This is a genomic window from Pseudoalteromonas sp. MelDa3 (assembly GCF_002863625.1).
GTDB classification, from domain to species: Bacteria; Pseudomonadota; Gammaproteobacteria; order Enterobacterales; family Alteromonadaceae; genus Pseudoalteromonas; species Pseudoalteromonas arctica.
On record NZ_PJBR01000025.1, the window covers coordinates 1 to 41,482 of the forward strand.

The 41,482-nt window shown below is 40.7% G+C and carries 40 protein-coding genes and 1 pseudogene; 12 read left to right on the forward strand and 29 right to left on the reverse strand.

The window, feature by feature from the left end; all coding sequences use genetic code 11:
- Nucleotides 1-291, forward strand: a pseudogene (locus tag CXF89_RS07215) (hypothetical protein); the annotation flags it as partial.
- Nucleotides 292-375: 84 nt separating this feature from the next.
- On the opposite strand, the gene CXF89_RS07220 reads toward CXF89_RS07215, so the two are convergent.
- The 5 genes from CXF89_RS07220 to CXF89_RS07240 form a co-directional block, all read right to left on the reverse strand.
- Nucleotides 376-957, reverse strand: coding sequence for a YceI family protein (locus CXF89_RS07220; RefSeq protein WP_007582505.1), 582 nt, complete (start codon nt 955-957; stop codon nt 376-378).
- Nucleotide 958: 1 nt separating this feature from the next.
- Nucleotides 959-1,510, reverse strand: coding sequence for a cytochrome b (locus CXF89_RS07225; protein ID WP_002961572.1), 552 nt, complete (start codon nt 1,508-1,510; stop codon nt 959-961).
- A 145-nt stretch (nt 1,511-1,655) separates the two neighbouring features.
- Nucleotides 1,656-2,492 carry a segregation and condensation protein A gene (locus CXF89_RS07230; RefSeq protein ID WP_101163607.1) on the reverse strand — a complete coding sequence of 279 codons (837 nt, stop codon included), beginning with the start codon at nt 2,490-2,492 and terminating at the stop codon, nt 1,656-1,658.
- Nucleotides 2,493-2,498: 6 nt separating this feature from the next.
- Nucleotides 2,499-3,119 (reverse strand): L-threonylcarbamoyladenylate synthase, encoded by a 621-nt coding sequence (locus CXF89_RS07235; RefSeq protein ID WP_024590418.1) that lies wholly within the window; start codon nt 3,117-3,119, stop codon nt 2,499-2,501.
- The gene (locus tag CXF89_RS07240) at nt 3,116-3,970 is read right to left on the reverse strand and encodes an RNase RNM (protein ID WP_024590417.1); all 855 of its coding nucleotides are present in this window, start codon (nt 3,968-3,970) and stop codon (nt 3,116-3,118) included. Before CXF89_RS07240 ends, CXF89_RS07235 begins: the two co-directional genes overlap by 4 nt.
- 464 nt (nt 3,971-4,434) lie before the next feature.
- Here CXF89_RS07240 and CXF89_RS07245 point away from each other — a divergent pair, with 464 nt between their 5' ends.
- From CXF89_RS07245 to trpA, 6 genes are read left to right on the forward strand one after another with little or no spacing between them, the layout of a single operon-like run.
- A complete protein-coding gene (locus tag CXF89_RS07245; protein WP_007582499.1) occupies nt 4,435-6,003 on the forward strand; it encodes an anthranilate synthase component 1 in 1,569 nt (522 codons plus the stop codon).
- A 1-nt stretch (nt 6,004) separates the two neighbouring features.
- On the forward strand, nt 6,005-6,607 hold the full coding sequence (locus CXF89_RS07250; protein ID WP_007582498.1) for an aminodeoxychorismate/anthranilate synthase component II: 603 nt from the start codon (nt 6,005-6,007) through the stop codon (nt 6,605-6,607).
- Nucleotides 6,608-6,618: 11 nt separating this feature from the next.
- Nucleotides 6,619-7,656 (forward strand): anthranilate phosphoribosyltransferase, encoded by a 1,038-nt coding sequence (gene trpD, locus CXF89_RS07255; RefSeq protein ID WP_101216721.1) that lies wholly within the window; start codon nt 6,619-6,621, stop codon nt 7,654-7,656.
- On the forward strand, nt 7,649-9,013 hold the full coding sequence (trpCF, locus tag CXF89_RS07260; RefSeq protein WP_121954217.1) for a bifunctional indole-3-glycerol-phosphate synthase TrpC/phosphoribosylanthranilate isomerase TrpF: 1,365 nt from the start codon (nt 7,649-7,651) through the stop codon (nt 9,011-9,013). Before trpD ends, trpCF begins: the two co-directional genes overlap by 8 nt.
- A 7-nt stretch (nt 9,014-9,020) precedes the next feature.
- On the forward strand, nt 9,021-10,205 hold the full coding sequence (gene trpB, locus CXF89_RS07265) for a tryptophan synthase subunit beta (protein WP_010554212.1): 1,185 nt from the start codon (nt 9,021-9,023) through the stop codon (nt 10,203-10,205).
- Entirely contained in the window at nt 10,202-11,023 is an 822-nt protein-coding gene (trpA, locus tag CXF89_RS07270) for a tryptophan synthase subunit alpha (protein WP_121954218.1), read from the forward strand. Before trpB ends, trpA begins: the two co-directional genes overlap by 4 nt.
- 110 nt (nt 11,024-11,133) lie before the next feature.
- On the opposite strand, the gene CXF89_RS07275 is transcribed toward trpA, so the two are convergent.
- Together CXF89_RS07275 and CXF89_RS07280 are read right to left on the reverse strand one after the other, a co-directional pair.
- Nucleotides 11,134-11,712 (reverse strand): type 1 glutamine amidotransferase domain-containing protein, encoded by a 579-nt coding sequence (locus CXF89_RS07275; RefSeq protein WP_007582489.1) that lies wholly within the window; start codon nt 11,710-11,712, stop codon nt 11,134-11,136.
- 464 nt (nt 11,713-12,176) lie between these two features.
- Complete coding sequence (locus CXF89_RS07280) at nt 12,177-12,446, reverse strand: HU family DNA-binding protein (RefSeq protein ID WP_007375441.1); 270 nt, start codon at nt 12,444-12,446, stop codon at nt 12,177-12,179.
- A gap of 191 nt (nt 12,447-12,637) precedes the next feature.
- Here CXF89_RS07280 and CXF89_RS07285 point away from each other — a divergent pair, with 191 nt between their 5' ends.
- The gene (locus CXF89_RS07285; RefSeq protein WP_121954219.1) at nt 12,638-13,213 is read left to right on the forward strand and encodes an inner membrane-spanning protein YciB; all 576 of its coding nucleotides are present in this window, start codon (nt 12,638-12,640) and stop codon (nt 13,211-13,213) included.
- A gap of 65 nt (nt 13,214-13,278) precedes the next feature.
- Nucleotides 13,279-13,920 carry a CPBP family intramembrane glutamic endopeptidase gene (locus tag CXF89_RS07290; protein ID WP_121954220.1) on the forward strand — a complete coding sequence of 214 codons (642 nt, stop codon included), beginning with the start codon at nt 13,279-13,281 and terminating at the stop codon, nt 13,918-13,920.
- A 116-nt stretch (nt 13,921-14,036) separates the two neighbouring features.
- Here CXF89_RS07290 and prpF read toward each other — a convergent pair whose 3' ends face one another.
- The 5 genes from prpF to CXF89_RS07315 form a co-directional block, all read right to left on the reverse strand.
- The gene (gene prpF / locus CXF89_RS07295; RefSeq protein WP_121954221.1) at nt 14,037-15,203 is read right to left on the reverse strand and encodes a 2-methylaconitate cis-trans isomerase PrpF; all 1,167 of its coding nucleotides are present in this window, start codon (nt 15,201-15,203) and stop codon (nt 14,037-14,039) included.
- An 11-nt stretch (nt 15,204-15,214) separates the two neighbouring features.
- Nucleotides 15,215-17,824: a Fe/S-dependent 2-methylisocitrate dehydratase AcnD gene (gene acnD, locus CXF89_RS07300; RefSeq protein WP_121954222.1), complete on the reverse strand. Its 2,610-nt coding sequence runs from the start codon at nt 17,822-17,824 to the stop codon at nt 15,215-15,217.
- Between the two features lie 128 nt (nt 17,825-17,952).
- Entirely contained in the window at nt 17,953-19,077 is a 1,125-nt protein-coding gene (prpC, locus tag CXF89_RS07305; protein ID WP_121954223.1) for a bifunctional 2-methylcitrate synthase/citrate synthase, read from the reverse strand.
- Nucleotides 19,078-19,126: 49 nt separating this feature from the next.
- Nucleotides 19,127-20,005, reverse strand: a complete 879-nt coding sequence (gene prpB / locus CXF89_RS07310; RefSeq protein ID WP_002962361.1) for a methylisocitrate lyase — start codon at nt 20,003-20,005, stop codon at nt 19,127-19,129.
- A 125-nt stretch (nt 20,006-20,130) separates the two neighbouring features.
- The gene (locus CXF89_RS07315) at nt 20,131-20,823 is read right to left on the reverse strand and encodes a GntR family transcriptional regulator (protein ID WP_121954224.1); all 693 of its coding nucleotides are present in this window, start codon (nt 20,821-20,823) and stop codon (nt 20,131-20,133) included.
- A gap of 265 nt (nt 20,824-21,088) precedes the next feature.
- Here CXF89_RS07315 and rsmF point away from each other — a divergent pair, with 265 nt between their 5' ends.
- Complete coding sequence (gene rsmF / locus CXF89_RS07320) at nt 21,089-22,540, forward strand: 16S rRNA (cytosine(1407)-C(5))-methyltransferase RsmF (RefSeq protein ID WP_121954225.1); 1,452 nt, start codon at nt 21,089-21,091, stop codon at nt 22,538-22,540.
- A gap of 304 nt (nt 22,541-22,844) precedes the next feature.
- On the opposite strand, the gene CXF89_RS07325 is transcribed toward rsmF, so the two are convergent.
- From CXF89_RS07325 to yceD, 14 genes are all read right to left on the reverse strand, one after another.
- Nucleotides 22,845-24,704, reverse strand: a complete 1,860-nt coding sequence (locus CXF89_RS07325; protein ID WP_121954226.1) for an alkaline phosphatase D family protein — start codon at nt 24,702-24,704, stop codon at nt 22,845-22,847.
- Nucleotides 24,705-24,708: 4 nt separating this feature from the next.
- Nucleotides 24,709-25,488: a TatD family hydrolase gene (locus CXF89_RS07330; RefSeq protein ID WP_007585741.1), complete on the reverse strand. Its 780-nt coding sequence runs from the start codon at nt 25,486-25,488 to the stop codon at nt 24,709-24,711.
- Nucleotides 25,489-25,603: 115 nt separating this feature from the next.
- Nucleotides 25,604-25,930 (reverse strand): PilZ domain-containing protein, encoded by a 327-nt coding sequence (locus CXF89_RS07335; RefSeq protein ID WP_002962367.1) that lies wholly within the window; start codon nt 25,928-25,930, stop codon nt 25,604-25,606.
- A gap of 11 nt (nt 25,931-25,941) precedes the next feature.
- The gene (locus CXF89_RS07340; RefSeq protein WP_121954227.1) at nt 25,942-26,856 is read right to left on the reverse strand and encodes a DNA polymerase III subunit; all 915 of its coding nucleotides are present in this window, start codon (nt 26,854-26,856) and stop codon (nt 25,942-25,944) included.
- A gap of 1 nt (nt 26,857) precedes the next feature.
- A complete protein-coding gene (gene tmk, locus CXF89_RS07345) occupies nt 26,858-27,484 on the reverse strand; it encodes a dTMP kinase (RefSeq protein WP_007585737.1) in 627 nt (208 codons plus the stop codon).
- A gap of 5 nt (nt 27,485-27,489) precedes the next feature.
- Nucleotides 27,490-28,476: an endolytic transglycosylase MltG gene (gene mltG / locus CXF89_RS07350; RefSeq protein ID WP_121954228.1), complete on the reverse strand. Its 987-nt coding sequence runs from the start codon at nt 28,474-28,476 to the stop codon at nt 27,490-27,492.
- Complete coding sequence (gene pabC / locus CXF89_RS07355; protein WP_121954229.1) at nt 28,470-29,285, reverse strand: aminodeoxychorismate lyase; 816 nt, start codon at nt 29,283-29,285, stop codon at nt 28,470-28,472. The genes mltG and pabC overlap by 7 nt, the downstream gene beginning before the upstream one ends.
- 59 nt (nt 29,286-29,344) lie before the next feature.
- Complete coding sequence (fabF, locus tag CXF89_RS07360) at nt 29,345-30,583, reverse strand: beta-ketoacyl-ACP synthase II (RefSeq protein ID WP_007585731.1); 1,239 nt, start codon at nt 30,581-30,583, stop codon at nt 29,345-29,347.
- Nucleotides 30,584-30,799: 216 nt separating this feature from the next.
- A complete protein-coding gene (gene acpP, locus CXF89_RS07365) occupies nt 30,800-31,036 on the reverse strand; it encodes an acyl carrier protein (protein ID WP_002962377.1) in 237 nt (78 codons plus the stop codon).
- Nucleotides 31,037-31,286: 250 nt separating this feature from the next.
- Nucleotides 31,287-32,033 carry a 3-oxoacyl-ACP reductase FabG gene (fabG, locus tag CXF89_RS07370; RefSeq protein WP_007585730.1) on the reverse strand — a complete coding sequence of 249 codons (747 nt, stop codon included), beginning with the start codon at nt 32,031-32,033 and terminating at the stop codon, nt 31,287-31,289.
- An 11-nt stretch (nt 32,034-32,044) separates the two neighbouring features.
- Complete coding sequence (gene fabD, locus CXF89_RS07375; protein ID WP_121954230.1) at nt 32,045-32,971, reverse strand: ACP S-malonyltransferase; 927 nt, start codon at nt 32,969-32,971, stop codon at nt 32,045-32,047.
- Nucleotides 32,972-33,023: 52 nt separating this feature from the next.
- The gene (gene plsX, locus CXF89_RS07380; protein ID WP_007585728.1) at nt 33,024-34,064 is read right to left on the reverse strand and encodes a phosphate acyltransferase PlsX; all 1,041 of its coding nucleotides are present in this window, start codon (nt 34,062-34,064) and stop codon (nt 33,024-33,026) included.
- A 12-nt stretch (nt 34,065-34,076) separates the two neighbouring features.
- Complete coding sequence (gene rpmF, locus CXF89_RS07385; RefSeq protein ID WP_002962381.1) at nt 34,077-34,247, reverse strand: 50S ribosomal protein L32; 171 nt, start codon at nt 34,245-34,247, stop codon at nt 34,077-34,079.
- 9 nt (nt 34,248-34,256) lie between these two features.
- The gene (gene yceD, locus CXF89_RS07390; protein ID WP_007585727.1) at nt 34,257-34,781 is read right to left on the reverse strand and encodes a 23S rRNA accumulation protein YceD; all 525 of its coding nucleotides are present in this window, start codon (nt 34,779-34,781) and stop codon (nt 34,257-34,259) included.
- A 131-nt stretch (nt 34,782-34,912) separates the two neighbouring features.
- On the opposite strand from yceD, the gene CXF89_RS07395 reads away from it, so the two are divergent.
- The gene (locus CXF89_RS07395) at nt 34,913-35,512 is read left to right on the forward strand and encodes a Maf family protein (RefSeq protein WP_121954231.1); all 600 of its coding nucleotides are present in this window, start codon (nt 34,913-34,915) and stop codon (nt 35,510-35,512) included.
- 9 nt (nt 35,513-35,521) lie between these two features.
- On the opposite strand, the gene CXF89_RS07400 is transcribed toward CXF89_RS07395, so the two are convergent.
- Nucleotides 35,522-36,184: an HAD-IA family hydrolase gene (locus tag CXF89_RS07400; RefSeq protein ID WP_257983186.1), complete on the reverse strand. Its 663-nt coding sequence runs from the start codon at nt 36,182-36,184 to the stop codon at nt 35,522-35,524.
- Nucleotides 36,181-37,140 carry a 23S rRNA pseudouridine(955/2504/2580) synthase RluC gene (rluC, locus tag CXF89_RS07405; RefSeq protein ID WP_121954232.1) on the reverse strand — a complete coding sequence of 320 codons (960 nt, stop codon included), beginning with the start codon at nt 37,138-37,140 and terminating at the stop codon, nt 36,181-36,183. Before rluC ends, CXF89_RS07400 begins: the two co-directional genes overlap by 4 nt.
- Nucleotides 37,141-37,912: 772 nt before the next feature.
- Here rluC and rne point away from each other — a divergent pair.
- Complete coding sequence (rne, locus tag CXF89_RS07410) at nt 37,913-41,053, forward strand: ribonuclease E (RefSeq protein WP_121954233.1); 3,141 nt, start codon at nt 37,913-37,915, stop codon at nt 41,051-41,053.
- An 80-nt stretch (nt 41,054-41,133) separates the two neighbouring features.
- Here the strand turns inward: rne and CXF89_RS07415 are convergent.
- Nucleotides 41,134-41,482 (reverse strand): hypothetical protein (locus CXF89_RS07415; protein ID WP_219621664.1); only part of this gene is annotated, 349 nt, incomplete at its 5' end.

The window sequence follows — 41,482 nt, forward strand, 5'->3', positions numbered from 1 at the left end:
AACCTAAAACGAATTGATATTTTGCTGGGTTACCCAAGCGAGCATTACTATTTAGCTAAATCAATGCACTTTGAAGAGAACTTAACGCAGCGTCCATTAACCGAATCCCCAGCGCTCAGTTATGGCTTTATTGGTTGTACTAAAAACGAGCAAGGCGCAAAAGACATTGCTATTCTTAATGAGCAGCTTAAAGTTATTAAAAAAATGCAGGCTTATAATGATTTACTCATGCGCTGGTTGCCCGAGCATTTAAGGCCTCTATTAAAATCACGTATTAATAGCGCAAAATAAGCAAATTCGAAGTCGCTTAATTTGAGTTTCTGTTAAGCAAAAAAAACGCCACAGTAAGTGGCGTTTATATATTTAATAATGGTATTACTGACGAACGCCTTCTATTGATAAAATAATATCAACATGGGTAGATGCAGGTCCTAAGTTGTAATCAATACCGTAATCGGTAAGTTTAAGGCTGGTTTCGCCCTCAAAACCTACGCGATAGCCGCCCCACGGATCTTTACCTTCGCCCACTTTATCTATTTCAAAAGTAATAGTGTTTGTTACGCCGTGCAGCGTAAACTCACCGGTTACATCAGCCTCTTCGCCGTCTTCATCAAATTTAATACTCGTGCTTTTAAATGTCGCTTTTGGGTATTTATCTACATTTAAAAAATCTTTACCATGTAAATGCTTATCGCGCTCTGCATGGTTAGAGTCAAGACTTGTGGTATCAATGTTTACCATAATTTTTGACGCATCAGGGTTTTTAGCATCGTAACTAAATGTGCCGTCAAAAGTATTAAAACGACCATATAACCAGCTGTAACCTAAGTGTTTAATTTTAAAGTTAACAGATGCATGCCCGCCTTTTGTATCAATTACATAATCAGCTGCATTGGCGGCTGTTGCCGATAACATCATTGCAGCCGAAACGGCTGTGCTTACTAATAATTTTTTCATTTTAATCATCCTTTAATGGTTTGATCATTCTAATTAAGGTTTTATCTTTATCGATAAAGTGATGCTTTAACGCCCCTAGTGCATGCAATACTGCAAACCCGATTAATGTGCACGCGCCGTAATAATGTACTTTTCCTGCAATATCGGCTTGGTCATCAAAGGCAAAATCAAGCGCTGATACATTAAATAAAGTAAATACTTCTATTGGACGCCCGTCTGCGGTTGATATTAAATACCCTGCAACAACAATAACAGCCAAAATAATATACATAGCAATATGCGCCGTATGCGCTAATTGGTTCATGCCTTTACTCTCACCTAATGGTTTAGGTTGTGTAGATAAAGCACGCCATAAAATTCTAAATAAAAATACGGCCACAAGCGTAATACCAATACTCTTATGTAAATCGAGTGAACCTTTATACCAGCTATCGTAATAAGTAAGCTCAACCATATATAAACCTAAACCAAACAGGCCAAAAATAGTCAGCGCCATGAGCCAATGTAAAATAATAGCGACAAGTCCGTAAGATGAAGGTGTATTTTTAAACATGTGTAACTTCCTATAATGCTATGACGTTACAATATAGTGCACAGCCATAAATGAAAATAACATTTACAAACACTTTACGTGCGTATACGCACAGAACTTTGATAATTAAAGTTAGTTTTAGAAGTTGAGGATTAAACAGATAGTTTTATAGGGTGGATTGTTCGCTTAAGCTGACATAAATTAAGCTCTCAGGGCTCACTTGCAAACAGGTAACAAGCCCTTCTTTAATGAGCTCAAGCATAGCTATAAAACTAACCACTACACCACTTCGCCCTTCATTTGGGGTAAAAAGCGCATTAAATACCAATGCCGAGTTTGCTTGCGATAGTTGCTGTAATATTTGGCTCATTCTCTCTCGGGTTGAGAGTACTTCAGCAGTAATTTGATGATGCTCAAACGTTTTTGCTCGCGCCATTACATCACTCAGCGCCAGCATTAAGTCTTTAAGTTCAATATCGGGGAGATTTTGACTTGTATCTTCACTTATTGGCATAGCGGCATGCGCTATAAAAATATCACGACCAACACGAGGAATATCGTCGAGATTTTCGGCGGCTTGTTTAAACAGCTCATACTCTTGCAGGCGTTTAATAAGCTCTGCGCGAGGATCTTCTTCCTCTTCAAGCTCTTCGTGTACAGGGAGTAATAAGCGCGACTTAATTTGCGCAAGTAACGCAGCCATTACTAAATATTCGCCAGCAAGTTCGAGTTGAAACTCGGTCATCATTTCTACATAACTTACGTACTGCTCTGTAATACTAAAAATAGAAAGTTCGAGTACATCAAGCTTATGCTTTTTAATTAAATAGAGCAGTAAATCGAGCGGGCCTTCAAAGGTTTCTAATATTATTTCGAGCGCGTCAGGTGGAATGTATAAATCTTCTGGTTTGTCTACAACCGCTTTACCATGCAAAAAAGCCAGTGGCAGCTTTTGCTGCACTGGCTTTTCACTATTTTTTGTATTCGCAGTGCTTTCGCTCACTCGCTATTACTCAAACGGGCTTGTATCACCACAGCCAACACGCAAAATCTTGACTTCATCTTCCGACAAATCGATTACCGTGGTTGCTTGCTCGGCTAAGTGGCCACCGTGAATAATTAAATCAACGTGTTTATCTAATCGCTCTAATATTTCATCAGGATCTGATTCTGTAAACTGCTCACCTGGTAAAATTAAAGAGCACGACATTAACGGCTCACCAAGTTCGGCGAGCAACGCACAAGCTATTGGGTGCTCAATTACACGCATGCCAATGGTTTTTTTCTTGTCGTTTAATAAACGTTTAGGGACTTCTTTTGTGCCTTTAAAAATAAAGGTATATGGCCCTGGCGTATTATTTTTTATTAACCTAAATAGCTGATTATCTACACGTGCGTAAGTAGATAGCTCCGATAAATCACGGCAAACTAGCGTAAAATTATCGTTTTTTTCAATACCACGAATACGCTCTATGCGCTCTTTGGCTTGCTTATTACCAATGTTACAACCGATGGCGTAGCCCGAATCTGTTGGGTAAACAACAACGCCGCCTTGTTTAATAATATCAACGGCTTGACTAATTAGTCTCGGTTGCGGGTTATCAGGATGAATATGAAATAATTGACTCATGTTAATGCCCCTTCTTCTCCTTCCCAAGCTTGCCAAACACCTTGGCAGTCTTTTGGTAGGTATAAATTTTTGCCAAGCTCTAAATAGCTTGTCGGAAAATGAAAATCAGACCCTTGCGAGCAAAGTAGTTCGTACTCACGGCTGAGTTCACCTAAAAATTGACGTTCGCTTGGCGCCTGTTGAGGTTGTGCAACTTCCATTGCGTCCCCTCCTACACTTTTAAATTCTACTAATAATTTGCGTAGCCACTTGTTTGACATTTGATAGCTACTTGGATGCGCTAGTACAGCAACACCACCAGCGGCATGTATGGCCTCAATAGCGGTTTGCATGGTGCACCAGCAACTTGGTACGTAGCCTGTTTTGCCACGCCCTAAGTACTTTTTAAAAACACCCGGGAAATTTTTAGCAACACCGCGCTCAATAAGGGCGCGCGCAAAATGTGCACGCGTTATTTGCGCGTCTTTTGCCAGCTCTTTAGCTTGCTCGTAAATGCCATCAAAGCCATTTTTTGCAAGGCGAACACCAATCTCTAGTGCACGCTCTTCTCGCTTTTGCTGCTGAGCTGATAATAAAGAGGTAAGGTCAATATTATTAATATCAATATTTAAACCTACAATATGAATTTCGAAGCTTTCCCATTTAGTAGACACTTCGGTACCCGTTATCAATGAAAGCGGTAAGTTTTCGGTTTTAATAAATTGCTGCGCAGGCTTAATAGCCGCCACAGTGTCATGATCGGTAATAGCAAACACATCAATATTTTTATCAACAGCGCGATGCAATAATTCTTCAACCGTTAAACGCCCGTCTGAATGTGTGGTATGGCTATGTAAATCATATTTTATCAAAAGAAAACTGCTTAAAATTAAGGGTTACTGGTGTTTATGTAAGTATAACAACTTTTTTGACTAAATTGTTTTAAATAAACACTTGACACAAAAGCATAAGATACGTTTTACTGTAGCCACTTTCAGACACATTAAGAATTAACAATAATGATCAATTCAAACTTAAACACTATTTGGTGGTGGCACTCGTAATTATCGGGTGATGAATTGTCGTGTCTAACAAAAATTCAAAACCCGCAACTATGCGGGTTTTTTTATAACTAAATTTTACGAAACGTATACGTTAAAAATATTTAACAAATTTTGAGGCAGAAAAACATGAATAACGGTCTTACTCTTACACATCGTTGGTGGTGGCGCCTGATATAGCGGGACGGTAATGATCTGTTTGTAATTTAGATATCGTTATTCAAACCCCGCATTGCTAAAGCATTGCGGGGTTTAATTTTTTGAGGGAATGAGGTTTGATTTTTAGTCATATAACTACCACACCAGGCGAAGTAACAAGCATTACGCAAGTACGCGACTATATTAGTAGTCCTCTTGCATTATACGCGGCACTTGATAAGCCTAACTCACTACTGCTTGAATCGGCTGAGATTGATTCTAAAGACAGTGTAAAAAGTTTAATTTTAGTCGACTGTGCACTGCGCATTGTATGCCAAGGTAAAACAGTTACTATTACTGCTCAATCTAATAATGGGCAACAGCTTCTAAGCTACTTGCAGGCAAATGTTAAAAGCTGTGACGCTACTTTAGACGGCGCAACACTTACCCTGTGTTATTTAGACACTAGCGGCGATACTGACGAAGCGAGTAAACTAATTGCAGATAATGCATTTAGCGCTCTGCGCACTTGTATTAACAGTATAAAAAGCACAACTAACAATCCATTTTCGTTATTTTTAGGCGGTGTATTTGCCTACGATATGGTAGCAAACTTTGAGCAGTTAAGTGATGTACCTGATGGCGAAAATACCTGCCCAGATTACGTATTTTATTTAGCCGAAACCTTAGTTGTTATTGATCATCAAAAACAAACAACCGAACTCATTGGTAATGTATTTAACGGCCCAGACGTACACGCTAACTGCTTTGAAGTAGGTAAAGAGCTAGAGCGATTAAATACACTGTGCGATAACGCTTCAGAATTTAGTGCAGATATGCAAAGTGGCGAATGTGAGGTAAGCGTTGATATAGACGATGACACTTACTGCGAGCAAGTAGTTAAGCTTAAAAAGAATATTGTAGACGGTGATATTTTTCAGGTAGTGCCATCGCGTACATTTTCACTACCTTGTCCTGACGCTTTGCATGCTTATAGCCAGCTTAAAAAGCAAAATCCAAGTCCGTATATGTTTTATATGCGCGATGAAGACTTTGCTTTATTTGGCGCATCGCCTGAATCAGCACTTAAATACACAGTGCAATCTCAGCAAGTTGAAGTATACCCAATTGCTGGCACTCGCCCACGTGGCAAATTTGCTAATGGGCAAATAAATCCAGACCTAGACAGCCGCATTGAGCTTGAACTTAGAAACGATCAAAAAGAGCGCGCCGAGCATTTAATGCTTGTCGATTTAGCCCGTAACGACGTAGCCCGCATTAGTGTTGCAGGTACTCGTTTTGCCAAAGAGCTATTAAAAGTAGACCGCTATTCACAAGTAATGCATTTAGTGTCACGCGTTGTTGGCACACTAAAACCCGAGCTTGATGCACTGCATGCTTACCAAGCGTGTATGAACATGGGCACGCTTGTTGGTGCACCAAAGGTTCGTGCTGCTGAGCTTGTTCGTCAAACAGAAGGTAAGCGCCGTGGCAGCTATGGCGGCGCAGTAGGTTACTTAACCGGTGATGGCGCAATGGATAGCTGTATTGTTATTCGCTCAGCTTTTGTTAAAAATAACAAAGCGTATGTGCAAGCAGGTGCCGGTGTGGTGTTTGACTCAGATCCTATTTCAGAAGCAAACGAAACTCGCGCTAAAGCACAAGCGGTTATCACCGCCATAAAATCTACGTATAAGGCGGTATAGAATGAGTAAAGCGAATCCTATCAAAATCTATTTTTTAGATAACTTTGACTCATTTACATATAACCTTGTTGATGAGCTTACGATGCTTGGCTGCGAACTGGTTGTTTACAGAAACAACATTAGCGCTGAGGTTATTTTTAACAAAATGCGCCAAGAGCAAGGCCAAGTGCTATTAGTACTTTCGCCTGGTCCTGGCACACCAAGCGATGCGGGCTGTTTAATGGAGCTTATTGAGCTCTCTAAAGGCCACTTCCCAATGCTAGGCATTTGTTTAGGCCAACAAGCATTAACACAAAGTTACGGTGGAGTAATCGGTCACGCGGGTGAAACCGTACATGGTAAGTCTTCAATTATTAATTTAGGCGAGCACCCTGTATTTGATGGAATGGGCAATACAATGCCTGTGGCACGTTACCATTCATTAATGGCAACAAAAGTGCCTGATAATATTGAGGTTATTGCCCAGTACGAAGATATCCCTATGGCTATTTATCATCATGATGACAACGCATTGGGTTACCAGTTTCATCCAGAATCAATACTAACGCCAAACGGCGCGATGCTACTTCAGCAAAGTGTCGCTTACTTAACACGCGCTAAATAAAAGAGGACATTATGAGTACACAACCAGAACAACCCATAAATGTTCAACACGCGATTGAGCAACTAATTACGGGGCAATCATTAAGCTACGCAGACGCCAAAGCGCTTTTTGATGAAATAATGCAAGGTAATATGAGTGAAATTGAGCTAACCGCCCTACTTATAAGCCTTAAAATTAAAGGCGAAGTAAGCGACGAAATTGCAGGCGCTGCAGCCTCAATGCGCGAAAACGCCGTTGCTTTTACTACCAGCAGTACGCAACTTGCCGATAGCTGTGGCACTGGTGGCGATGGTTCAAACACAATTAATATAAGTACAACGGCTGCAATTGTTGCCGCTGCTGCCGGTATTAACATGGTAAAACATGGTAATCGCAGTGTATCGAGTAATTCAGGCTCTGCCGATTTACTCAAAGCCCTGGGCATTAATATAGATATGAGCCCAGAGCAAGCAGCAAAATGTCTTGAGCAAACCAATTTTACCTTTTTGTTTGCACCGCACTATCACAGTGGCGTACGCCATGCGATGGGCGTACGAACATCGCTTAAAACACGCACTATTTTTAATATTTTAGGTCCGCTTGCTAACCCTGCAGCACCTGAAGTGCAATTACTCGGCGTCTATAACGAAGCGTTGTGTATGCCAATGGCACAAACACTTAAAACCCTTGGCACAAAGCGCGCTATGATTGTTCACGGCTCGGGCACTGACGAAATAGCCCTACACGGCCCAACAACGGTAGTTGAGCTAAATAATGGCGAGCTTACACAGTACACACTAAACCCAAGCGACTTTGACCTTGCAAACTATTCACTTGAACAACTCGCTGGTGAAGGCCCACAATACAACGCAAATGCTAGCCTTGCCATCTTACAAGGCAAAGGCACAGATGCACATAATGCTGCCATTGTGGTTAACGTAGCTGCCCTTTTATACCTAACAGGTAAAGCAGAAACGTTAAAAGAAGGGGCAAAGCAAGTACAAACATTATTAAGTTCAGGGCAAGCCATGAACACACTAAGTGCAATTATTGAGGTAAGTAATGGCTAATGTATTAGACAAAATTGTTGCTGATAAAAAATTAGAACTAATTGAGAGAAAAGCTGCGCGCCCGCTTGAAAGCTTTAGGCATCTTGCAGTGCCTACAAGCCGTAGCTTTTATAAAGAACTTGCAGCACCTGGCACACAGTTTATTTTAGAGTGTAAAAAAGCATCGCCTTCAAAAGGGTTAATTAGAGAGCCTTTTGATTTAACTGAAATTACTTCAGTTTATAAAAAATATGCTACATGCATGAGTGTGTTAACTGATGCTAAATATTTTCAAGGCAGCTTTGACTACCTCGAATTTGTGCGCAGCCAAGTAGAACAACCTCTTATCTGTAAAGACTTTTTTATAGACGAGTACCAAGTGTATATGGCACGTATTTATGGTGGTGACGCTATATTACTGATGCTTTCGGTACTCGATGACGAAAGCTATAAAGCACTGCATGCTGTTGCCGATTCACTTAATATGTCGGTTTTAACCGAAGTAAGTAATGAAGAAGAAGTACACCGCGCACTTGCGCTTGATGCACAAATTATTGGTATTAATAACCGCGATTTACGCGATTTAAGCACCGATTTAGCCACTACTGAAAAACTACGAAAGCTTATTCCGGCTGATAAAGTGGTTATTTCGGAATCGGGTATTTACACCCATCAAGACGTAAAACGTTTAGCTCCATTATGCGATGGCTTTTTAATTGGCAGCTCACTTATGGGCGAGCGTGATTTAGAGCAAGCATGTCGCCGTGTTATTTTAGGCGACAATAAAGTATGTGGTTTAACACGTAGCCAAGATGCACAAGCGGCATATCAAAACGGTGCTGTTTATGGTGGTTTAATTTTTCATCCTAAATCGCCTCGCTATGTCGATTTAGATTGTGCAAGAGAGCTGAGCCAAAGCGCACCACTTAACTTTGTTGGTGTATTTGTAGATGCTCCCATTGAGCAAGTTGCTCAATACGCAAGTGTGCTAAAATTAGCGGCAGTTCAATTACATGGCCAAGAAAGTGACGATTACATTGCTGCGCTGCGTACACAACTTCCAACTAATTGCGAAATTTGGAAAGCCCAAGCAATAAAAGATGCATTGCCAACGCCTGTAAATGGGGTTGATCGACACCTTTACGATACGCACAGTGATACACAAGCTGGCGGTACTGGTAAAGCATTTGATTGGTCGGTGCTTAGCGGCGCAACTACACCATTTATGCTCGCTGGAGGCTTAAATCCAGACAATATTAAAGATGCGCTTTTTAAAGGTGCCTTAGGCCTTGACTTAAACTCAGGCGTTGAAGAATCTGCGGGTAAAAAGTGCCCTAACAAGTTACATAATGCTTTCACAAGCATCAGAAATTATTGAGGTTAAAATGCAAAATCCAGCTTATTTTGGCGAGTTTGGCGGTATGTTTGTACCCGAGTTACTTGTCCCTGCGCTTAAGCAGTTAGAAAATGAATTTAACAAAGCACAAAAAGATCCTGAGTTTCAGGCAGAGCTAAGTAAATTATTAAACGAGTATGCGGGTCGTCCTACCCCACTTACTTTAACGCGCAATTTAGTTAAAAATCCAAAAGTAAAACTGTACCTAAAGCGTGAAGACTTACTACACGGCGGCGCACATAAAACAAACCAAGTACTTGGTCAGGCGTTACTTACTAAGCGTATGGGTAAAAAACAAGTTATTGCTGAAACAGGTGCCGGTCAACACGGTGTTGCAACAGCGCTTGCATGTGCCTTACTGGGTTTAAAATGTCGTATTTATATGGGCGCAAAAGACGTTGAACGTCAGCAACCTAACGTATTTAGAATGAAGTTAATGGGCGCAGAAGTTATTCCGGTAACAGCGGGTTCTGGCACATTAAAAGATGCAGTAAATGAAGCGCTGCGTGACTGGTCAGCAAATTACCAAGACGCACATTACCTACTAGGTACAGCTGCGGGTCCTCACCCATTCCCAACAATTGTACGCGAGTATCAAAAAATTATTGGTGAAGAAGCTAAGCAACAAGTACTTAAAGCAGAAGGTCGTTTACCTGACGCTGTTATTGCCTGTGTTGGTGGTGGTTCAAACGCAATTGGTATGTTTACTGACTTTATTGACGAGCCAGGCGTTAAATTAATTGGTGTTGAGCCTGCTGGTAAAGGGCTTGATACAAATGAGCACGGTGCAACAATTTGTAAAGGCACAAAAGGCATATTGCACGGTACTTATACGTACATTATGCAAAATGATGATGGCCAAATTGAAGAGTCTTACTCTGTATCAGCGGGTCTTGATTACCCAGCTGTTGGTCCTCAACATGCATTTTTACACGAAACTGGTCGCGCTCAATACGTGGGTATTACCGATACAGAAGCGCTTGATGCGTTTCAGTCGCTTGCTAAAAATGAAGGGATTATTCCGGCGCTTGAATCAAGCCATGCGTTAGCTTATGCGCTTAAGTACGCAGAGGAGCTAACCGAGGAAAGTGTTATAGTGATTAATTTAAGTGGTCGTGGCGATAAAGATTTAGCACACGTTCACAATGTACTAACTGAAAGAGGTCAGCTATGAGCCAAGTAAAAACGGATCGTTACGGCAAAATGTTTGCAGCGCTTAACGAGCAAAAACAAGGTGCGTTTGTACCATTTGTAACGATTGGCGACCCAGGTAAAGAGCAAAGTATTGCGATTATTAAAAGTCTAATTGACGGCGGCGCTGATGCGCTTGAACTTGGTATTCCGTTTTCAGACCCAATTGCAGATGGTCCAGTAATTCAAAAAGCTAATATTCGCGCCCTCGATGTGCACATTAATACACAAGATTGCTTTGATATTATTAAAGAAATACGTGAGTATAATGCCGATATTCCAATTGGCTTATTATTGTATTCAAACCTTGTGTTTAAACGTGGTATTGAAGCATTTTATAAAGATGCAAAAGCAGTAGGCGTAGACTCAATTTTAGTGGCTGATGTGCCTCTGCATGAATCTAAAATGTTTAGAAAGTCAGCAATGGATAACGGTGTAGACCCAATTTTTATTGCAACACCAAATGCAGATGACGACACACTTCGCCAGTGTGCCTCTTACGGTCGTGGTTATACGTATTTACTATCGCGCGCAGGTGTTACCGGTACCGATACTAAAGCACAAATGCCTGCTGGTAATATTGTTACTAAATTAAAAGAATACCATGCAGCCCCTGCTCTTTTAGGGTTTGGTATTTCAACGCCAGATGATGTAAAAGCGGCTCTTAATGCAGGAGCAGCCGGTGCTATTTCAGGCTCTGCTGTAGTTAAAATTATTGAAGCTAACCTTAATGATTTACCTGTAATGACCGCGCATCTAAAAGCTTTTGTAGCCGATATGAAAGCAGCTACATCGCTATAATCTAACTAGGGCGTGTTTTATACGCATTAAAAAAAGGGCATTTTAAATGCCCTTTTTTGTTTTTTAAAATCAAACGCTGTATCAATAACCAAACGTTTTAAAAAAGAAAATTAGTGAGCTTGGTGTTTACCCTCTAAAATCTCTTCAATAAATTTAGCATTAAATGCTTCTAAATCGGCGGGGCTTCGGCTCGTTACTAAGCCTTTATCTACACATACTTCTTGGTCAACCCAATTGGCACCTGCATTAATTAAGTCGCTTTTAATACTTGGAAAAGAGGTAATAGTACGGTCGCGCAGTTTATTAATTTCAGCTAGTAACCACGGTGCATGGCAAATTGCAGCAACGGGTTTATTTTTTTCTGCGCCAAAAAAGCCATCAATAAAGGCTTTAGCATCTTTATCTTGGCGTAAACTGTCTGGGTTAAATAAACCACCAGGTAGCATAAGCGCGTCGTAATCAGCGGGGTCTGCGTTTGTGACTAGTTTATCTACTGTTACTTTATCGCCCCACTTGTCTTCATCCCAGCCCGTAATTTGGCCTTCTTTAATTGATACTATTTCGATGTTTGCACCGGCATCAAGTAATGCGCTGCGTGGAGATAAAAGCTCACTTTGCTCAAACCCATCAGTGGCTAAAATTGCAATTTTTTTGCCTTGTAAACGCGTGCTTGTTTGTAATGTACTCATTGAGATCTCCTTATATTATACCAACCTGCATAAATCTTTGAGCAATTTAACGAATTAAATCGCACTATAACGTCGTTAAAAACCTTTCATTTAGAACAACTAAATACGAAAAATTTTTGCCTTGTTCTAGCGTGATTTTCTTAACGTTCAATAGACCCCATATATCAGCAGACTGGTATTGTTTAAAAATATGTTCGAAACACACAGTTAAACAGCATAATGCGTGCCGATAACAAGCACTTGAAAATTAAGGATTTAATGTCTGTGGGATTTATAATGCCATGTAAATCATTTAGAGATTATGAATAATCTACATAGGTGCGAATTTATTTCCATCTCATATAATTTAAAGTCACCAAACGCGAGGTGTAAAACCTCACCTACAACATATACCCGTAGGTGCGAATTTACTTCGCGCTCATGTAACTTATCTATCAATACGGGGTTTAAAACCTTAAATAAATTTAAAGCAGATCTTTTAACGCCTTAGCCGGTTTAAAAACCGCTTTATTAGCGCCTTCTATTTCAATTGCTGCACCTGTTTGCGGGTTACGCCCAGTACGCGCTGGGTAGTAACTTAGTGCGAACGTACCAAAGCCATTAATTTGAACCTGATCGCCCTCAGAAAGCGATTTAGTAATTACTTTTTGCAAGCTTGAAAGCGCCGCTTGAGAATCTTTTTTTGTTAATTCACTTTTGTGTGCAATGGCAGCAACGAGTTCTGCTTTATTCATTTTAGGCTCCTAAATACACGCCAAATCAGTGTTGGTTAAGCGTGGGAATATGATGATATAAAAAATACCAAACCAAATTGGCAATAAAGCCACGCAGGCTAAGGGTTACAGGGCAACAAGTCAACCTTGTAGTTGCTAAGCTTTATGTGGTAAAAAGCCTTTGACTCTTTTTTGTATAATTTAGGTAAGCTATGCACGCATTAATTGAATACATCCCACTCATACTGTTTTTTGCAGTTTTTAAGCTAGTCGATATTTACTGGGCTACCGGTTTATTAATGGCCACTACGCTCATTCAAGTTGCTTATAGCTACTTTAAACATGGAGCTGTGCCTACTCGTCAGTGGATATTTTTTGGCATTGCTGCTGTGTTTGGTACGTTAACGCTGGTACTTCATGATGAGCAATACATAAAATGGAAAGCAACACTCATATACGCAGGTTTAAGCTTAACGTTACTTGTTAGCCGTTATGTACTTAAGAAAAATCTCGTTAAAAAAGCGCTTAGCTCAATCCTCGAAAATGCTAATGATACAAAACAAGCCATTGTTGTCCCAGAACCATTATGGGATAAGCTTAACCTAATGTGGGTTGCTATAACTGCTGGCATCGCAGCACTAAACATTTATATTGCATATAATTTTTCGCTCGACTTTTGGGTTAATTTTAAAGTGTTTGGTTTAATGGGTATTACCTTTGTAAGTATTTTTGCCACTATTATTGCCTTGTACAAATACCTCCCTAGTGAAGAAGAACCAGCAAAGTAAGCCCCCTCGTCATAAAAATGTCGTCTTAGCTTGATAGTTTATTAAAAAAACAAGTTGAGACGACCTTGAACGCCAATCAATATCGCTGGTTTGAATTTACCCTCATTTTTGTGTTACTACCCTTATTGGGTTTTGTATTACGCGAGTATTTAGCTAACTGGCTTATTCCTGCGCTTATTATTTTAATGAGCGTGTGTTGTATGTTGCTACTGGGCGATCCCCACTTTAAACGTTTTAGGCTTACAAGCCTTGGGCAATTTTCTGCTGTTAAAAAACGTGTGTTTAGCTTCTTTTTTTTAGGTGCACTGTTCTCAGGTATGTTTTACGGGATTATTCATCAGGGCAACTGGTTTACCCTTCCCCGCAACTCGTTTAATGATTGGCTTTTACTGTTGCTACTCTACCCAATACTGTCGGTTATTCCTCAAGAGTTAATATTCAGAACGTATTTTTTTCATCGTTATAAACGCATCATGCCCCAAAAAGCAGTGCGTATTGTAGTTAGTGCGAGTGTATTTGCGTTAGCGCATATTGTGTATGCAAATTGGTTTGCAGTAGGTTTAGCATTTTTAGGTGGCTTACTGTTTGCCTATACCTATGCACAAAGCCGCTCAACCGTCGTGTGTGTTATTGAGCATAGTTTATGGGGGATATGGATGTTTACACTCGGGATCGGCAGCTACCTTGATTCAGGCACTATGAGTTAGTGCTGTTTTGTTATTAATTATGACAATAATGAAAGCACAAAGCGCATAAGTATTTTGATGCTGTAAATTAATCACAATACTTATGCGATGGCTGTACGATAGTTATTAATGAGGAACTACTGAGGGACTCTTACAACCCCTTCCATTAATACCCGTGCACTTCGGCTCATACTTGCTTTGGTAACTAGCCAGTTGCCTGCATTATTTTTAGCTTCAGCACCTACTTTTAGCGTACCTGACGGGTGACCAAAGTTAACTTCACTCAATACACCGCCACCTGCGGCTATATTAACGAGTGTGCCTTCAATCGCGGCAGCAGTGCCAATAGCAACCGCAGCTGTGCCCATCATGGCATGATGCAGCTTACCCATCGACATAGCGCGCACGAGTAAGTTAATATTTGCAGCCTCAATAAGCTTACCGCTAGACGCTGTATAATCTAAAGGCGCTGCAACAAACGCAACCTTAGGCGTATGTTGGCGAGCTTGCGCTTCACTAATGTTAGTGATTAAACCCATTTTAACAGCGCCATAAGCACGAATGGTTTCAAGCTTTTCAAGCGCTGCAACATCGTTATTTATATCGTCTTGCAGCTCTGTGCCGGTATAACCAATATCAGTGGCGTTAATAAATATGGTAGGAATACCTGCATTTATCATTGTTGCTTTTAAAGTACCAACACCCGGTACTTCTAAATCATCAACTACATTACCAGTTGGAAATAACGCGCCATCGCCATCAGCGGGGTCAATAAATTCAAGTTTTACTTCAGCTGCTGCAAATGTAACGCCATCGAGCTCAAAGTCGCCGGTTTCTTGTACTTCGCCATTTGTCATGGGGACATGCACTAATATGCTTTTTTTAATATTAGCCTGCCACACACGCACGATAGCAACACCGTTATCGGGTACTCTGCTTTTATCGACCAAACCATTACTAATGGCAAAAGCACCCACTGCTGAGGTTAAGTTACCGCAGTTACCGCTCCAATCTACAAAAGGTTTATCTATCGCCACTTGACCAAATAAATAATCTACATCGTGGTCAGTTTGCTCACTTTTACTTAAAATTACAGTTTTACTGGTACTTGATGTAGCACCACCCATGCCATCCGTTTGCTTAGCATACGGATCGGGGCTGCCAATAACACGCAGTAATAAATTATCCCGCGCCTCGCCTGCTACTTGAGCAGGCTTTGGCAAATCAGTTAAATTAAAAAACACACCTTTACTGGTGCCGCCACGCATATAGGTTGCAGGCACTTTAATCTGCGGTTTAAACATAATGCTTGCCCTTATGCAGATTGTGCTGCTTCTAAAAAGTCTTGTGCAAAGCGTTGTAACACACCACCAGCCGCGTAAATAGAAAGCTCTTCTTGGGTATCGATACGGCACTTCATAGGCACAGTGAGTACTTCACCGTCTTTACGAGTAATACTTAAATTAACGGTGGCACCTGGTTTTAAATCGCCTGCTACATCGTACGTTTCGCTGCCATCCAGCTGTAGAGTTTTACGCGTTGTGCCTGCTTTAAACTCAAGCGGTAAAACACCCATACCAATTAGGTTAGTGCGGTGAATACGCTCAAAGCCCTCAGCTGCTATTACTTCAACGCCTGCAAGTCTTACGCCTTTTGCAGCCCAATCGCGCGACGAACCTTGGCCGTAATCGGCACCGGCTACAATAATAAGCGGTTGTTTACGCTCCATGTAGGCTTCGATTGCTTCCCACATACGGGTATTAGTGCCTTGTGGTTCTAAGCGTGCGTAAGAACCTTGTTTAACGTTGCCGTTTTCATCCAGTACCATTTCATTAAGTAGTTTTGGATTGGCAAAGGTTGCGCGCTGCGCTGTTAAATGATCGCCCCGGTGCGTTGCGTACGAGTTGTAGTCTTCCTCTGGGACGTTCATTTTGGTCAGGTATTCGCCAGCAGCGCTGCTTGCCATAATTGCGTTTGATGGCGATAAATGATCCGTTGTAATGTTATCGCCAAGTACAGCAAGCGCACGCATACCGGTCATTGTGCGCTCACCCGCAAGTGCACCTTCCCAATAAGGAGGGCGACGAATGTACGTACTTTCTGGGCGCCAGTAGTAAAGTGGGTCGTTATCTTCACCGTAATCTACGGTTAAATTAAACATTGGCTCGTACACTTTTCTAAATTGCTCTGGCTTAACGCTTTGCTTAATTACTGCATCAATCTCTTCGTCAGACGGCCATAAATCTTTAAGCGTAATATCGTTGCCTTGTTGATCTTGCCCTAGTATCCCTTTTTCAATATCAAAGCGAATAGTACCTGCAATGGCGTACGCAACAACTAAAGGAGGTGACGCTAAAAATGCTTGCTTAGCATAAGGGTGAATTCGTCCATCAAAGTTACGATTGCCCGAAAGCACCGCTGTAGTGTATAAATCGCGATCAATTACTTCTTTTTGAATAACAGGGTCAAGCGCCCCGCTCATACCATTACAGGTAGTACACGCAAAACCAACAATGCCAAAGCCAAGTTGCTCAAGCTCTGTTAGTAGGTTTGCATCTTCAAGGTATGATTGCACTGCTTTTGAGCCTGGTGCTAATGAGGTTTTAACCCAAGGTTTGCGCATTAAACCCTTAGCATTTGCGTTACGGGCAAGGAGTGCAGCGGCAATTACATTGCGTGGATTACTAGTATTAGTACAGCTAGTAATCGCGGCAATAATACATGCGCCGTCTGGCATTAAGCCTTCTTCATTTTCAACAACACCCGAAATACCTTCTTTAGCTAAATCGCTTGTCGATACGCGGCGGTGTGGATTAGATGGACCCGCAATATTGCGCCCCACGCTTGATAAATCAAACTTAAGCACACGCTCATATTTTGCGGTTTTTAAGCTATCGCTCCAAAGGCCTGCTGTTTTTGCGTAGTTTTCTACAAGGGCAATTTGTTCTTCTTCACGGCCTGTTAAACGTAAGTAATCTATTGTTTTATCATCAATATAAAACATGGCTGCAGTTGCGCCAAATTCAGGCGTCATGTTCGAAATGGTTGCTCTGTCGCCAAGAGTAAGCGCGTCGGCACCTTCACCGTAAAACTCTAAATAAGTAGAAACAACACGTTGCTCACGTAAGAATTCAGTAATAGCCAACACAATATCGGTAGCGGTAATACCGGGTTGGCGCTTACCTGTTAGCTCAACACCAACAATATCAGGTAAGCGAATATAAGAAGCACGGCCAAGCATTACGCTTTCAGCTTCAAGCCCACCTACACCCACAGCAATAACGCCCAGCGCATCGACATGTGGCGTGTGGCTGTCGGTACCAACTAAGGTATCGGGAAATGCAATGCCATCTCGATTTTGAATAACCGGCGACATTTTTTCAAGATTAATTTGATGCATAATTCCGTTACCCGGTGGAATAACGTCAATATTTTTAAACGCAGTTTTTGTCCAGTTTATAAAGTGAAAACGGTCGTCATTTCGTCTGTCTTCAATGGCGCGATTTTTTTCAAATGCGTCAGGATCAAAACCGGCATGCTCTACCGCTAACGAATGATCAACAATTAGCTGCGTAGGTACTACCGGATTCACTTTTGCGGGGTCGCCGCCTTTAGCTGCAATTGCATCACGCAAACCTGCTAAATCAACAAGCGCTGTTTGCCCTAAAATATCGTGGCATACTACGCGCGCCGGATACCACGGGAAATCCAAGTCTTGTTTGCGCTCAATTAGCTGATTAAGTGCATCGGTTAACATGGCAGGGTCGCATCGGCGTACTAGGTTTTCGGCAAATACACGTGATGAATAAGGTAGCGTGGCGTATGCACCTGGCTTAATTGCATCTACGGCTTCTTGCGTATCGTAGTAGTCGACATTTGAGCCTGGTAAGGGTTTACGGTATTGGGTGTTATTAATTATGGTCATGGTAAGGGTTCGCTAATTTGGTGACGGTGTTTGCTCACAGCTAGCGTATTTAATGAAAAGTTTGAGAAAAACTGCTCGCTAGTGGCTATGTGCAATAAAAAAGTGAGCACATGCGTGCTCACTCATTTTTAACGTGACTCTATTGGTGTGTAACTACGTGCATCAGGGCCTGTGTAATCGGCACTTGGGCGGATAATACGGTTGTTAGCGCGTTGCTCTTTTACATGCGCAGTCCAACCAGTAACACGGCTCATTACAAATATAGGCGTAAATAATTTAGTCGGAATATCCATAAAGTGATAAGCAGATGCATGGAAAAAATCGGCATTACAAAACAGTTTTTTCTCGCGCCACATAATCTCTTCACAACGAACAGACACAGGGTAAAGCACGGTATCGCCTACCTCTGCCGCTAGTTTTTCAGACCATTTTTTAATAATTACATTGCGTGGATCAGACTCGCGATAAATCGCGTGACCAAAGCCCATTATTTTGTCTTTACGTTCAAGCATGCCCATAATTTCTTTCTCAGCATGCTCAGCACTTGTAAAACCTTGAATCATATCCATAGCTGCTTCGTTAGCACCACCATGAAGTGGGCCACGCAGCGTACCAATCGCACCTGTTACACAAGAGTGAATATCAGAAAGCGTTGATGCACACACACGACCCGCAAATGTAGAAGCATTAAACTCATGCTCTGCGTATAAAATTAGTGATACATTCATCACTTGTGCAAATAAATCACTAGGTGCTTTGTCATGTAACAGTGTTAAAAAATGTGCGCCAACAGAGTCGTCATCAGTTTGTGTTTCAATGCGTACGCCATCGTGTGTAAAGCGGTACCAGTAACAAATAATACTTGGGAACACAGCAACCATACGGTCGATTGCATCATTGGCTTGGTTAAAATCAAGCTCCATTTCAAGGTTACCCAACATTGAGCAGCCCGTGCGCATTACATCCATTGGATGCGCGTCTTTAGGAATATTTTCAAGCACGGTTCTAAGTGCATCTGGTAAGCCGCGTAAGCTTTTAAGTTTAGCTTTATACTCAGCCAGTTCACTGGTTGTAGGTAACTCACCGCGTGAAAGTAAAAAAGACACTTCTTCAAACTGCGCTTTTTCGGCAAGTTCGCTAATATCGTAACCACAATACGTTAAACCAGAACCACTTTGTCCAACAGTACACAATGCTGTTTGACCAGCCACTTGTCCGCGTAAACCCGCGCCGCCTAATGCTTTATCTACCATGATCTTCTCCTATCTTAAATTTGTGTGTGATTTTATTTTTTAATAATTATTATTTGTCAGATTTTGATGAAAAAAGGGTGTCGAGTGTGTTCTCGTACGTGTGGTAATCTAAAAAGTCGTAAAGCTCAGAACGCGTTTGCATATTTTCAATTTGGCTTTGTTGTGAGCCTTCATTTAAAATTGCTGAATACACGTTTAGTGCTGCTTTGTTCATGGCTCTAAATGCACTTAGTGGGTAAAGCACCATTTCAACACCTACATCACTTAGCTGCTCTTTTGTGTAAATAGGTGTTTGGCCAAACTCAGTAATGTTTGCCAAAATTGGAACGTTAATCGCCTTTGCAAATGCTTGGTAATCAGCAAGGTCGTGTACGGCTTCTGCAAAAATAGCGTCTGCACCAGCTTCAACACAGGCAGCTGCACGGTCTATCGCGGCGTTTAAACCTTCTTTTTGAAATGCATCGGTACGGGCCATAATATAAAAATCGCTATCGGTTTTTGCATCAACCGCCGCTTTAATGCGGTCAACCATTTCACCTTGGCTTACAATTTCTTTATTAGGGCGATGACCACAGCGCTTTTGCGCTACTTGGTCTTCTATATGAAAACCCGCCGCACCCGCTTTAGTCATTTCTTTTACTGTGCGTGCAATATTAAATGCCCCACCCCAACCGGTATCGGCATCAACAAGTAGTGGTAAATCGCTCGCACCCGTAATACGACGAATATCTTCAAGCACGTTATCAAGGCTTGTCATACCCAAATCAGGCATACCAAACGAGGCGTTTGCAACACCGGCACCTGAGAGGTAAATAGCTTGGTGACCCATTTTTTCAGCCATCATCGCTGTGTAGGCATTAATAGTACCTACTACTTGTAACGGGCGGTTATTGGCAATAGCGTGTTTAAATTTTAATCCTGCTGACATTACTTTCTCCTCACTTTGAACGGTTGCTACGTGGAGTAACTTATAGTTTTAATCTGTAATTATGACTGTTTAACTGCTTTTGCTAGCTTTTAGCTTTTAACTTTTAACTTTTAACTTTTAACAGCTTATGCTTTTTGCTTAGCTAATAAATCAAATTTGGTTTGGATATTTGCTTGCGATGCGCTTATATGGCGCTTCATAAGCATTTCAGCCAGTTCGCCGTCGTGGTTTTCAATGGCGTTAATAATCGCTAAATGCTCATCAAACGCTTTTGATACACGCGGCCCCACCATGCCCATTTGTACACGGTACATGCGTATTAGTTGATAAAGCTCATTACACAGTAAATGAATTAAATGCGCGTTTTTACTGCCTTGAATAATACGGTAATGAAAATCTAAATCGCCGGCTTCTTGATAATAAGACTCGCCCTCTTTAACACGTTGTGTTTGTAGGTGCTGATTAAGTAATTGCTTTAAGCTTTTTACTTCCTCGGGTTCCATATTGTCGGCAGCAAGCCTACATGCCAAGCCTTCAAGCGAACTACGAACTTGGTAAACTTCAATCAAACGCTCAGCAGTAAGGGCAACTACTCGGCAACCTACGTTAGCTTTACGCTCAACAAGGTAGCAACTTTCTAGGCGATTTAACGCCTCTCTTAGCGTTGCACGGCTTACACCATAACGTTTGGCAAGCTCAGGCTCTGATATTTTACTGCCTTGAACTATACTGCCTTCAACAATCTCACGGCGCATATCTACAAATACTTGATCTGATGCGGTAGTTATAGGCGCTTCGTTTAAAAATGTGTGTGTCATAAGTTATTTTTTAGATTGTCGACAATTAATGTGGTTACTATGGGCTTATTAAAAAATCATGTCAACCCTTAAACCTATCAAAATGGCTAAGAAACACACCCATTGTCGACACTATTAACCTAAAGTCGCATAAAAATGGCTTTAAAATGGACTAAAACAGTGAAGTGTCGACAGCGTAATAAATCAGGTGTTACGCTTTTTAGCGCTGAAAACACCTCGCATAAATGCTATTATCGCGCTTTATTTTTATAGTATGAGCTAACGCGTGAACGCCAACACTTTTATTCCTGAGCACTTTATTGATGACGTAAAAACCTATTTACCAGCGCATCTAAACTTAGATGACTTTTTAAATGCGTGTCGTAGGCCACTCAGAAAATCTATCCGCGTTAATACATTAAAAATTAGCATTGAAGAATTTGTAAAACGTGCAGCTGAAAAAAAATGGCTACTAACACCTATCCCTTGGTGCAGTGAAGGCTTTTGGTTAGAGCGCCCAAACGATGAAGAACAAAACCTAGCCCTAGGTAATACCGACTTACACCTAAGCGGTGCTATGTACGTACAAGAAGCAAGTTCAATGCTGCCCCCTATCGCATTAAAGCAAAGTATTGAACTCGCAGACTCTCAAAATAATTTCGTGCTTGATATGGCATCAGCACCGGGCTCTAAAACATCACAACTAGCTGCGCTTATGGATAACCAAGGTGTGCTTGTTGCAAACGAGCTTTCGTCATCGCGCCTAAAAGTACTTAGCGCAACACTCAAACGTATGGGGGTTGGTAACTGTGCGCTTTCACACTTTGATGGCGTTATATTTGGCAACTACATGTTTGAATGCTTTGACAGTATATTGCTAGACGCGCCCTGCTCTGGCGAAGGCACTGTACGAAAAGACGCCGACGCACTAAAAAATTGGTCAATAGAATCAAACATTCAAATAGCCCAAGTACAAAAAGATTTAATTAGAAGCGCATTTTATGCATTAAAACCAGGTGGCACCTTAGTGTATTCAACCTGCACACTTACGCCACTCGAAAACCAACAAGTATGCGATTATTTACTCAGTGAATTTGGCGACTATATAGCGCCTGAGTCACTCAGTGATTTATTTGAAGGTGCAAGCAAAGCCACAACTAATGAGGGCTATTTGCATGTATGGCCGCAAACATTCGATAGCGAAGGCTTTTTTATCGCTAAATTTAAAAAGCACACAAGTTGCAACAACCCAAATCAAACAGTTAAAAAAGGTGCATTCCCGTTTAACGAGTTTGATAAAAAACAAAGTACCGCGTTTATGCAATCGCTTAAAAAGCACTTTGGGTTAACTACCTTGCCAGGTAGTTTAATGCAGCGCGATAAAGAACTGTGGTTGTTCCCTGAAGGGTTTGAAGCCGTACAAAATAAAATTAAGTACGCACGTTTGGGTATTCAAATTGGCATTATTCATAAAAATGGCGTAAGGCTAACCCATGAGTATGCAACCGTGTTTGGCAATGAGTGTAAAACCAATGTATTTGCTTTAAATAATGAGCAAGCAAATGATTATTTTCAAGGTAAAGATATACGCTTAACTGAAGAAACTCAAACAATAGGTGAAGTAGTATTAACACTGTGTGGTTGCCCTATTGGGCTCGGGAAATGGCAAAAAAACAAGATCAAAAACTCTCTACCACGCGATCTAGTACAAAATACGCAGTTAATAAGCTGGGGTTAAACTAAAGTACAAATTACGCATAATTAATCTAATCCTTTGTTATCAAATGTAACCAGATGGCAAAATTAGTTATGCTTTATTGAACAGCTTTACTATAGTTTTAAGTACTTTCTTCTTCTCCCTAACGAACCAGAAAGTTTTTAGTTAACGCTAGACTCAATTTAGAGTCACTTTATAGCCCAGAGGTTTATATAAGCCTTTGGGCATTTTTATTTGCAGTATTTTCTGTAAACAGTACTACTTCTTACTTTTTCAAACGCCTTACCAAGAGTGCTCATCTACAATTGACTTGTAGATGAGCAACTTACTGTTCTTCTAAATCAAACTCAGTTAAATGCCCTTCACCATGTATGAGTTGATAGCGGGCTAAATTTCCTTGCTCTAGTGTTATTAAACTAATAGCTGAGTCGCTTACTAAGTATTTTTGCCCTTCACCTTTAGTTTGGTGTTTATCTACTTCCATATGCCAGCGTTTAGTAAAAAAGTTTAAGGGACTTTTTGGGCCGTATAAAATTGAATCTAGTTTATCGAGTACGTTTATTAATTTACGTGGGAACTCGTTTTTAATACCGCTGGCGGTAAGTTGCCAAATTCGGTTGTGGTGATCGCCAAAACGCTTTTGCACCGAAAAGCAAAATGAGTAATGCACGTCTCCCGATAAAATAAGGGTTTCGTTTGGGGTGTCGGTTCGTCTAAAAGTATCGAGTAGCTTTTTGGCTGAGCCTTCGTGCGCCATCCAGTTTTCTACGTCAACCATGAGTGGTTGGCCACATATGTTAAACATGGCTTGAATAGCTTCTATTGATTTAACACCAAACACAGGGGCTGGCGATACAATAATAACTTGGTCGTGGCTTAATAGGCTTTCTTCAAGCTCTGTGAGGCGTTCCCAATCAAGTAAACCTGAAGGCTCATTAAAGTTTTGCTCATTTCGCCATCGGTGCGTACGCGTATCTAGCACTACTACTTTTGGGGTTGTAGTTAACTCATAATGCCAAAAACTAAAATCGTTTAGTGGCTTATCAAATGCTTTAAACTGCCATAAATTATTAGCAGTACGGCTTTGCTTAAAAGGTGTTAGTAGCTCGCCTGTTTTATTTAGTGCATCGTTCCCCATTCCCTGAAAAAGCCAATAACTAATTAAGCCGTTATTAACGATTTGTTTACTACTTGGATTTTCATTTATAGCTTGCTCCCACCCAGCGGTGAGATTCCAATCATCAGTTACATCATGATCGTCAAACATCATTAATGTAGATACATTGGCAAACAACCGCTCTACTTCACTTAAGCCTTTTGCATAATCAATCAGTGCTGTTTTTTCAGCGTTAAAAATAGTTTTGTTTTGCTCGCTTTGACCTAAATACGTTGTGTTTTGTATATCAACGCATTGCCAAGCAGCAGCACTAAAATTTAATAAATAAAGTGCTATGTATTCTTCAAAATGGATAAGGTGATTGTAGGCTTTTACACTTGAAAAGTGAGGTTCGTCATTTTTTAGCCAGTAACCAACACCTAACTTTGAGCGTTTTTGCCAAGGCGTTTTTGGTAAGAACAAATGGCGATTATAAAGTTGCTCATTTATGTCGGCAGGTAGCTCAATGGCAAGTGGTTGCTCTTTATAAATACCTAAGGCTTTAATTAACTGATGAACAGCTAATAACATGGGCCCTGCTACGTCATCGGCATAAACCTGATCACCGCTCAGTAATAACAATTGTGCGCCTTGGTTATTATTACTGCGCTGAGTGTTTTGCCAGTGACTTGCAGACACTAAGCTGTCTTTTGCTGGATGATGTGCATTACGGCACGAGCCATGCAAAATATCACTCAGTTTATTAGGAATTACAAATGCAGGCGCTGTTTGATTGTTATAGCACCAAGGCGATAAATCGACTGCTATATCATCAATTACAAGTTCATAGCTTAATAAGCTATCGACAGGGAGTTTGTTATTTATTGGCTTTATAATAACGAAATGCAGATACAAATGCTCCCCTAAAGAAACAGTGTGTTGATCGCTATAACACTCAACATTTAATAAGTTTATTTGGCAGTTTGCAGGCTTGGAGGTAGCAAACTGAATACAGACTCCAGTTTGCTCTGCACGGCGCACCATTGGCCCCATTAGTAAAATAGGAAGGTTTGCCGTGTGAGTAATCATGTATTTAGCCTTTAGCTGCTAATTTAAATAAAGAATAAAAGTTCTCGGTAGTCGCTTTAGCCAGTTCATTAAAGCTAATGCCTTTAAGTTCGCTAATGTAATAAGCAACGTCTTCTACGTACGCTGGCTGATTTGTTTGCCCACGATACGGTACCGGCGCTAAATAAGGCGAGTCGGTTTCTATTAGTAATCTATCGAGCGGTATTTGTTTTACTACTTCTTTTAGCTCAATTGCATTTTTAAAGGTAACAATGCCCGAAATAGAAATATAAAAGCCCATGTCTATGGCTTTTTTAGCCATATCCCAGTCTTCAGTAAAGCAATGTAGTACACCACCGCAGTTTTCGGCCTTGTGCTCACGCATTAAATTAATGGTGTCGGCGCGGGCATCACGAGTATGAATAATTAACGGTTTTTGTAATTCGTTAGCTACTTCAATATGCCCAACAAAACTTGCTTGCTGCACTGCGTGAGTATCTTTTGAATAGTAGTAATCAAGACCCGTTTCGCCAATAGCGACGACTTTTTCGTGTGAGGCTAAGTCGATTAGTTGCTGTTTATTAAGGGCGTCTTTTTGATCAAGTGGATGTACACCACATGAGGCTGATACATCGTCGTAGTGCTTAATTTTATCAAGCATGCTTGGAAACTGATCAAGCGTTACGCTTACACATAAAAAGTGCTCTATTTGCTTTGCACGCGCTTTATCAAGAACTTGGTCAAGGTTTAAGTCTAATTTATCAAAATCAAGACGATCTAAATGGCAATGAGAATCTACAATCACTATAAGGCCTGTATTATGTTCAGGGTTTAAATTTGTTCGTTTAATTTATTATGTTAGCAATTAAAAGAACCCAATATAGAGCGGCGTTAATCTCAATGAAAAACCGACCCTATAACTACATGGTATATGTTTGATCGCCTGAGTTTAACATAGTCCCAAGGAGCTTTTCGATTTTAGCGTTTAGGTTTGTTTTATCGTCTAAAAAGCTAATACCAATACCTGGAGGGTTAGAGCTTTGTGCCCCTTGTGGCGTGATCCACGACACTTTACCGGTTACTACGTCATCTTCTAAGGCATCGGGCAAGGTAACTCTAAGCGCTAATGAATGCCCTGCTTCGTAACGCATATTCGTACGTACAAATAAGCCACCTTTTTTTAAGTAAGGCATATAACAACGGTATAACTCGTCTAAATCGTCTATGTCTACTAGTAGTTCTTGCATGATTAATCCTTTTAAGAATTTCGCAATGTGTATGCTAATCGTGATACAGCAAGCGGTAAATTAAGGCCAAGTACTTGTGTGTTATTTTGTAAAAACTCGCCTAATGCATTTTGCGCACTTTGATAAGCGTCAAAACTCATACCTTGCAGCAATTGCTGCTTTAGTTGCACGCTTAAAAATAAAGTAAATATGCGAACAAGCTCAGGCTGTTTATTTATTATATCGACTAACGCTTTGAAATTATGGCTTTGTTTAAACTCAGTTGCAAACTTATAAAGTGTATCAATATTTTTTAGCTGGTCTTGCTGTTGCCAATGCTTTACTTGCAGCGGTTGGTTATAAAAAAGTGCTAGCCAACTATAGTTAGGGATATCTAATGTTTCTAGCCATTGCTGAGCAAGTGCTGTATTTGTTATTTTTACGTCACTTTTAGCACATCGACTTAAAATAGTTGCAGGGAGCTGTGCTGGTTGGCTTGTAGTTAATATTAAAAAACGGCTATTAGTTGGCTCTTCAAGTGTTTTTAAAAGTGCATTTGCTGCGGCTGTAGTCATTTTTTCGCAATTTTCGATTATCGCTACTTTATTACCATTTTGCGCTGCTGAGTGGTTCATAAAATCACTAATGCCGCGTATATCATCTACGCCTATGCTTTGCCCGTCGACTTGCGTTAAACGCTTGTCGGGATGAGTACCCGCAAGAGTAAGTAAACAGCTTTTACACTGTCCGCAAGGTTTTAGCATACTGTTTTGCGCAGCTACCTGCTTAGCTATATTTTGGCATAACAAAGCATTACCAAGCTCATCACTTAACTCAAATTTACCTACGCCAACAGGCCCACAAAATAATTGCGCATGATGAAAACGCTCTGCGCGATAACTTTGCGCTAAACGTGCTTGAGTATCATGTAGCCACGGCAATGGCATATTATTTTAGGCCTTCAAAAAATGAATGCAGTACATTGGTTATATCGCGATGTACTTTATCAATACTTTGGTTTGCATCAACCGTTTTAATTGTGTTGTCGTCATTAGCAAGTTCAACATAACGCATACGTGTACGCTGAAAAAACTCAATAGCTTCTTGTTCAATACGGTCAAGCTCACCACGCCCTTTTGCACGCTCAAGGCCTATCACTGGGTCAATATCAAGGTAAATAGTTAAATCAGGCTTTAAGCCCTTTAATACCATTGACGAAAGTGAAGCTAATGTATTTGAGCTAATACCACGGCCCCCACCTTGATACGCCTGAGACGATAAGTCATGACGATCGGCAAGTACCCACTGGCCTTTATCAAGAGCAGGGGTAATAACATTGTGCATTAATTGCGAGCGTGCTGCGTACATAATAAGCAACTCGGTTTCAAAGGCAATTTCTTCTTCGTGCTCTGCTTTTACAAGCGTACGAAGCGATTCAGCCAATGGTGTACCGCCAGGTTCGCGGACGTTAATGAAGTCTATTTTTTGTTTGTTTAAAAAGTCTTGGCATAACGAAATAGCGGTTGATTTACCTGCGCCTTCTAGCCCTTCTATTACTATAAATTTTGATTTCATAAAAATTAATTCTTTTTATTTAATATATACGTTTTAACTGCCGCGTTATGCTGCTTTAACGTGGTTGAAAACTGGTGGCTACCATCGCCTTTTGATACAAAGTAAACGTATTCACTTTGTGGCGGATTAACTGCAGCTAAAATAGCGGCTTTTGATGGCATTGCAATCGGTGTTGGCGGTAAACCATTAATACGATACGTATTGTAAGGCGTATAATCGCGTAAATCTTTGCGTTTAATATCGCCATCAAAATCAGCGCCTAATCCGTATATTACGGTTGGATCGGTCTGTAGGCGCATATTGGTGTTTAATCGATTAACAAACGCTGATGCAATTAACGGACGCTCGCTGGCAAGGCCTGTTTCTTTTTCAATAATTGAAGCCATTATAAGTGCTTCGTATGCTGTTTTGTAGGGCAGATTAACAGCGCGCTGCTGCCAAGCGTCGTCTAACGTTTGCTGCATTTTTTGTGCTGCACGTTTTAATACACTGCTTGCAGTATCGTTATTATGATAATGGTAAGTGTCGGGGAATAACCAGCCTTCTAAGTGCGTGTCATTACCCAGTATTTGAGTACTTAGTTCGTCAGTTTTTAAATCGTTTTGTAAATTATCAGCTTTTTTAATAGCACTTAGTACTTCACGTAAGTTTTGCCCTTCGATTATGGTAAAACTAAAGTTGATTTGCTGGCCTTGATTAATTTTTTTTACGTTGTTGATAACGCTATCGGCTGTTAGCTCGTAAAGGCCCGCTTTTAAGTCGGTAAGTGTGGGATCTAATTTGGCAATTACTTGATAACGCCAGCAGCCTTCCACCCAGTTATTAGCTTGCCACTGCTGACATAACTTATTAAAGCCAGTGCCATGCTTAACTTCAAATTGTGTGTTTTGCGCTACTTTTAGCGGGCTATTTATTGTTGCTTGTAATTGCTGGTAACCAATAGCAGTGGTTATAACAGCTAAAAAAAGTACCGATAAAATAACTTTTAACACTCAGCCTCCTTGGCTAATAATCTAGTTAGTAATGCGTGGCTGTCGTCTGTATTAAATACCTGTTGCTCAATACGTTTAACAGGTACTGCTCCCATTAAGCTATTACACACAAATACGGCGTCTGCTTGGGTTAAATCTTCTACTTTCACGCGTTTAAATTCAACAGGCAATTTATCACATAACGATTGTAGATAAACGCCCTTTATTCCGCACTCATCAAGCAATGGCGTAAACACACACTTATTTTTAATCGCAAAAATATTAGCTGCTGAAGCTTCAATTACATTGTTATTGTAATCAAGCACTAACACATCATCGCAGTTTTGCGTTTGCATCGCTTTTTTAATTAGCACTTGTTCAAGTCGATTTAATGTTTTAAGGCCCGCTAAATAAGGCTGTGCCGCTAATTTAATCGGGCTTATTTCGAGATTTACACCCTTTTTAGTAAGCGCTTCGTAATTACTAGGGTAGTCCAACACGCTCAATAAAATAGTGACATTACACTCACTTGGCAGCCCATAACCACGCCCGCCTTCGCCTCGCGTTACAAGTATTTTAAGCACGTTTAGTGGTGCAGCGTTTATATGCAAAACAATTTGATTTTCAAGGCTATTAAAGTCTAACTCAGGAAAACCCAAGCGCTGTGCGCATTCAATCAAACGCGCTTTATGATGAGCCCAATACTGTACTTGCCCATCAACAACCTTAGCGGTTGTAAAAAAGCCATCACCGTAATTTAAGCCCCTGTCACGCGTGCTTAAAGTGCTGTTTTGATCTACTGCTATTATTGTTTGCATTTTGTTTGGCATATAAAAAAAGCCCAGTTAAACAACTGAGCTCTTATAATTTGATTCGTTGTTAAAAAAGATTATACCTTTTTAAATAACAACGAGCCATTAGTACCACCAAAACCGAACGAGTTACACAGTGCAAAGTCTAACTTTGCATCACGTGCAGTGTGAGCAATATAATCTAAGTCACACCCTTCGTCTGGGTTATCAAGGTTGATAGTTGGCGACACTTTTTGATCTGTCAGTGATAAAATCGAAATAATCGATTCAACTGAACCTGCAGCACCTAACAAGTGACCCATCATCGATTTAGACGAGCCTACCATTACATCTTTAGCTGCATTACCAAAAATAGACTTAACAGCGGCAGTTTCTGCTTTATCGCCTGCATTTGTAGATGTTCCGTGTGCGTTAATGTAACCAATTTGCTCAGCGTTTACTTGCGCATCGTTTAGTGCGTTTTGCATTGCAAGTGCAGCGCCCGCACCATCTTCTGGTGGTGAAGTCATGTGGTACGCATCGCCACTCATACCAAAGCCTACTAGCTCAGCATAAATTTTAGCGCCACGTGCTTTAGCATGTTCGTACTCTTCAACTACAACAACACCAGCGCCGTCAGAAAGCACAAAGCCATCGCGGTCTTTATCCCAAGGGCGAGAAGCCGCTTGTGGATCGTCATTGCGGGTTGAAAGTGCACGCGCAGCATTAAAGCCACCCATACCAATTGGGGTACACGCTTTTTCTGCACCGCCAGCAACCATTGCATCTGCATCACCGTAGGCAATCATGCGGGCTGCATGGCCAATATTATGCAAGCCAGTAGTACAGGCAGTTACAATTGAAATATTTGGACCACGAAGTCCATGCATCATTGATAAATGACCTGAGATCATATTAATAATGGTAGACGGCACATAAAATGGCGATAACTTGCGCGGACCACTATTTAATAGCTTAATGTGGTTTTCTTCAATTAACGTAAGCCCACCAATACCTGAACCTACAGCTACACCAATGCGTGCTGCGTTTTGCTCAGTGATTTCAAGGCCTGAATCTTTAAAGGCTTGAACACCCGCTGCAATGCCGTACTGAATAAACAAGTCCATTTTTTTAGTATCTTTCGCTGACATGTATGCAGTTGCATCAAAATCATTTATTAAACCAGCGAATTTAGTACCAAATTTTGATGTATCAAAGTGCGTTATTGTTTGAATGCCACTTTTACCATCTAATAAGCCTTGCCAGGTTGATTGAACATCATTACCTAGCGGCGTCAACATTCCTAAGCCAGTTACGACGACTCGACGTTTAGCCACGGTTTGCCTCCAATAAGGGATATTTTACAAGGGGATGATCATACCCAAGCTACCTCAAAGTGCTAGTCCCAAAATAGATTAAAAACGCATAACACAATCAAAATTAATTTTTAGCTAAAATTGAGCATAGAGATTTAAGTTTTGAATCACGAACTTTGAGGTGGTTTGGATATAAAAAATTAAAGGCAGCGGATGCTGCCTTTAACGTGCGATTAATTACTCAGCGTGTGCTGTAACGTAATCGATAGCAGTTTGTACTGTAGTGATCTTCTCAGCTTCTTCATCTGGGATCTCAGTATCAAACTCTTCTTCAAGAGCCATTACTAGTTCAACAGTATCAAGAGAATCTGCACCTAGGTCATCTACGAAAGAAGATTCATTTTTAACTTCTTCTTCTTTAACACCTAGTTGTTCAATGATAATTTTCTTTACGCGTTCTTGGATATCGCTCATTCTTCTTTCCTTTATTAAAAACGCCAATGCGTTATTTTCAGATTGCGGCGTAGTTTACGCCGCATAATTCTCTGATTCAATGATTTGACCATAAATAATTGTCTGGTCAAACCTCTGAGTGTGTGTTTTGTCTTTTATCGCTTATTTTCGCAGCGATTTCAAGTATGTTTAAAGCAAGTTCACAAATAATTCAATGTTTTTGAGGTAACTTACTTAACTTTATTAAGTAGTAATCTAGGTACAACGGCGATTAAACCATGTACATCGCGCCATTTACATGCAAAGTTTCACCTGATACATACGCAGCCGCGTCAGACGCTAAATAACATACTGCAGCAGCAATTTCGTCTGGTTGACCTAAACGCCCTGCTGGAACATTTGCAAGCGTAGCTGCTTTTTGCTCATCAGTTAAATTATCAGTCATGTCTGTTTGAATAAAACCAGGTGCGATTACGTTAACGGTAATACCACGTGATGCAACTTCGCGCGCAAGTGATTTAGAAAAACCAATTACACCCGCTTTAGCCGCTGCATAATTAGCTTGACCTGCATTACCCATAGTACCCACTACTGAACCAATGTTAATAATACGGCCTTTCTTTTTCTTCATCATTGGACGAAGTACTGCTTTAGATAAACGGAAAACTGAGCTTAAATTAGTGTCGATAATATCGTCCCACTCAGTTTCTTTCATACGCATTAATAAGTTATCGCGTGTAATACCTGCGTTATTTACAAGTACGTCAATATCGCCTAAATCAGCTTTTATTGCAGCAAGTGTTGCTTCAATAGATGCAGGATCGGTTACGTTTAATGCATAACCTTTACCATTGTCACCTAAGTATTCACTGATTTTAGCAGCGCCTGACTCACTTGTCGCAGTACCTGCAACTTTTGCACCTTGTGCAACTAATGTTGTTGCAATTGCTTTACCAATACCACGGCTGGCGCCAGTAATTAGGACAATTTTGCCCTCTAATGAAAATAAATTAGACATTTTATATACTCTTATTTAGCTGCATCAATTGAAGCGGCGTCGTTTACTGAGCCACAGATCATTGCTTTATCAATTCGTTTAGCAAGTCCTGTTAATACTTTACCAGGACCAAATTCGTAGCTTTGTGTTACATCTTGCGCAACCAAGGCTTGTACTGTTTCTGTCCAGCGAACTGGGCTATAAAGCTGACGTACTAGTGCGTCTTTAATTGCATCAGCTGACGTTTCAGCTTTTACATCAACATTATTAATTACATCACACTTAGGTGTATTAAATGTTAAAGCGGCTAAGTCTGCTGCTAGCTTGTCAGCTGCTGGCTTCATTAACTCACAATGTGAAGGTACGCTAACAGAAAGTGGTAATGCACGTTTAGCACCGGCATCTTTACATGCTTGCGATGCTCTATCTACTGCCGCTTTATGGCCTGCGATAACAACTTGACCAGGAGAGTTGTAGTTAACTGGAGATACAACCTCACCTTGCGCTGAGGCAGCACACGCCGCTTTAATTTCTTCATCGCCTAAGCCAATAATAGCAGCCATTGAACCTACGCCTGCTGGCACGGCTTCTTGCATGTATAAACCACGGTTTTCAACAAGCTTTACGGCTTCGCTCAAGCTTAATACATCGCTACATACTAACGCTGAGTATTCACCTAAGCTGTGACCCGCCATAACAACGTCTGTATCAGGGTTAGCTGCTAACCAATCACGGTAAATAGCAACACTTGCAGTTAGTAATGCAGGTTGTGTGCGGTGGGTTTGATTTAATTTTTCTTCTGGGCCATTAAGAACTAGCTCTGCTAAGTCGTAACCCAGTGCATTTGACGCTTCTGCAAATGTTGCTTTAACAATGTCAGAACTCTCTAGTAGTTCTTGTAACATACCAACGCTTTGCGAGCCTTGACCTGGGAATAGAAGTGCAATTTTTTGTGCCATACTTTGCTCTTTTTAATTAAACAAATAAATAATGAAATACACGGCACATCAATTATTGATTAACCGCCGTGTCTTTAGAATGTGTTTTTTCGAAAATAGCGGCTATTTTATCAGGAAGTTGACGTTCAACCTCTTTTACCGCTTCATCAATTGCTGCTTGAAATGCTTTAGCTGACGCATTTCCATGACTTTTAACGACAATACCGCGCAATCCTACCAGAGAAGCACCGTTATACTGGTCGGGGTTCACCCTTTTATAGAGTTTTTTTATTATTGGGCGCAATATAAATGCCATACATTTATATAAAAGGTGCTTTTCGAGCGCGGTTGTAAACTTATTCATAATAAGCTTGGCAATGCCTTCACATGTTTTAAGTGCTACGTTGCCAACAAACCCTTCGCATACAATGACATCAGCCTTACCCGAAAAAATATCACTTCCTTCGCTGTAACCAATATAATTTATATGTGGGCTTTGCTGCATTAATTGTGCAGCTTGTTTAATGTCGTCGTGACCTTTAATGTCCTCAGCACCAATATTTAATAAACTAACGCGAGGATTATCCAAACCAAGTGCTTGTCCTGCAACTATAGAGCCCATAATGCCAAACTGATAGAGCATTTGCGCATCACAATGCACATTAGCACCTAAGTCGAGTAAATATACTGGGTTTTTAAGCTCTGTAGGAACAGATGAAATGAGTGCGGCACGTTTAACACCTGGCAGCATTTTTAATACATAGTGAGCCATAAAAAATAGAGCGCCGGTATTACCTGAGCTAACACATGCTTGAGCCTCGCCCGATTTAACTAAATCTAGGGCAACACGCATAGATGAATCTTTTTTTGAACGCACAGCAATTGCAGGTTCACAGGCATTGGTGACTATTTCACTACAGTGACGAATTATGAGTCTAGGATGAGGTAAAGAATCGAGAGATTCGAGTTCTTTAGATATAACATGTTCATTGCCACATAAAATGAGAGTTAAATTGGCATGAGCATTTACTGCACAAACGGCAGCAGGAATAGATGAACGGGGGCCGTAATCGCCCCCCATCATATCTAACGCTATGGTTAGATCTTTCAGCATATAAGTAATCTCTTATTTAGAAATTACTTGAACGCCTTTGTAGTAACCATCTGCAGTCACATGGTGACGACGATGAGTCTCACCAGATGTTTGATCTACAGTTAAAGTTGGACCACTGATCGCATCGTGTGAACGGCGCATGCCGCGTCTTGCACGAGACTTTTTGCTTTTTTGTACAGCCATAGTCTTCTCCTAAGAATCTTTCTTAAGTTGTTTCAAAATATCAAATGGATTAGGTTTATCATCTTCCGCCTTTAATACACCAAAGCTGGCAGGCTTTGCTGAATAACTGCATGAAGCTTCGTTGTGGGTAGCCACTAATGGAATTGCTAAAATTAGTTCGTCTTCAATTAAATTAAAAACGTTAACTTCACCATTTTCATCAAGCGCTACTTCATCGTAGTCTTCTGGAAAAATATCTAACTCTGTATCTTCACCTACTGGTGAATATGCAAAGTCTTGAACCAAATCCAACCCTAAATCACCATTACAACGTTGACAAATGACAGTAACGTGTGTGGACAAATTGCCTCTAATCACAGCGAAACCTTGATCATCGTTTTTGCAATGTATTTTTACCGCTATTTCACCTACTTCTTCCTGCACAACTTTCTCTAAACGAGTAAGTTTTTCAAGCGGTACAATTCCGTCATACTTTAAACGGTGCTGCGCTGCTTTGCCTGGATGAAGAGTGATGGGAATTTTCACCTTTTGCATAGGGGCTGCATCATATAGATAGTTAGTTTGTTAGTCAAAGTAAAAAACCATTTTTACTTGGTTTTTAACGTGTTTTACTCTCGGATCTGATTTATCCTAACTCAATCTGAATTATCGTAGGAAAACAGTCCGTGAAGCATCCACTCATTTTAGCGTCAAGCTCGCCTTTTAGGCAGTCTTTATTACAAAAATTTAATTTACCATTTGATACGTTTTCACCAGACGTTGACGAATCAGCACTTGAATGCGAAACACCTACCGAACTGGTTAAGCGTTTAAGTGAATTAAAAGCCTCAGCGGCTAATAAACACTTTAACAAAGGGTTAGCTATTGGATCAGACCAAGTCGCTGTGTTTAATAATCAAATTTTAGGTAAACCACATAATAAACAAAATGCCGTAAAACAACTAAATTTATTTAGCGGTAATACTGTAACATTTTTAACTGGGCTTTGTGTTTACGATATTGTAACTGGCACTAAAAAAACCTGCGTAGAACCTTTTAATGTGTCGTTTAAAACACTCAGTGATGCACAAATTAGCGCTTATTGCGATGCTGAGCAGCCTTATAACTGTGCTGGCAGCTTTAAAAGTGAAGGGTTGGGTATCTGTTTATTTGAAAAACTAAGCGGAGACGATCCTAACAGCTTAATTGGATTACCATTAATTAAACTCAGCCAGCTACTGGCTGAGTTTGGTATTGATGTACTTACTGCTCAAAACAAGTTCTAGTTAAATAAATTAGCCAAGTAAAACCTGTTGCAATTGCAGATAGTTATCTACTGTTGCAACAGGGCTAAGCTTATTTAGCTGCTGTGCGTTATGTACACCCATTGTTACGCCAATTCTATCCATGCCAGCTGCTTTTGCCATGGTCATGTCTATTTGAGTGTCGCCAATCATTACAGCGTCTTGAGCACTTATGCCAAGTTCTTCAAGTAATTGATACAACATATCTGGAGAGGGCTTTGATTGCGCTTCATCGCTTGTACGTGTTGCACTAAAAAAATGGCGCAATTGACTTTGTTCAAGCAAACGCTCTAACCCACCCCTACCTTTACCTGTTGCAACCGCTAAAACAATGCCCTGCTCTTTTAAGGCATTTAAAACGCTGACAACATTATCAAATACAGGAGTTGGCGTGGTATCAACACTATATTGGTGTTTATACCCTTTAATTAGCGCTTGATGCTGCACTACATTATCAGGAAATAAAACGTCAATTGCTTTTTCAAGCGACATACCAATAATATTTTTAATTGCTAAATCACTTGGCGACACTAAATTAAGTGACTCGGCGCTACTACGAATACAGTTAACTATTTTAGTTACTGAATCCATAACAGTGCCGTCCCAATCAAAAATGACGAGCTTATATTTTTTAATTGGGGCTACTTTTATCACAGTTTTGCATCTCGTAATTTTAGTAATGTATTTTTAAGCGTTTTATCAAGCGGTGCTTCTACTCGCATCGTCGCCTCGTTTTTAGGATGATAAAAAGTTAAATCGTGTGCGTGTAAAAACAATCGGTTTAACCCAGCTTTACGCATAGAATCATCAAAACCCTGATCGCCATATTTATCGTCGCACGCTATTGGGTGACCTTTACATTGCGTATGCACACGAATTTGGTGCGTACGCCCTGTAACAGGCGATGCTTGTACTAATGAGCAATCGTTAAAACGTTCAAGTACTTTAAAACGAGTATGTGAAGGTTTTCCCTCAGTGTTATCTACGCGTACTACGCGCTCGCCCGATTTAAGTGTATTTTTACGCAGCCCTTCGGTAACGTTTTTAGTTTTAGAGTCCCACTGCCCTTCTACAAGTGCCCAGTAATTTTTTTCCATTGTTTTTTCACGAAGTTGTTCATGCAACGCTGTTAACACCGAACGACGCTTCGCTATAAGTAAACAACCCGATGTATCACGGTCAAGCCTATGAACTAGCTCAAGGCTACGTTCCTCTGGGCGAAGTGCTCGCAAAGCTTCAATCAAGCCATAACTTAAACCACTGCCGCCATGAACAGCCATACCTGATGGTTTATTTATTACGATAAGGTATTTATCTTCAAATAAAATATCGTTTTCTAGGCGAGTTACTTTGTCTAATTTTGATGGAACAAATTCTTCACGCTCAGCAACCCTGATAGGTGCAATACGAAGTACATCTTCAAGCTGTAGTTTATATACAGGCTTAATACGCTTTTTATTAACGCGTACCTCACCTTTGCGCAAAAGTTTATAAATAGCGCTTTTAGGCACCCCTTTTAAATGGGTAATAAGAAAGTTATCAATACGCTGACCTAAATGGTCTTCGTTGATCGTGACATAAGTTACTTGTAAGTCGTTTTTTTCTGACATTGCCTAATCACTAATTTAAGTAAAATAATTTAGTTGCTAACACTGTAATAATAGTGGGATAATCAGCAGCGCAAATATTTAGTATTTGCAAATAACAACGGTGCTTTTTAACACATTAAAACATTCGTGATGCACATTCTGGGTAGCCGATCATACAGATCCGAGTTAAGTTTTCCAAAGCTTTTATGCCTCCTCAGTTAACACGTGCGATCAATTAACGGCAATGCGCGTAATATATTGCTGGTTAAGTTTGAACATGAAGCGATTTTTAACGTGCTAGAGAAAGCAATGAACAGATAATTTGTCTGATAGTGACGACGTAAAAAAAGTCGTTCAGCACTAGCTCAATTATTGTAGTACCGTATAGCAGCTTATTTAGAACTAAAAAAATCTAATAAATAAGCGTTCATTAACATCGGCAGCGATTTTTGCTCTTAAAACGGATATTAGCGATACATCAGTATGTATTGCTCACCAACTTAATGAGCCCTACGCGCCTAATATGAATGATATTTAGTAAGATTAATATGACAGGCCGACTTCTGGGTAAAACTTGTAAACGTAGCTGAAAAGCCGACAGTTTTAGCACCATTAAGAATTTAATAGCGATAATAATTGCTATTGTTTGCCAGCATTTAAAATACTGCATACGAGAAACAGAGCCGTTCCGTTAAAGACCCAGTCGTGAGGCTGCACATTCTAAAAATAGGGACAACTGAACAGGCGAGAAAAACATCGTCATGTCAGCGACATAAATAAGTAGAGTAACAATATGAAACGTATGCTAATCAATGCAACGCAGCAAGAAGAAATGCGCGTAGCACTGGTTGATGGCCAGCGCCTATATGATTTAGATATCGAAAGCCCAGGTCACGAACAGAAAAAAGCCAATATTTATAAAGGCAAAATCACTCGCATTGAACCATCTCTTGAAGCAGCATTTGTTGATTACGGTGCTGACCGCCATGGTTTCCTTCCTTTAAAAGAAATTGCCCGTACTTACTTCCCTGCAGGTTACACTTTTCATGGTCGCCCTAACATTCGCGACGTGATCAAAGAAGGTCAAGAAGTTATAGTACAAGTTGATAAAGAAGAGCGTGGCCAAAAAGGCGCTGCGTTAACTACTTTTATCAGTGTTGCTGGTAGCTACTTAGTACTTATGCCTAACAACCCACGTGCTGGCGGTATTTCTCGTCGCATTGAAGGTGATGAACGTACTGAACTTAAAGAAGCATTGGGTCGTTTAGAACTTCCTAAAGGTATGGGCTTAATTGTTCGTACAGCGGGTGTTGGTAAATCGTTTGAAGAATTAAACTACGATTTAAAAGCATTATTAGTACATTGGGAAGCAATTAGACAAGCAGCCGATAGTGCTAAAGCGCCATTTTTAATACACCAAGAAAGCAATGTAATATTCCGTGCGATACGCGATTATTTACGTCGTGATATTGGCGAAATTTTAATTGATAAACCACGTGTTTTTGAAGAAGCTAAAGCGCACATTGAGCGTTTTCGTCCTGACTTTATGAGCCGTGTTAAGCTTTATCAAGGCGACACTCCTTTATTTACGCATTACCAAATTGAAAGCCAAATTGAGTCTGCGTTCCAGCGTGAAGTACGCTTGCCTTCTGGTGGTTCAATTGTAATTGACCCAACTGAAGCACTAACGTCTATCGATATCAACTCGTCTAAAGCAACTAAAGGCGGCGATATTGAAGAAACAGCACTTAATACTAACTTAGAAGCGGCCGATGAGATTGCACGTCAATTACGTCTTCGTGACTTAGGTGGTTTAATTGTTATCGACTTTATCGATATGACACCTCCGCGTCATCAACGTGAAGTAGAAAATCGTTTAAAAGATGCTGCTCGTCCAGATCGTGCTCGTGTTCAAATTGGTAAAATTTCACGCTTTGGTTTACTTGAAATGTCGCGTCAGCGTTTGCGTCCTTCATTAGGTGAAGCAAGCCAAGGCCCATGCCCACGTTGTAGTGGCCAAGGTACTATTCGTTCAAACGAATCAATTGCGCTTTCTATTCTTCGTTTAATTGAAGAAGAAGCAATTAAAGACAACACAGCACAAGTAAATGCACAAGTGCCTGTTGCCGTTGCCGCTTATTTATTAAATGAGCAACGTCGTAGTGTTCATCGCATTGAAAAACATCATAAATGTGACGTAGTGATTATTCCTAATCAACATATGGAAACACCACATTACGAAGTTATGCGTCTACGTAAAGACGAAACACTTGAAACGGTAAGTTACGGACAAGTTGTTGCGCCAGAACCTGAAGCATTTGAGATGTCAAAATCACCAAGTGCACCAGTACGTGAAGAGCCAATGCTAAAAGGTGTTGTAATGCCTTCTACACCGGCTCCACAAGCAGAGCCTACACCAGTAGCTCAGCCTGTAGTAACAGAGACTAAAACTGAAGGTGGCTTGTTTGAAGCAATCACTAAATGGTTTAAATCGTTATTTGCAAGCGAAACAGTAGAAGAGAAAAAAGAAGCTGTAGAAAAAGAGCAGCAAGAAGCGCGTAATAACGCTCGCCGTGGTAACGATAATCGTCGTCGTAATAACAACCAACGTCGTCGTAATAATAACCCGCGCACTAATAAACCACGCAATGAGCGCCCTGCAGCTGAAGAGGAAGTTAAAACAGACTCACCAGCAGCAACAAGTAACGAGACGCAAGAGAGAAACGAGAACCGCAATAAGCGTCGTCGTAACCCTAACTCTCGTAAGCGCCCAGAGCATAAAAGCGAAGAAAAAGATCAAGTTAAAACTGAAGCCCCTGTGAAAGCAGAAGTAGAAGTAGAAACTGATTCTAAGCCAGCTCAAGCTGTAGAGCCTAAAGAGCAAAAGCCTAAGGTTCGCCGTCAACGTCGTAACATACGTAAAAAAGTACGTCTGCAAGATGAAAACGCTGAGCAAGCTAACTCAACAGAGCAAACACCTGAACAAGCGGTAGTTACTGACACTCCACAAGTTCAAGAGCAAGCACCTGTTGTAGAAAAGCAAACACAAGCTCCGGCAGAAAAAACAGCTCACATTAAAGAAGAGAAAGTTGACGTTGTTGATTCTAACGATGAAGAAGCAACTACTGAAGACGAGCAAGAGCAAACACGTACACGTTCACGCCGTTCTCCTCGTCATCTTCGTGCATCAGGTCAACGTCGTCGACGTCCTGAAGGTGAAGCAGAAGTTAAATCTGACGAAGCCCCTGCATTTGTTCCAGTTGCTGATCAAGCTGCTGCAGAATATGAAGCAGAGCTTAAAGCTAAATCTGAAGAAACACCTGTAGATGCAGCGCAGCAAATTGAACAAGCCGTTGCAGTTGAAGACTTAGCAAAAGTTGAAGCTGTAGAAGAGCCAGCTAAAGTTGAAACTCCAGTAGTAACTGAAGAGCCAGCTAAAGTTGAAACTCCTGTAGTAACTGAAGAGCCAGCTAAAGTTGAAACGCCAGTAGCAACTGAAGAGCCAGCTAAAGTTGAAACGCCAGTAGCAACTGAAGAACCAGCTAAAGTTGAAACGCCAGTAGTAACTGAAGAGCCAGCTAAAGTTGAAACATCAGTAGCCACTGAAGAGCCTGCTAAAGTTGAAACTCCAGTAGTGACTGAAGAGCCAGCTAAAGTTGAAGCGCCAGTAGTAACTGAAGAGCCAGCTAAAGTTGAAGCAAAAGTGAAAACTGAAAAATCAGCACCGCATGTTAAAACAGCGGTTACTCAAGGGTCTGCAAGTGCGCCAATGGCACAGCCTACTCCTGTAGCTGATAGCGAAGTAAAGCATACATCTGTTGCAATGGCTCACGATAAACGTGAACTAGTGCCAGATAGTGGTTTACGTGCGGGTTCTATCAAACCTGCTGGTCGTGCAAGTTCTGCAATGACTAAAACATTGAGTGTTGATTAATAACTAACACTTATTAAAAAGCCCCGCTATTAATAAATAGCGGGGCTTTTTTGTTTAATACCTACTTAAACTATTAATAGTTAGCTTTCATTCGCCAATTTGTACGCTTCATATTTATCACATTCAAGTTCTGCAATATTTTTATCATAAATAGATTCTGATCTATATGACTTTAAAGTTAGATCTGTGCAGCGTTGCTCTAACTCCTCAACTTTAGGCATGGTTGGATCAATACTATAGAGTAAAAAATGCTTTTCACTTTTCTTGCCAGCGTCTAACATTTGCTGGTGGAACTCTTGATCTGCCGTTAAGCTCTTGAGCTTTGCGTCAATTTGAATTTGTTCGCTCATTTTGTAATAGTCACTCACTATTTTCTTCTCTGTTAATTTGCTGTAGCAAACAAATAGTAAAAAAGTAGCCAATAAACAA

What these genes read in the sequence shown, in the direction of transcription:
- CXF89_RS07220 (WP_007582505.1), bottom strand. Translation starts at nt 957, where the DNA reads ATGAAAAAATTATTAGTAAGCACAGCCGTTTCGGCTGCAATGATGTTA.
- CXF89_RS07225 (WP_002961572.1), bottom strand. Translation starts at nt 1,510, where the DNA reads ATGTTTAAAAATACACCTTCATCTTACGGACTTGTCGCTATTATTTTA.
- CXF89_RS07235 (WP_024590418.1), bottom strand. Translation starts at nt 3,119, where the DNA reads ATGAGTCAATTATTTCATATTCATCCTGATAACCCGCAACCGAGACTA.
- CXF89_RS07250 (WP_007582498.1), top strand. Translation starts at nt 6,005, where the DNA reads ATGAGTAAAGCGAATCCTATCAAAATCTATTTTTTAGATAACTTTGAC.
- trpD (WP_101216721.1), top strand. Translation starts at nt 6,619, where the DNA reads ATGAGTACACAACCAGAACAACCCATAAATGTTCAACACGCGATTGAG.
- trpCF (WP_121954217.1), top strand. Translation starts at nt 7,649, where the DNA reads ATGGCTAATGTATTAGACAAAATTGTTGCTGATAAAAAATTAGAACTA.
- trpB (WP_010554212.1), top strand. Translation starts at nt 9,021, where the DNA reads ATGCAAAATCCAGCTTATTTTGGCGAGTTTGGCGGTATGTTTGTACCC.
- trpA (WP_121954218.1), top strand. Translation starts at nt 10,202, where the DNA reads ATGAGCCAAGTAAAAACGGATCGTTACGGCAAAATGTTTGCAGCGCTT.
- CXF89_RS07275 (WP_007582489.1), bottom strand. Translation starts at nt 11,712, where the DNA reads ATGAGTACATTACAAACAAGCACGCGTTTACAAGGCAAAAAAATTGCA.
- CXF89_RS07280 (WP_007375441.1), bottom strand. Translation starts at nt 12,446, where the DNA reads ATGAATAAAGCAGAACTCGTTGCTGCCATTGCACACAAAAGTGAATTA.
- CXF89_RS07285 (WP_121954219.1), top strand. Translation starts at nt 12,638, where the DNA reads ATGCACGCATTAATTGAATACATCCCACTCATACTGTTTTTTGCAGTT.
- prpF (WP_121954221.1), bottom strand. Translation starts at nt 15,203, where the DNA reads ATGTTTAAACCGCAGATTAAAGTGCCTGCAACCTATATGCGTGGCGGC.
- acnD (WP_121954222.1), bottom strand. Translation starts at nt 17,824, where the DNA reads ATGACCATAATTAATAACACCCAATACCGTAAACCCTTACCAGGCTCA.
- prpC (WP_121954223.1), bottom strand. Translation starts at nt 19,077, where the DNA reads ATGGTAGATAAAGCATTAGGCGGCGCGGGTTTACGCGGACAAGTGGCT.
- prpB (WP_002962361.1), bottom strand. Translation starts at nt 20,005, where the DNA reads ATGTCAGCAGGATTAAAATTTAAACACGCTATTGCCAATAACCGCCCG.
- CXF89_RS07315 (WP_121954224.1), bottom strand. Translation starts at nt 20,823, where the DNA reads ATGACACACACATTTTTAAACGAAGCGCCTATAACTACCGCATCAGAT.
- CXF89_RS07325 (WP_121954226.1), bottom strand. Translation starts at nt 24,704, where the DNA reads ATGATTACTCACACGGCAAACCTTCCTATTTTACTAATGGGGCCAATG.
- CXF89_RS07335 (WP_002962367.1), bottom strand. Translation starts at nt 25,930, where the DNA reads ATGCAAGAACTACTAGTAGACATAGACGATTTAGACGAGTTATACCGT.
- CXF89_RS07340 (WP_121954227.1), bottom strand. Translation starts at nt 26,856, where the DNA reads ATGCCATTGCCGTGGCTACATGATACTCAAGCACGTTTAGCGCAAAGT.
- tmk (WP_007585737.1), bottom strand. Translation starts at nt 27,484, where the DNA reads ATGAAATCAAAATTTATAGTAATAGAAGGGCTAGAAGGCGCAGGTAAA.
- pabC (WP_121954229.1), bottom strand. Translation starts at nt 29,285, where the DNA reads ATGCCAAACAAAATGCAAACAATAATAGCAGTAGATCAAAACAGCACT.
- acpP (WP_002962377.1), bottom strand. Translation starts at nt 31,036, where the DNA reads ATGAGCGATATCCAAGAACGCGTAAAGAAAATTATCATTGAACAACTA.
- fabG (WP_007585730.1), bottom strand. Translation starts at nt 32,033, where the DNA reads ATGTCTAATTTATTTTCATTAGAGGGCAAAATTGTCCTAATTACTGGC.
- fabD (WP_121954230.1), bottom strand. Translation starts at nt 32,971, where the DNA reads ATGGCACAAAAAATTGCACTTCTATTCCCAGGTCAAGGCTCGCAAAGC.
- plsX (WP_007585728.1), bottom strand. Translation starts at nt 34,064, where the DNA reads ATGCTGAAAGATCTAACCATAGCGTTAGATATGATGGGGGGCGATTAC.
- rpmF (WP_002962381.1), bottom strand. Translation starts at nt 34,247, where the DNA reads ATGGCTGTACAAAAAAGCAAAAAGTCTCGTGCAAGACGCGGCATGCGC.
- yceD (WP_007585727.1), bottom strand. Translation starts at nt 34,781, where the DNA reads ATGCAAAAGGTGAAAATTCCCATCACTCTTCATCCAGGCAAAGCAGCG.
- rluC (WP_121954232.1), bottom strand. Translation starts at nt 37,140, where the DNA reads ATGTCAGAAAAAAACGACTTACAAGTAACTTATGTCACGATCAACGAA.
- rne (WP_121954233.1), top strand. Translation starts at nt 37,913, where the DNA reads ATGAAACGTATGCTAATCAATGCAACGCAGCAAGAAGAAATGCGCGTA.